This window comes from Clostridium beijerinckii (assembly GCF_036699995.1).
Lineage (GTDB): Bacteria > Bacillota > Clostridia > Clostridiales > Clostridiaceae > Clostridium > Clostridium helianthi.
The window spans coordinates 2,761,716-2,819,386 of record NZ_CP144906.1 but is presented as its reverse complement, the minus strand read 5'-3'; the positions used below and the strand labels follow the sequence as shown (position 1 = coordinate 2,819,386).

Below are 57,671 nucleotides of genomic sequence, written 5' to 3'. Positions count from 1 at the left end.
ATAACGCCGTAGATTCGATAATAGTAGGAAGATTTTCTGGTACAGATGCTTTGGCAGCTGTTGGAACTGCTAATCCTGTAATGAATATTGTAATTTTAGGAATAACAGGTATATGTATCGGAGCATCAGTTCTTATGAGTGAATTTTTTGGAGCCGGGAAATATGAAGAATTAAAGAAAGAGATTTCGACAACTTTAATATTTGGATGTTTTTTTTCTCTAATAATTGTAATATTAGGCTTAATCCTCTCTAAGAATATATTAATCCTCCTTGGAGTTCCAAATGAAATTCTCGAATCTGCAACACTCTATCTAAGAATAATATTTGCCGCAATGCCTTTTACATATTTATATAATGCAGTATCTGCAGCAATGAGAAGTGTTGGGGATTCAAAAACACCAATAAGATTTTTAGCTATAGCATCTATTTTAAATGGATGTCTTGACTTTATTTTTATAGGAGGCTTTAATATGGGCGTACTTGGAGCTGGACTAGCTACAACTATCGCTGAAGCTTGCTCCGCTCTATTTTGTATAATTTACATATATAAAAAAGTACCATTGTTGAGACTATCTAGAAAAGATATAAAATTAGATAGAACGCTTTTAAAACAAACTCTCCAGCATGGATCAATAACAGCTTTGCAGCAATCTTGTCAGCCAATCGGCAAATTGTTAATTCAAGGTGCTATCAATCCATTAGGGGTAGCTACAATAGCAGCCTTTAATGCTGTAAACAGAGTTGATGATTTTGCTTTCACTCCACAACAAAGTATATCTCATGGAATGATGACTTTTGTTGCTCAAAATCGTGGTGCAAATGATAAAGATCGTATTAAAGCTGGATTTAGAACTGGATTGTTCATAGAATTTTGCTATTGGATAATAATCTGCTTGGTTGTATTAATTTTTAAGACACCTATAATGAAATTATTTGTCTCTTCTAATGATAATAACATGGTTGACTTAGGTGTTAGTTACTTAGGACTTATGGCATTTTTTTATTTATTTCCTGCATTTACAAATGGTATTCAAGGTTTTTTCAGAGGCATGGGAAACATGAAAATTACATTAATCTCTACACTTATCCAAATATCCTTTAGAGTAATATTTGTTTTTATATTAGTTTCTCATGTAGGGATGATAAGTATGGCCTATGCCAGCCTCATAGGATGGATATTTATGCTAGCTTATGAAGTTCCATACTACTTCATATTTAAAAGAAAGAATCATTTATTAAGAGATTACGATAACGCTAAGAATAAATGTTAAGCTGAAACCTAAAACTTTACTTTAAAAAATTAATTAAAAGAAGGCACTAAAATAATATCTAAAACTATTTTAGCGCCTTTTCTTTTAATTAACTTATATATGAAATCAAAAGCTATAATTTATACACTTCTATTTGACTTCAAAATTTTTATTTGCTTTTACTATATATCCATTGTCATCTATTTCTGAATATGTTAATACATTTACACATGCAATTGAAACAATACCCTGAGTTTTATCTTTTTCATTTATTAAAGTATAATAGTTATACCCGGTGTTCTTAATCTTATCATTATAAAAATTTATTAAAGCTTCATCTGTTATTTTATCAGGACTATATGTAACTTCTCCTCTTTTTCCTATTTCTTCTCCTGAATTATTTAGAACTGATCTCTCTTTTATTTCTTTTATATGTATTCCTGCATACTTATTACTATTAATATATTCATTTTTCACCTTCTCTGGAATGCCGCTATATCCAATTATTGAAAATAATACGAAACCAAATATTAATCTACTAACTATTTTTTTCATTTATAATTCCCCCTATATCCTAATAAGATAATTGTATATTGTTTGATGTTTTTGTCAATTATTACTTAGTAGAAATATTGATTACTTATGTTATATAAATAAATATCTATAAAAAATAAACTATATTATCTATGCTATATACTTTTAAGATTGTTAAATTATTATTTTTTATTATGATAATTTATACATATTCTTCAAATACAACTTATAATTAGCTAGTTTTTTAACAATGAAAAATAAAATTCAGAAAATTCACAACAACTACTTGAATAATTAGTAACATATTGTTATAATACTTAATAAGATAGTAATATAAATATCTATATTTTTTTAAATCTTATTGTTAAATAATTAACGTTAATTATTTAACTTCTTCTGCTTCTATATTAGTAGAAATCATAGTAAAAAATTAAAATCTATAAATATGAGGGGGATAAATACTATGATAGTAAAAAAACCAATTCAATATGCAATTATAATTGATAGACAAGGAGATTGTGGAGTTTTTGACACAATGGAAGATGCTATTAAATTAGCTCATGTTGCTTGTGAAGAATATAAGCAATACAGTGAGCAAAAAAAGAATGAAATAGTAGATTCAGTAATTAAAGAATTAGAATTGCACTTAGAGGAACTTAGTTTAATGACTTGTAAAGAGAGTGGTGCTAGCTCCTACAGTAATATTCTTTACAATAATACTAATGCATTAGATAAATGTTTAAATGATAAATATCTTGAATCTAGGTTATCTATAATTAACAGCGATAATTCCTATACTGTAAATGGAGTTGTTGTTGAAGCATCTAATCCTATCGAAACAATAATAAGAAATAGCATTCTAATGCTTAAAGCTGGACATGCAGTTGTATTTTCATCAAATGAAGATATAAAAGAAGTATTTTCTTATACTATTAAACTTATAAATAGAGCTATAGAGGCAGTAGGTGGCCCAAGAAATCTTGTAGTAACAGTAAAAAACCCTAGCGTTGAAAATACTAATATCTTGATTTCAAACGAAAAAATAACTCTTATTTCTGCAATAGATAATCAAGATGCTAGAAAAATAGCACTTTAGTTAGACGGTATTTAAATTGTTGAAAGGCATACACTTAATAAATACGATTCGATCTATAGCTTTGAGTGAACTATATGATGGTATATTCCAAAGCACATTGATTTAGATATTTATCAGCTCCATTGTATTTTCACTCATTTTCTTTAATTAAAGCACCCCCAATTGGGGCTTTTTTATTTTCTTTAATTTATCATCCCATATATCAAAAATGACCAAATATTCAGATATATTAATCAATCTTTAATATTTTACTTAATTTAAGTACTATGTTTTTAGACTATTTTCAAGTGAAGATACAGCAATTAAATTATAAACATATAAAAAAATAACCACTAACTTATAATAAATTAATGGTTATTTTAATAATATAGACTAACATTTTTTACTGATTAACTGTTTTTCATTACTTACCCAGAAAAGTTTTTATTCCAACCAAAATAATAAATATTCCAAAAGCTTTTTTCATTATACTTGCTGGAAGAATATTAGCAAGCTGGCCTCCAAATTTTGCACTAATTAGCATAGTAACACAAATAATTATACCCGCAGTTATATTTGTATTGCCTTTCTTATAATATTCCATGAATGCAAGTAAGCCAACTGGTGGAAGCATTGCAACGAGAGACGTTCCCTGAGCTGTAAGCTGTGAAAATCCTTTTAAATACATCAATGCAGGAATTATAATTATTCCACCACCAATTCCAAACAGACCGCTTAAAATTCCTGCTGCGGCCCCTATTACTATGTAAATTATAATGTCTAACATAAAATCCTCCTTAAATAATATCAAATAAATTCTTACTTTAATTTAAAAAATAACATTTATTTATTGCATTTCATATAATATATTTACTTTGAATAAATTAATTTATAGCTATTTATAATAGTATATTGCAATTGATTTTCTATATGCTAATATTATATTAGTTTAATACCTAGCTTACCATGTCTTTAAATGCAAATTTATTATTGCAATACATATTGTATTTATCATAATAAAATAAGACTCCCACTTAACTTTTCAAAATTATTTAAATTTATAATGTTAGGTTGTTTATAAACACGCGAATTTATTCCTTATTAATAAAAAATTAAAGAATACATTTTCCATTAATAACTGCATTCTTTAATCTCAACTAATTTACTAAATATATATTTTTCAGTATAAATAACAATCTTTAAATTTCTATATTAAAATTCTATTTATATTCTTCTAGTGTCTTTATTAAAGTTTGAGTATCAAATGGCTTTTTTATATAACTCTTAGCTCCTAGGGCTAAACATTCATCCTTAACATCATCATACCCTACTGCCGATATAATAATCACTACTGCTTCAGGATCAATACTCATTATTTGACTCAAAACATCAATGCCATCCTTTCTAACTTCAGACATATTTAAATCTAAAATTATAATATCAGGACTTTCAATTTTATATGCTTCTATTGCATCATCTTTACCTGATGCTTCTAGTATCATATAAGTTCCCCTTTTTTGAATAATTTTTCGTATAAACATTCGCATATACGATGAGTCATCTACTATCAAAATCTTCTTCATATTAAAAACTCCTTCATCTGTAATTTTCAGAATTTGACTGCTATTATTAAATTATATTTTATAAAACAAATCTTTTATTTGTCCAAAAATCTTATTACATTCATCTAAATTTTCTTCTAAAGCTTTTTTGTCAAGCATTGTAGCTAATTCGTGAACAGAATTTATCCCTAGTGTTCCAGATGAACCTTTTAATTCATGAGAAAACTTTGCTAGCTTCTTTAAGTCGTTAGTATTAATGGCATTATTAATTCCATCTAACAAATCAGGTAAACACCTTATGTAGTCTTCAAATATTTCTAATGCATCTTCTATATCAAGACCTGTATCTCTAGAAAACTGATTAACATAGTTATCTATTATTCTAGAATAATCTATACTATTATGCTTTTTATTTATAATGCTTTCCTCAATTATTTTAAATACAATATCAAAATTAATAGGTTTAGTAATATAACTATCCATTCCAGATTTAATGCATTTTTCCGAATCACCTTCCATTGCATTAGCAGTTACTGCAACAATTTTTGTATGTTTTCTATTTTTTTCAATCTTTCTTATTTCAGCAGTAGCTTCATATCCATCCATTATTGGCATTTGACAATCCATGAATACAATATCATAATCTTCTTCCGATACTTTTCTTAATGCTTCTTTACCATCTAATGCTACATCACAAGTAATACCACGAGATTTAAGCATGCTTATAAAAATTTTTCTGTTAACTTCATTATCTTCCGCCAATAAAATCCTAATTTCTGATAAGTTATAAATGTTTTTAACTACATTTTTATTTGAGTCTTCATGATGTTCTTCATCTTCTTTTTTCAAGCCTAAATTTACAGCAATACAGCTAAGTAAATCATCTCTTTTTAGTGGCTTGGTCAAATAAGACGAAAATCCATATTCCATTGCTGCCTTAAAGTCTCCTTTATACCTCGACATTAACAGAATTAACTTTATATTTTTCGCTATGGGTATATTTTTTAACGTTCGTGCAAGTTCATAACAATTCATTCCTGTTATCTCGCAATCAATAATTACAATGCTTATTTTATTTTTTGTATCATTATTAGAAATAATTGTTGAAATTGCTTCACCAGCACCATCAACCTCAATTATATGTAATCCAGTTCCTCTGAGGTAAGAACTTGTAATCTTTCTACTATTTTCATCATTGTCAACAATCAAAATATTTACGTCATTAACATTTTCGAAAATAGAGATATGTTCAGAAGCCCTTTTAGATATTTTTAATCTTACACAAAATCTAAAAGTAGATCCTTTATCCAATACACTATCAACAGTTATTTCACCATCCATCATATTAACCAATTCTCGGCATATAGAAAGTCCAAGTCCAGTTCCTCCATATTTTCTTGTTGTAGATGCATCTGCTTGGTTAAAAGATTTAAAAAGTTTTTGTACATCATTTCCACTAATTCCAATTCCAGTATCCCTCACTTCAAATGTAAGAAGTGCGATATCATTTTCTTCCTCAAAATAATCAACCTTAATTGCAATTTCACCAGCATCGGTAAATTTAACACCATTACTCAAAAGATTATTTAATATTTGCTTAAGTCTTGACGGATCACCTATAACCTCATCTGGAATAGTTGGATCAATTATTGTATAAAGCTGAATTCCTTTTTCCAAAGTTTTGGGAACAAAAAGTGAAACAGCATCTTCTATAATAGTTCTTAAATTAAAGCTTATGTTTTCTAGTACTAATTTTTTAGCCTCAATCTTTGAAAAATCCAATATATCATTAATAATATTTAATAAAATATCTGAAGCAGATTTTGCTTCGCGTACAAATTCTTTTTGTTCCAAGGAGAGATTTGACGATTCTAATAATTCTAAAAATCCAAATATTCCATTCATTGGAGTTCTAATTTCATGTGACATATTTGCAAGAAACTGACTCTTTGCTATATTTGCCGATTCAGCCTCTACTTTTGCCTTATATAATTCAGCCTCTGCAATTCTTTGTTCCGTAATATCCTGTGCTGTGCAAACAAGATATTTAATGTTACCATAGTCATCTTTAATAGGTTTACTTTTAACTTGAAGAAGCCTGTCCTCGCCTTTCCAATTCTTAATTTTAAGCTCTTTCTCTGCTGGTTCATCATTCCTAAATAATTCCCAATTATTTTCAGATAACTTATTTGCAGTATTAATATCAAATATGTCATATAGGTCTTTATATTCTAAATCGCTTTTTTTCTTTCCAAAAAATTCTGCATGAGCCTCATTAACAGTAGCATATGAAGTAACATTGCTTAGTGCCCAAATCTGTGAGGCAGCATTATCAAGTAAAATAGTCTGGCCATTAAGAAGTGATTCGTATTCTTTTAATTTTGTAATCCTAGCTTTTATGAATTCTAAAAACTTTGAAATATTATTTAATATTTTTACCTGTTCCGATTGCCATATTATCGATTTCGATAAGGTTTCAAATCCTATAAAACCTATTAATTTGTTTTTATCTTTTAATGGAATTATAAGAGACGATTTTATTCCCTCTATATTAAAAGCTTCTAATTCAAATGTTGCATCAACCGGAAATTCAGTTATATTATTTAAAGCAATAAAATCCTTACTTTTAATTTGACGAATTAACCAAGGAAAAGCGTAAACTACTTCATCCTCTATAATTTCCCTTTTTGGTTTTATTAACTTTTTATTCCATTGACATTCTATTTTCATAAAAGTTGGGTCTTTAGAAAAATGATATATATATATTCTATCTAAATCAAAAAATTCTCCAATTTCCTCTAATGATTTTCTTAATAACTCATTATAATTTATAGAATTCACCTCTAAAAATCTCACATGAATACTATTCATTAATTTTAGGAAATCATTAGAATAAATATTTATTTCATCATTGTTTTGATTCTTCATGTTATCCTCCTAAAATTAAATTTCACTAGTCTTTGTAATAAAAAGTGTTAATTCTTTCAGTAGATCGACTTCATAAGGTTCAGATAGTAAACTTCCCGTTTCATCATACAACACCTTTACTACAGGGCGCATTGGCATTGAGTTGTTTTGTTTTACAACTAACCCCTTTTCATTTGAATTTAGAATAACACCACTTCCTGTAGGAAAAGCTGCTATATTCATAGTAAATTTTTTCACTATCTCTTCATCAAAATAAATATTACTCATACCTATTAGATATTCAATTGCTTCATACACAGTTTTCCGTTCATTTTCTTCTCGGCCGGATATCATATTATCAAACGTATCACAAATAGATACAATTTTTGCCAATTGATTTATTTCATCTCCTTTTAACTGCAAAGGATATCCACTTCCATCATTTCTTTCATGATGCATTAAAACAGCCACTTTAACATATGCATTCCAAACATGCTGATCCCCTAGAAAATCATACCCAATCTTAGGATGCATTAATTCCATATATCTATTGAATTCATTTTTATCTTTAAATCCAGACGAAATTTTTTTATCGTTCATAATTCTTATTTTGCCAATATCATGCAAAAGTGCACCTGCAGCTATATCTTTTAATTTTGACATGCTGTATCCCATATGAGTTCCTATAATTGTAGCTAATACGCATACATTTACGGAATGAGAATATATATTATTATCACTAGCACTTATTTCTGCAACATTTATTAAAACATCTTTATTTGATAGTATATCTTCAATAACTGAGTTGACAGAATTCATAACGCTGTTATTATCAGTTTTTCCTTCACGGCAATATCCATCTATCATTTTTTTTACTGCATGTTTACTCATTTGCCGTGTCTTATCAGAAATACTTTCTTCAATGTCGAGATTTTTTGATATATCATCATCAATATATACCGAATAAATACCAAGTTCCTTAATTTTTTCGATATAATAAGGTTTCAGCCTCACTCCAACGCTAAGTAAAATTCTACCAGATTCATCAAAAATCTGTTTTCCTAGTATTTCATCTCCCTTTAGGCTGGAAACACTAACAACTCTCATATACACCTCCGAATGAAATAATTAAATATAGTTTGCTTACAACACAACTTTTAAAGAAAGCAAACACATACTAAAATCTATTTGGATTTTTATTAACTAGACTTAAAAGAAAAAACTTTCCCAAATAGGTATTCATATTTAAATATTAGCATAATCTTACACATTTGACTACAAAAAAAATATCGCTATTAATCGATTTAATGCCCATGAATACAAACTTCGTACTCATACATTCCGATTCTCAAAACGAGAATAAAATCGTAGGCGAATATATCTTCTTTTTTATTTTCTTTATAAAACATAACTTTCTTATAAAACTTTAATTAAGCGATTTAAAATACTAGCTGAGCATAATACTTCTTAAATATTGATTGCAGTGTATAATTCGAGTGCATAAAAATAAAGGATGAAGATTACATTGTATCCTCATCCTTTAAAAAATCTTATTGTATTTTTCCACCTTCAACTACAAGGCTATCTTCAAATTCAGCACCATATACTGATTTTAATGTTTCATCATAAGCTTTGTGAACAAAGTTCTCTTTGCCTAAGCTTTCAAGTTCAGTGTTAATCCAATCTCTAAGTTCTGTATTACCTTTAGTAACAGCTGGAGCAATGGTATCTGTACTTCCAAGTGATGGTATACCAACAGAGAATCCAGGATTATCTTTAGCCCATGCAATAACTTCTGTGTTATCACTTAAAATAGCATCACCACGTTTATCTTTTAATGCTTGGAATATTTCTGAATACTGTTCATATTTTACAAGTTCAACGTCTGGATGGTTTTTAGTCATATAAGTTTCAGCAGTTGTTCCCTTAGCTACAATAACCTTCTTGCCTTTAAGTTGATCTTCTGAAGTAATTTTAGCGCCATCTGGTGAAACTACGCCAAGTGATACTTTCATATAAGGATTTGCAAAATCAACTTTTTCTTTTCTTTCATCAGTGACAGTAAAGTTAGCCATAATTATATCAACTTTTTTAGATTCTAAATAAGAAACTCTACTTGCTGCGTCAACTAAAACAAATTCAACTTTTGACTCATCTCCAAGTAAATCTTTAGCAAATCTCTTTGCAACATATACATCAAATCCTTGGTTTTTTCCTTCTGAGTCAACATATCCAAATGGAGCTTTATCGCTAAATACACCAATCTTTATAGTTCCACGTTTTTTTATGTCTTCTAAAGAGCTAGACGCTGCTTTATTAGAATCACCTTTATTAGTTTGTGCTGAATTACCACAGCCAACAAAACTTCCAACTACTACAGTACTTAAAAGTAAAGCTGCTACTATTTTTTTTATGCTTTTCATATTTTGTCATCCCCCTATTAATAATTAAAATTGAAATATATTTAGAAAGTGCTTAGCACGTTCTGTCTTTGGATTTGTAAAGAATTCTTTTGGTCCCGACTCTTCACATATTTTGCCCTCATCCATAAAGATTATTCTATCTGCCACTGATTGGGCAAATCCCATTTCGTGTGTAACAATTACCATAGTCATACCTTGCTTAGCTAAGCCTAATATAACATCTAGTACTTCCCTTACCATTTCTGGGTCAAGAGATGCTGTTACTTCATCAAAAAGTATTATTTCTGGATTCATACATAATGCCCTAACTATAGCTATTCTTTGCTTTTGGCCCCCTGAAAGTTGACGTGGATATGAATCTTTCCTGTCAAGTAATCCAACCTTATTTAAAAGTTGTTCTGCTTGAGCAAGTGCCTCAGATTTCTCTCTTTTCTGAACCTTTAAAGGACCTAAAAGTATGTTTTCAATAACTGTCATATGAGGAAATAATTCATAGTTTTGAAAAACCATTCCTATTTTCTCGTGAATCTTTTGCCAATCGGCATTTTTATCTGTAAAACTTTGTTCCTTAAATTTAATATCTCCACCTTGAATTTTTTCTAGTCCATTGAGACATCTCAAAAAAGTACTTTTTCCACAGCCTGAAGGTCCTAAGATAACTAGTACTTCTCCTTTGTGGAGACTTAAGTCAATACCTTTTAATATTTCTTTTTCATCGTATTTTTTGTGAACATCCTGTATTTCAAGCAAGACAGGATTATTATTCTTATCCATGTATGTTCCTCCTAATTATTCCACTTTGATTCTAGTCTTTTCGATATTTTTGATAGTGGATAACATATTATAAAGTACAAGAAGAATATAAAACCATAAATCCAGAAAGAAGCAGTAGGAAATTGAAATCTTGAACTTTCAATAATTTGCTGCCCCATCTTAACAACATCTATAACACCTATTAAAACTACAAGCGAAGTAGTTTTAATCATTCTAGTTGCTAAATTGATGGTTCCAGGTATCATTCTTCTTATAGCTTGAGGCATAAGTACATATCTATATATTTGATAATAATTTAAACCTAAAGCCTTACCCGATTCAATCTGGTGTTTTGGTAATGATTGAAGAGATCCTCTTACTATATCTCCCATTTCTGCTGCGCCCCAAAGACTGAATACAATAACAGAAACAACTTCTCCACTAAGGTTTATATTTAATGCTGTAGTAACTCCAAAGTAGAATACAAATAACCAAACCAACGTTGGTATTATTCTAAAAGCTTCTAGGTAAACTCTGTTAATAAAAAGTATCGCCTTCGATTTTGTAGTCCTACTCAAACCTATAAGTATTCCTAGTATAGATCCTATAATAATAGATATAAAAGCAATTTCTGCTGTTACGAACAGGCCTTCAAATAAACGCTTAATATTGTTTTCTTGAAAAATAACACTAATTGCCGAATTCTGCATATCGAACCTTCCTTTCTATCCAAGACATTAGAAATGATAAAGGTAGAATCATGATAAGATAAATCAAAACTAGCAATGATAATGATTCAAAAGTTCTATAGTACATTCCTATCAAATCTTTTGTTAAATTTGTGAGATCCATTATTGATATAGCTCCAAGTACAGAAGTTTCTTTCAATAAAAATATGCAATTTGCACTTATTGAAGGCATACTTACTGAAAAAGCTTGTGGAATTATGACATATCTAATAAGTTGGCCCTTTGAAAGACCAATGCTTATGCCAGATTCAATTTGTGTCTTACTTACAGCCTCAACTCCGCTTCTAAAAGCTTCAGCCATATAGCTACCGCCAAGAAATGCTAAACCAATTATAGCACAAGTAGCTTCTCCCATTTTAAATCCTAATTTAGGCAAACCAAAATACAGAAAAAATATCTGTACAAGTAGTGGAGTATTTCTCGAAAGCTCAATATAAGCTTGTACAATTTTATCCAAAACTCTTACTTTAAAGTATAATATTATTCCGCATAGTAATCCTATTACCAATGATAAAAGTATTCCTACAATAGCTAACTTTAATGTAAGCCATGCAGCTTTCTCATACAAAGGCAAATTAGTCACTACGAAATTCCAGTCAATATTCATTTATTTATCACCTTTTTAATTTTTTTAATTCATACAATTCTTGTAGGAATACTTTTATACTAACAACTATTCCCTAGTTTGTCAATCTTATTCCTTTATATTATTAATTAGTTAATATATAGCACGTTATTTTTTGTTTTTATCTTTAAATAAAAACTTTTATTGATATAATTTTAAATAAATTAAGATATTATTGATATTTTGTCAATAACACTACATCAATTTTCCTCTTTTTCAAATAAAAAAAGTGTCCCTATATTTTAGAAACACTTCTTTTAGATATTATAACAATTGAATATTCACTTTATAAACTTAAGTATAACTGATCTCTAAATAAGCTTGTCTAAGTCAATCTGAATAAATTGCTTTCTGGATTTAATTATTAGAATTATTTTTATAGATCATTTTATCACTTATATTAGATTAGTTAAACATTTTCATTTTTCTTTAATTATCAGATTTTCCAAATACCGTAACCTTAACAGTTCTCCTACCCCAATTATCACATTCACTATCGCTATCAAAATAAACATCAATAGAATTGCCTTTTATCGCACTTCCACTGTCTGCAGCTATTGCATATCCATAACCTTCTATATATAAATATGTTCCAAAAGGAATTACGCTTGGATCCACCGCTACTGTACTTATCCCACTTGCATTTCTCTTTACTATTTTTCCACTTGCTGTCACACTTCCTGACTCCGCTGTGTACGCTGTTGTTGAGCAGATTATATCTTTATTTTGTGTTGCAGCTGCTTTAGCTAAATTAGCTGAAAAAGCAGTTCCAATACCTAAATAAATACTCAAAGCTACAAAAAAAACGATTGATTTTTTTGCAACTTTTATCCATTGATAACTTTTTGACATCAAATCTCTCCTTTTCAATTTCCAGAATACGTTTTTTATTATACCATAAATTTCATTAGTTGTTAAGTGTAAACGTATAAATTTTATGTCTTTTTTATTACTTTTTAAATTTTTTATATGATTTTTTATTAAAATTAGTTTTAGTTTTACATAATAATTCTAATATTTTTTATTATTCTAAATACATAATCCCAATGATTTATGTATTTTTCACAAAATTAAAAAAGGGCTATATTATGTCTCGCCCTTTTTTAGGTATTTTTTATTTTATTAAAAATTTATTAATATTATTATTTAAACTTAGGTTCCGCAATAAGTTCGATACGAGCCACAAGATTTTGGAGGCAATTTTTCATATTCAGATTGATTATCTGAATATGCGTAAGGATTAGATAGTACATTTAATAGTTTATTCATAACTGTATAATCGCCTTCTTCAGCAGCCGACAATGCTTCCTCAACTCTATAATTACGTGGTATTACGTAAGGATTTGAATTTTTCATTAACATATTAGAAAACTCTTTAGATTCCTGCTGTCTATCTAATCTTGCCTTCCATAATTCATGCCATTGCTCAAATTCTTTAGTCTTAAATAACTCCATATCAGAACATCTATCTAAAGTTAAAGAACTAAATGTATTAGTATAATCTGCTTTATATTTATACATAATACTTAGCAAATTTTCAATAAGTGCTTCATCTTGAGATTCTTTATTGAATATTCCGAGTTTTGATCTCATTCCTCTAATCCAATTATCGTGATATAAATCTGCAAACTTTGAAAGTTCATTTTGTGCAATTTCTACTGATTTTTCATGATTATTATGGATTAGTGGCAATAAGGTTTCAGCAAACCTAGCTAAATTCCATTCAGCTATAGGTGGTTGATTTCCATATGAATATCTTCCTTCTCTATCAATAGAACTAAATACGGTTTCCGGATCATATGTATCCATAAAGGCACAAGGTCCGTAATCTATAGTTTCTCCACTAATAGCCATGTTGTCAGTATTCATAACTCCATGAATAAAACCGACTAATTGCCATTTTGATATCAATGAAGCTTGCCGTTTAATAACTTCTTGAAGTAAAAAAATATAAGGATTCTCTAATTTATCACCATCAGAAAAATGACGTTTAATAGTGTAATCAGCTAGAGCTTTGAGTTCCTCTATAGTTCCCCACTTTGCAGCATACTGAAAGGTAGCAACTCTAATATGGCTTGAAGCTACCCGAGTTAGAATAGCACCTGAGAGCACGTTTTCTCTAATTACAGGCTCTCCAGTTGTTACTACTGCTAGACTCCGAGTTGTTGGAATTCCAAGGCCTTGCATTGCTTCACTAATAATATATTCACGCAACATTGGCCCAAGTGCGGCTCTTCCATCGCCACCTCTAGAGTATGGTGTTCTGCCTGATCCCTTTAGCTGAATATCAAATCTTTCACCACTTGGCGTAATTTGTTCACCAAGTAATATAGCTCTACCATCACCCAACATATTAAAATAACCAAATTGATGTCCTGCATAAGCCTGAGCAATAGGCAAGCTTCCTTCTTCTATTTTATTTCCAGCAAATATTTCTATACTATCACTATCATGAAGTATTTCTGTCTTCAATCCTAATGATTCTGTAAGCTGCTGATTAAGAATAACTAATTTAGGAGATCTTACTGGTGTTGGATTTTGCTTGCTAAAAAATATTTTAGGTAGATCAGCATAAGTATTCTCTAATTTCCATCCTACTTCTGATTTTATTTTCATATCTTGCATTATATCTCTCCTTTCTTCTTTTGTTTTTTAGTTCTTTTATTTTATAAGTAAAAACGATATATAACCGAAAGTATTTCTCTTAATTTGTATCATACTTACATAATTATAACCCTTTTTATTATCTGCTTATGTTCAATTATTATACTCTTGTAAATAATCACAGCAATAATACTTTTCACTTTTCAAATAATTGCCGGATACTATTTATGTAATATAAATTCAACTTCTACTAATTATCCTAATAATTAATATAGACAGTAAATCTAATTGAATAAATTTACTGTCTAACAAATATTTATATTATCTAAACTTATTTTTTATCTTTTTGTATTTCAAATTTTTTTATTATTTCTTATATTTATCTTGTTTAAATTGACGTTAAGATTGAGATATAAGACTTCCTGTTACAGAGAATGTTCCATATTTTGTATCAACAGATGCTGACAATAGATTACCATTTAAAATACCTTTAGCAGAATATTTTAACTTAGCCAATAGAATTTTTATTTCTCCAGAAAATTCAAAATTGTTTCCATGAATTCTTCCGTTATTAAATTTGCTTTTAAATCCCATTCCATCAATTACTCCTGTCAAAGATTCACCATTTATTACAAAAGTAATTCTGCCCTGCTGACTACCAAACGGAGCATTTAATACAACATCATATATTTTTGTCAATTTAGCTGCACCCCTTTTTCTTATCTAGATTGTTTATTATATATTAGAATATGATAATTATTCATTAAATTCTTCTATTAAAATATAAATTTAATTTTAATTTCCTAAATTTAAATTAAAATGTACTATTGCAGCTAATTCTATAAGCATATTTCTCCAACAAAAATATTTTACTAATTCTAAAATTTATATTTTTTATACAATAATGTTATCTTACATACTATTTGGATTTGCTAATCATAAACTTCATTACATCAATATATATGTTACAATTTAATTTCTACATTATTATTTTAATTGAGCACTTGGCTTGCTAGAATTTTAAATGTAAGTTTATTATTGCAACGTATATATATTGTTTTTTTAATTTTACAAGCTATGCATGTCCTAAATTGTACTAATGAAAATATTTATATGAAATATATAGGTATACATATATATTTCTAGACTTTGGCTGTGTGATAGTCTCATGGAAATTAAATTTGATTATGAATCGCATTAGATGTGACACCTTTTCTATATTTAAATTCGCTAAAATCTTATGATTTTCAGCTGCCTAATTCCATATTTATATAATATTAATTCTATTTAAAGGCCAAAAATCTTGAATTATTTAGCTTTCACACAGCACTTCGCATCATTAATTATTTTAATCCTAATTAAAATCTCATTACTTCAACTATTTTATGAATTCCTTATACTTTAAATGAACTCTAAATCCAGTTTCATCAAATTTATATTTAGTGTTTTCGATGGGTGATTTACCATAAGCCAAATTCATACCGATAAAATAAAGAGCTTCAGCAAGATCGCTAGGTTCTACAACAACGGTTCCCGACATAAACCCTTTTTTTATCAAATCTTTAGCAGTCGGCATACCGTCGATGCCTACAACTGGAATTGTTTTAGATTTACCGCCTTTGTTGTATCCATATTTCTGCAAAGCTTCAACCGCTCCTATTGCCATCGCATCATTATTTGAAACTATTGCTTCAATTTTGTCACCATATTTAAGAAATAATGACTCCACAGCACTTTGGGCACAATCTTCCATCCACTCACACGATGGAGAAGCAAGTTCCTCTGTTTTTATTCCAGCATCATTAAGCGCTAAAATTGAATATTTTGTCCTTAACGATGTTAGAGGGCTTCCGATTCTACCTTTTAGCATAATATACTGCAATACATCATCCTGATTTTTATCTATTATCCGCTTATTAGCTCTCCATTCATTAACAAGAATGCTCCCTTCCATTGTACCTGATTGTTCAAAATCTGCGCCGACAACAACAAAACGTTTATATGGTTTAACAAAGTTTATTATTTCTTGTACTGGATCAGGATTCAAAATTATAGGAATGTCTTTTTCCATTATTTTGCGCAAAGTACTTTCTACATCTTTTAAATTTGGAGATATTATACTTATAATAAAAAGATCAAAGTCTTGCGAAAGAGCTTTCTCTATGCTTTCATTTTGTTTAGCTTGATTGTCTTTAGCATCAAAAAACGTAAACTTGACTTTTTCTTCATTTTCTTTTTCAATACGTTCTAAATTTTGTTTAAGGAGAGAAATATACATAGCGCTAGAGTTATCTGAAAATACTGCTATTTTAATAGGAGTGTTTTTACTTAAATTGGGGATAGCATATACACTTTTTGTTGAAGTATCTAGTGATGTAATTATTAATAAAGTTAAAATTATAAATATTATTATTTTTTTTAAGATGCTCATTACCGATCCTCCATATTTTTTCGTTAAGTTATAATATTTAAATTTATCATGTGTTTTAATATAAAAAATATTCTTAATTTAAAGTGATTAGATTATAATTATATAAACTTAAAAAGTGCAGTACCAAAATATATTTTTTAGTACTGCACTTTTTTGATTCTACAAACTTATAGTTGCCATTTATTATACTCCAGTTCTAGGAATCCCTCTTACAGGTTTATGTCTTTTCCTATTTTTTGCTGGCATAGATGTATTTGTTGTATTTGTTGAATCATTTTCATCATTATTTGTAATAAATTTATAGTTTGTCATTTTTTCTCACCTCATTTTTAGTTTATACTTTTTCTAATTTTTATATTCATAATCAAAAATGAAATGATATCTAAATATTATCAGAAATATATGTCAGAAAATTCAACATTAATGGCATTTATTAACCTGTTATCATATCTTTGTGATATTTTACTTTCTTCATTAACTATATCCTCTTTAATAGGTAAAGTTATGGTAAACTTACTTCCACACCCAACCTCACTCTCAACTTCTATTTCTCCTTCTAATATAATTACTAACATCTTTACAAGAGCTAATCCAATGCCACTACCTTCTGCTAACCTCGAAAGATTATTTTCAACTTGTCCAAATCTATGGAATATCACTTTATGTTTCTCTTTTGGTATACCAACCCCCGTATCAGTTACAGATATATCTACTGTTTTATTATTGATATTTTCTTTAAACTCAACAGTTATTGAGCCTCCTTCCGGTGTAAATTTTATAGCGTTTGATAATAAATTTAAGATTATACGTTCATATTTTTCATCATCTATTGAAATATTTTTATTGTTAACATTAGTTTTAAAATAAAGATTAATTCTCTTTTGATCCGCATAAACTTTTATTGATTCTGTAATTAATCTTGTTAAAGATACAATATCTAAATATTTCAAATTTAATTTAAACTGATCCGATTTTAATTTTGTAATGTCTAGTAAATTATTCACAAGTCTCAATTGTCTAAATGTATTACGTTTTATACTTCCAATAAGTTTATTCACTGATTCAGGAATTTCACTAATATACACATGTTCAATCAATTGTATAGCTGAATAAATAACATTTATTGGCGTTTTAAATTCATGTGTAATTAAAGTTATAAATTCATCCTTCATTGCTAAATCTTTTTCAAGAAACTCTCTTTGTCTCTTTTCTGATTCATACAACAATTCTTTTTGTTCAGTTATCTTTCGATTTTGCTTTCTTAGCAATAGTTCACGCTCTATTGCATCAACTACAGTAGTTAATGTCATTAAAAAAAATGGATTATGAAGTATAATCGCAGTCATAATACATATACTTCCCAATAAATTACCATCATCTGAATAATGAAATGGAACTCCATAACATGCGCAGTCTTGAAAACATTTATGATAGTGATTGCTTCCTATTAGTTGTATTGGGTGATTCTGCTTAAGTGTTAAACTAACTACATTTGTACCCATTTCCTCTTCTCGAAATTGTATACCTGGTTTAACTCCAAATTCAGACATTGTTTCGCTAATAGATTTATCTCCAAGAACATCTAGCAAATATCCATCTTCATCCGTAATTGTTATTAATACAGGTGTACCTTCTAACAATTTTATCATTTTATTACTGAAAAATTTGACAACTTCTAGAATTTCGTCATAAGCATCTCTTTTTTTCCCTAATTCTAATTCAGACATAATATTTTTAGGCATTTTAGGATTATTAGAGTCCAACCCTAACTCAAGACATTTCTTTTTTGATTCTATAATATAACTTGCTTCTTGCTCGCATTCGCATTGAAACATATATTGCTACCCCCTGAAAAAGAAAATCAGTAACTCAAACTATATCGAATACCATCTCACCATCTATAAAATTAAAGATATGCATAAGTTCTAAAAATTCATATACTCTAAAAATATCATATATAGATATTATGTCTTTAGAAATAAATGTTTAGGCTCTATTAAGAACACTTTTTTGAAGTATGCAAATAAATACATCATAAATGTATGCCTTTTCATAAAAAGTGATTAAATAATATATACTCATTAAAATAAACTTCTTCCCAACTTTACTAATAAAAAAACTTTATGTATTGGTAATATTAAATATGTATTAGCGTTATTAACATAGAAACTTATCTTAAATTAAATGGAATTTTGATTCTAACGAAATAAAATTTTATGAGTTACTATGAAATATAGTAAACAAAAAGAAATTAATATACATACATGTATATTAATTCACTTTTTTACACAATTTTCTTATGTAATTATAACACTAACTCTCTTTAACTGGAATAACAATTTTATAAAAATAGAAAACATAATGAATTTATTTTTCTTATCTTTTAATGATTATATCATATACTGTAAAAGAAGCTTATGAAAAGTACAGCACTAAGTTTAAATCTAGTACTGTACTCAAAATATCATATCAATAATATTTACCACACGTTCATTTTATAATCATGGTAATTTAACTTTAGAATTTTAATTAAAGTTATTAAACTTTACATTCCAAATTTTCAGCTAGTTAATGATAAATTATAGTATTTTTTCAGACTCGAATGCTTTCCATGGAATATTAACCTTGCCATCTGAATTTATAATCTCATCAATATGAGTTATCATTGGAAAATCACTAAGTTTAACTACTCCTTTTTCTGCTAAGCAACGTACGTATTTCGCAGCACGAGTAGCAATAACTACTGATTCTAATGTAACTCCTTTTAATTGTTCCATAGCTTCCTTAAATGAAAATCCTTGTCCTAATAAAGTTCCTATTCTACGTGTACGTCCACCAAATACAGTTACATATAAGTCGCCGCCAAAATATATAATGTTTTCTTCTCCTCCTCCGACTATTTCCAAAAGGCGTTTAGCTTCCTTTATGCTTTGTCCAAAAAGTGCAGCCTGAGAATTGTAATGTTCCTTTCCAGATCCATCAGCTCCAATAGCTAATCCAATAGCTAGTGATACGCCTAAAGCATAAGCATTCTTTAGCGCTACAGCACATTCAACACCTATAATATCTGTAGATAAGCTAATATGATAGTATGAAGTTTCAAATAAACTCTTAAACTTTCTAAGTAAGTTTATGTTATCACCACAAAATACGACTTCAGAATTATCTTTATCGGCAAGTTCATAACTAGTACATGGTCCACCTACAGCGCTAATAGAAAGTTTCTTATTAGACGGAAGTTTACTTAAAAAGTAGTTAGGATAATTTATCATTTTGCCATCCTCTTCAGTAATCATTCCCTTTGTTATTGAAAGAATAGGAATCTCTTCTGGTATAATAGGTAATATATTGTCTGCAAACCAGTCAACACCAAAGCTGCTGACTCCACAAATAATAAGCTCTGCTCCATCTATTGCTTCATTTACATCTTCAATTTGATAGTATTCAATTCCTGTTTCAGGTAATTGACGTTTTAATGTCGAATGAAAACCTGTAGCCTTCGCAGTATTTATGATTTCTCTATCTAATGGTGTACCCACAAGTCTTATCTTATTATTATTTTCTGTTGCTGGGAAAGTTAGTGCAGATGCCATTTGGCCTGCTCCAATAATTGTTATAATGCTCATAACATTACCTCCTAATTTTGAATATTAACTTCTTTTTAATTTCTCAAAACTCATAGAATTTAATTATTTTCCATGAATTTTCAATACTTTTTAACATACAGCTGCTAAATAAGTTCTTCTAAACATACAATGGCTAGATAAAATTCTTATAATCATCCAGGACTTAAATAAAGCTTTCATAAAATCGCATCAACTCTTCACCAATATATTTAATTGATGAGAATACATAATCTGCAGTTATGTCAGATTCTTTATACATAGCTTCTGATGTCTCGCCACTTAATACAAGAATGCTAGTTATTCCTGCATTAACTCCAGTTTTAATGTCAGTGTAAAGCCTGTCTCCTACAATTGCCACTTCTTCTTTTTTAAGGCCATACTTTTCAATGATAGCTTCTACTATATATCCATATGGTTTACCTATAACCACAGGAGAAATACCTGTAGATGCTTCAAACATTCTTATCATAGAGCCAGTATCAGGCATATATTTGCTATCTTCAATTGGACAATTAAAATCTGGATGAGTAGCTATAAATGGTACTCCATCTCTTAGATAATCACAAGCTGTCCATATTTTTTCATAAGTTAGTGTAGTGTCAAACCCAAGAACTACATAATCTGGTTTGTCATTTTTGTCCTTAACTAATATAAAACCTGCCCTTTCAAACTCTGTCATAAGTGGTTCTGTACCCATGAGATATATCTTGTTACCTATGCAGTTTTTCTTCATATACCATATGGTTGCTTCACCGGATGTGTAAATTTGTTCTTCATCAACATAGCAACCAAGTGCTGAAAGCTTTTGCTTATACGTTGATTTGTTTTTCGAAGAGTTATTTGTTAAGAATATAAATTTCTTTTGTTGACTTTTTAAAATGTCTAGAAAGTCTAAAGCTCCATCAATAATTGTATTTCCAAGATAGAAAGTCCCGTCCATATCTAATAAAAAACATTTAATATCTTTTAACTCATTCATTTTTACCTCCACATTAAAACATATAGTTGTCTTATATATTACTGGACTTATATAATTTATCAGCAATTAAATTAGCAATTTCTTCTGTTAATCCAAGATCATCAATTAAATGCACAACGCCATATCTTGTTCTTATGTCCTTTGCAGCAATAAAAGTCTTAATAAATAAATCCTTGTCTATTCCAAGTTCTTCAGGATGCCATACACATCCACTGTCCTGTAGTATTTTTTTTACGTTCTCAGAACTTGGCACTATAGTATATCCAATATCAAGAATTTCCTTCCAGTTTGCTGCTATCTTTTCTGCATTTTCTTGTCTCTTATCAGGATCTAATTCAATTGCATCCTTTTTATAATTAATTACATTACCTGCCACTTTACCAAATACGCTTTCAATATTTTGTCTCCATTTATTCATATCGTAGTATCTGAAGCTTTTCTTAGCCATAACACTTTTTATATCTATATCATTTAATGCTTCAAATAACATAGACATTACAACCGTACCTACTCCAACAAAGTTTCCATGTACCCATTTTTCTTCACTATTTCTTGTATGAAACATTATTTCCCAGCCATGAGCAATATGATGCTCAGAACCTGATGCAGGTCTTGAAGAACCTGACATTCCTATAGTTATTCCAGACAAGACTAGTGCATCTGTTATATTTTTTACTACTTCATGATTCCTTTCTGGAATCCTTGGTGCAGCAGCAACGCAATTATCTACTGCAGCTTGAACCATATCTGCAATAGTCTTACAATAATATTCTCCTGTTAAGAGGTTTGTAATTGACCAGTCTGCAAGAGCAGTATATTTACCTAATACGTCCCCAAGTCCTGAACAAAGTAAATACATTGGAGCATTCTTCATAATATCAATATCCGCATATATTCCATAAGCATAAGCTGCTTTATGAGATTCTTTGAATCCATCTGTAATTAAAGGCGATACCACAGATGCATAGCCATCCATGGATGGTGCAGTACATACTATGGCATAAGGCACATGTGCTCTGTAAGCCACATACCTGCAGATATCATTTATAACACCTGAACCTACACCAAGTATAAGTTCTGTATCATCTTCTATTTCTATTAAAACTCTTCCAAGAGCATATACATCAGGTAATAAGTGTTCCTGTGGAAATACATATTTCTTTAATAAAAAATCGTTATTTAATGTTTCTTCAACTCTTTTTCCAGCTACATCATATGTGTGTACATCTTGTACAATTAATATTTTTTTATTCTTAAACTCTTTAAGGAATTCTGGAAGTTGTTCTATTATATTACTTCCTATTTTTACAGAATTAATTTCTACACTATGCCTTTTCCCACATTCACACTTAAAATCCATTCCAATCAATTCTTCTACTTTTAAATTTATTACTTCCACTATAACCATCATCCTTTCCTTGTAAATAACCAATGGTGTTAAAGAGTACTAATAAGCACTCTTTAACAAATTAGGTTATTTAATCTTATCTGATGTCTAGCCACTGTAACACTCCCATCTTCTATTAAAGTGAGAGATAACAGTGGCACGACCCTAGACTGTGTACCCCTTGAGGGTATAACTTCAACTAACCTTCAGTGGGAGGTTTACCCTCAAGGGGTACCTAGAAAACTCCCTCTGAAGCTAAGTTTCACTTTATAGACTTCCTGTGAATAATTGGAATATCTTAATTACTATCCAGTTTAAGAAATTACCACCCATATCTAAGCTTGAAATAGTTGATGTTCCTGCTGGCATTGTAAACTGAGCCATTTGAGCCATTTGAGTATGGAATCCAGCAATATTTGTTGCCATTAGTAATCCTAATGCCATAACAATTGTACCTGATATAACTGAGTGCACTATATTACCTTTTGCCGCACCAACTATAAAGGCAACATAAAAACATATTGTAGCTAAATCTCCAAAAGGTAGAACTTGATTTCCAGGTAGTATTACTGCTAAGAATAATGTAATAGGAACTAATACAAGTGCTGTTGCAATAACTGCTGGATGTCCAACTGCTACTGCTGCATCCAAACCAATTGTAAGATTTCTATCTTTCCCAAAATTTTTCTTTTGCAAGAATTCTCTAACTGATTCTGAAACTGGAATTAAACCTTCCATAAGTATTCTAACCATTCTAGGCATTAAGAACATGACACCAGCCATTGAAATACCTATTTGCAAGATTTTATCTACACCATAGCCGGCAAGAATTCCAAGTACAATACCAAGAATAAGTCCCATCATCATAGGTTCTCCAAAAACGCCAAATCTTTTTTGAATAGTTTCTGGGTCTGCTTTTAAATTTTTTATCCCCGGAATTCTTTTTACTACACTGACAATAGGAATACCAATTAGACCACATGCAGCAGTTGAGCCGGTTGGTAATGATACTCCCTCAAGTCCAAAGAATTCTTGAACCATTGGAGCTGTCTTATCTGCAATCTTAATAACAGCAACTTCGTATAAAATACCAGCCAAAATAGCAAATAGCCAGTTACCATTAGTTAATACGTACACACTAGCACCAGCTGCAGTAAAGTGCCAATAATTCCATATATCAATATCAACTACATTTGTTGCCTTTGTAGCTAGCATTACTAAATTTACTAACATGGCTATTGGAATCATTATTGCTGCTATAGGAGATGCCCAACTTATTGCAGCAGCAGCTGGCCAGCCTACATCTATTATGCTTAGCTGTAATCCATATCTAGTAACCATTTGTTGTGCTGCGCCACCAAGATTTGTTGTAAGCAATCCGACAACCAAATTTATCCCAACAAAACCAATACCAATTGTAATACCTGATCTAAATGCTTTTTTAAATCCTTGTCCAAATATAATACCGATAATAGTAATTGTTAATGGCAGCATAACAGTTGGTCCTAAGTTTAAAATGTATTGCACTACATTTAATAACATTTTCTTTCCCCCTATATTATCAAATTTTATTTACTTTTATAAATTCTCAATTAAGCTGTTCATATCATAGATTTATATATGTGATTTAGTTTTTGAACAAAAAATACTATTAATTAAGATGTTTTATCCTGAGCTTCAAATACATACTTTTATGTGCTATAATAATTAGTAGTCTAATTAATTTTTTTATATAGGTCCACCTTTAAAGTGGCCTATCTTTTTTTATTTCAAAGCATCTATAATTCCTTGATCAACTTTTGCTGGATTAATATTAGTTAGATAGTTCATAGCATTAATTACAGGGAATTTATAATTTCGTGATGAAATTGTAGTTGTTACTAAGAGATCTGCTTGATCTTCATAACCTGCTACCTCTGAAATCTTGCATTGTATAATCCTCGCATTAATGCCATTAGTTTTAATCAAGTCTTCCACCTTTTTACATACAACTGTTGAAGTTGCTATTCCTGTACCACAAGCTACTAATATTAGTTTTTGTTTGTCCATTTTTTTACCTCCTTAAAATAAAATCATATAATTTAAATAATTGCTCATTACTTATTCGCAATTACAATTAAAGCTTGAAACGATATCATACACCTCGTCGCTATTTTTTGCTTGAAGCATATTTTCGAGAATGCTTTCATTCTGGATTAAAAACATTAATTGCTGTAACATTACTATCTGGCTGTGAGGTTCATTTAAAGCCATAGTAAATACTATATTGACATCTACGCTTCCATTTCCATCCATACTATTAAATTTCACGGGATTTTTTAGTGTTGCAATGGCTATTGCTGGTTTCTTAACATGTATGGTATCTGTATGGGGTATTGCAACATTGTATTTTCCAAGTAATAAACCTGTAGGAAATTTACTTTCTCTATTTACTAACCCATTAAAAAAGGAATCTTCTACAAATCCTGCTTCTAATAATATTGGAGATATCTTCTTAAAGACATCCTCTGCTGATTTAGCTTCAAGATTATTTACTACTAAATCTCTTCTTAAAAATTCTTTAATACTTCTAGTCATTTAACTTCCTCCTTTTTTGTAAGTATTTTATACGTTTTCATCCATGATTACATCTTCATAATATTTACAAAGCAATTATCATGCCAAAACTATGCTGAAAAGGTAACAATATATATTTTAAAATCAGCTTTTAATTTATCTTCAAGGTTATTTATTTCTAAATTTCTTCTCAAGAGTTTCTCAATGCTTCAAGTCATTAAACTACCTCCTCTTTTACTATAAATTTTCTTTAATATTTCTAGTGGTCATACTTCTTCTTTACTTGATGTAGTTTTTATACTTTTTTATCTTTGATTACATCTTCACAATATTTCTAAAGCAATCGCCGTGCCAAAACTATGCTGAAAAGGTAATATATATTTAAAAATATAAAGTTACAAGATAAAATTTTTACTTTCTACCTTGTAACTTAAAATAGTTGTTAGATTTTTAATAATATGTCTGAAATCTCTTTCGGAGAATTTGATTTTCTTAATTTATTAGCTACTTCTGTCTTTGATAAGGTATCAAATAATTGCCTAACCACTTTCCCATCATTTTCCTCAAGTGCTAACATAATAACAACATCTACCATACAATTATAATCCCATAAAATAGGATTATTAAGTTTAAAAATAGCTATAGATGATTTTTCAACGAATTCTGATAGGCCATGAGGTATTCCAAATATTCCTTCAAACAATGTTCCTCCAAGCATTTCTCGCTTATACACACTCATTGTAAAATTCTCACTAACTTTCCCTTTTGATATAAGAAGATTACACATCTCATCTATTAAATCACTTTTGGTAAAACTATCATTATTAACTTTTATTAATTCCTCATCAATGACATTTATTAAAGGATTAAACTGTTTCTTATTTATTCCGAGGAATTCTTTTAATCTTAATTTACCTGATTCTTTTAAAATATCCTGAAAAGATATAAATGGAATACTTTCTAACTCTGGATCTATAGTTCCGACTATTGCAGCTATATCATGATCTCTACTAATTTTAATTATTTCATCTTGAGCAGTATTTTTATTTATAATTCCAATTGATATGATTCTTAAATTTTTATTTGTATTTCCTAGCACTACATCTTCAAGATACTTTTTTATTTTTAACGCGGTCCCTTCACCTGTTATACATATGGTAATTATAGTTTTAGTATACTTATTTGCGCCTTTAACTTTACCAACGTAATTCTTATCCCCATCAAGAGCTTGGGAGATTTCGTATAAATTACTATTTTCCATTAATGATCTTCTAACTGCTTCCAGCACCATTACAGTATCTACCCTACCAATGACTCTAGTTGGAACTCCAGTTTCTTTTGTTATTATCTCTCCAAATGTAACTAAGGATCCCATATCAACCAATATCAAGCAACCCTTACCTTCATTAACCCTTTTCACTACTTCTATAGCTCTTTCAAGCAAAATTTGAGGATTTTCATCTAGTGACATTTCAATTCCAACTGCAAGATTTGTACCTAATAGCTTATTTGCTACATCAGCCATACCGCAAGCAACATGGCCATGACTTAATACAATAACAGCCACTCTGCTTACATTCTCATCCACCTTAGAAAACGTTTTTAAGTACATGGCGATAAAGCCTATTTCATCTTCTGGAAGTTGAATATCTAAGCTATTATTTATTTCTTTAGTTAATATTTTTGCAATTCTGTATTCATTGTAATATTCCTTCTTTATATAATCTGATTCAGGATTCCTTATTATCCTGCCTTGTTTTAGTCGTTCATAAGTTGAATTCAAATGCATTGCTACACAATAATAAAAATTTTCCTGAATATTTTCCATATATTGTTTTGCAATATTAGTTACTTTTTCAACCACATTTAATATTCTTTCATCTATAATATTTTTTAGTTCCTCCTTTGGAAAAAACATATTTGATTCTATATTTTTTGCAAACTTACTTAGATTGAATTCCACTTTGCTCCAAAGTATTTTATTAATTTCATCTTTACTTAGCCCCTGTTTTTCAAGTTTATAATACTTTTCCTCTATATTACTATATATTCCATCTGGTAACATATATCTATCATCTTTAGACTTCTGAGTTACAACATCATTAGGATTAACAATCAAATCTTCATTAAAAATATCTTCTGAAACTAATTCTCTATCCTTAACACTTAATATTTCGAGAGGAACATGCTTAGGTAAATCTTTTATGTCGATAACAACTTCATTTGAATTATTACTTAAGGAATTACAAAAACCTCTTGCACATGCAACTTGTATATCACTTCGTAGCTGTCCTATGTTCCCTGGACAATTGTATAACAATAACGATCTGATGACTTCATATCGTATGGTAATTTCCTTTCTCACTCTAGCTGATTCTTGTGAAAAAAAACTTTTAATCAGTACATATTTTTCATTAACAGGCCTGTTGTTAATAGATGGAAGTTCAATTATCATTGGAATTCTTCTTCTGAATGTTAGTAGCAAGGATGATTTTGGATCTTCTGTTGTTGCTGCAATTATCATCACATTTGCTGTCCTACTATTTTCAGTTTCACCAAGCCTTCTGTACTTTCCTTTATCCAACAGATAAAACAATATTTCCTGACCTTCGCTTGGTAATCTATGCACTTCATCTAAGAATAGTATCCCATTGTTTGCTTTCTCTACTAAGCCAACCTTATCCGTATTAGCGCCAGTAAAGGCACCTTTACTGTACCCAAACAATTGAGAAAGAAGTAATTGCGGATTATCTACATAATCAGCACAGTTAAAAAGTACAAAGGGTGCATTCTTATCAAAGTGCGAAGAACTAATAGCAAAATTATACATAGCCTCTGCAAAAAAACTTTTTCCAACACCAGAAGCTCCAAGTAAAAGAGTATGGAGACCATGAGGTGGATATAATACTGCTGCTTCTGCTTGACTAATTGCATTTTTTAACGAACCGTGATATCCTATAATATTTCTTAAATAATTAGTATTACTTTTATCGCCATTATTTGAATTATCTATATTGGGACTATTATTAATTTCCGTCCCATCTTTATCAACTGCTGACTTAACTGTTATAAAATTTTTCGATTGCTCTTTATTTAAATTTGATTTTTTAGCAACATTCTGCGGAAAAATTTCTGAAATTATACTTTTTTTAATCTGAGATACTGAATATCTAGAAATATCATATCCAAGAATAGATAGCCTTTTGCATAGCTGCCTATCTGAAATATCTTTATCTTCAATAATTATTTTTTTTATATCACTATATAGGATTGATTCTTTTCTTTGGCGAGAATTATTTATATTTTTTTCTGTTCTAAATTGAGTTATATATTCTCTAGTCGTATTTACTAATTTAGCAATATCACTGTCGGTTAATGGCTTTCTTTTGTCCTCATTTTCAATTAACTCCAGTATTTTATTTTCCAGCAAAATTCTCCCCCCAGTATTAGTTTAATTATATATATGTTGCAAAAATAATTCTTCATCATAATTCAAAAAATATTGGAAGAATTTTAGCCGTCATTGCAACATATATATTATTTAAAACTCTATAAATAATCGTTAGTAACAATTATATTATAAATCATTTTACTATTTTTTCCACATTATTAAATATGTTTATTTTGCCATAATGTATTGAATTTACGAAAACCCTCTGACTTTAATACAGTATTGTTAAAAAAACTCTGCTTTTTGTATAGTTATATATAATATTAAACTACTCTAGTACCATGTATTTCAACTGCACCTGTATATTCTAAAAGAAAATCTCTATTTTCCTTAGTAATTCCTTTTCCTGGCATTATTGAAATTCTACCGTCTGCATATTTAACTAAATCTTTTAAACATTCTTTTCCAGCCATAGCATTTTCGCATCCGCCCTTAGTAAGTATTCTATCTATTCTTAATTTAATTATTTCATCTAGAGCTATCTTTTTATCCTCAACTTCGTCAAATGCCATATGAAAAGTTATTGTCATAGGCTTTGCCAAGTTAACTAACTCCTCTATTATTTCTTTATCTACCCTAGAATCTTTTACAGCACCAATTACCACCCCGTGAACTCCTAGTTCTTTGCACATCTTTACATCGTATTTCATTATTTCTAGTTCTTCTTTTGTATAAGTAAAGCTTCCTCCACGTGGCCTTATAATAACCATTATTGGTATATCGAGATCCTCAACAATTTTTCTTATTGTTCCGTAACTTGGAGTGGTTCCTCCCTCAATCAAATTATCACAAAGTTCTATTCTATTTGCTCCCCTTTTAGCAGCTAAAATTGCATCATCATAATTCCCCACACATGCTTCAAATATTATCATAACCTACCTCCTATTTTCTTCTTTTAGTTTTTTATAAACTCATAAATCGAATATATATATTCGATGATTGACTAGTAAATTGATTTTTTATTCTACTAGTCTATAAGTAGAACTTGTATATATTTTAACATTTCTCGGTCAATCAAATAAATACATATATGAATTCCTAAAAAAATATTTATAATGAATTTTTACCCAACTTATGAAAACATTTAAATTGGCCTTACCAATTATAGCAATGTATGTTATAATTTTAGTGTAAATACAATTATTTTTATTTAGGGAGGTTATTTTATGGCTTCAATCGAGATTCCATACTCAACAAAATCTTTAAAAATAAACATTGATGATAAAAATCTAAAGGGCATTTTAGTTTCCAAGGCAAATACCTATAAAGCTGATATTTCACAAAATGATATAGTGAATAAAGCTCTTGATAATTGCATAGGTAGTAAATCTTTAGAGGAATTAGTAATTGGTAAAAATAATATGGTTATTATAACTAGTGATCATACACGACCTGTTCCTAGTAAAATTACCATGCCAATTTTATTACAAAGAATAAGGAACGTTAATCCCAACATAAACATAAAAATTCTTATAGCCACAGGTTTTCATAGACCAACAACTAGAGATGAAATGATAAATAAATTCGGGCAAACCATAGTTGATAACGAAGAGATTATAAACCATATTTCAACAGATGAAAGCAGTTTAATAAATGTGGGAACACTACCTTCTGGTGGTGAGTTGTTTCTAAATAAATTAGCGATGGAAACCGAGCTCCTAATAGCAGAAGGTTTTATAGAACCACATTTTTTTGCTGGATTTTCTGGCGGAAGAAAAAGCATATTACCTGGAATAGCTTCAGCAAAAACCATAATGGCAAATCACTGTTCTGAATTTATTAACAGCAATCATGCAAGGACTGGAATTATAAAAGATAATCCTATACACAAAGATATGCTCTATGCTGCTGAAAAAGCAAATCTTGCATTTATATTAAATGTAGTTATAGATGAAGATAAAAATATTATAAATGCTTTTGCTGGTGATAGTAAACTTGCCCATGAGGAAGGTTGCAAATTTGTTATGGAGCTTTCTAGTGTAAAAAGCATACAAGCTGATATTGCAATTTCAAGTAATGGGGGATATCCACTAGATCAAAATATATACCAAGCTGTAAAGGGTATGACAGCTGCAGAAGCTACATGTAAGAAAGGCGGAGTAATTATTATGATAGCCGCTTGTAACGATGGACATGGTGGCCAATCTTTTTACGAAACTATAGCAAATTCAAAATCTCCTGAAGAACTTCTTGAACAAATATTAAAAGTTCCTAGAAATGAAACAATACCTGATCAATGGGAGATTCAAATTTTAACACGAATTTTATGTAACTATACTGTGATCGTAGTTACAGATATGTGCGATCCTAATATGATTAAGAGTATGCATATGAAACACGCTTATACTTTTGATGAAGCATTAAGCATTGCATATGACATAAAAGGTAAAGATGCAGATGTTGTAGTCATTCCAAATGGTGTAGGTGTAGTTGTTAAATAATAATCATTAGCTTGTAACACTATTAAAAAGCTGGTATTTTTTGAGCAAAAGTACCAGCTTAACTTAAAATAATGCTTTACTTGCATGCAATTTTTTAAATTCTTTTGCATCAGGAAGTGTCAAGTACGTATATCATAGTATTTTAATATATAGTTACAAGAAAGAATTTAAGAAATATATTACTCTAAAAAGTTCATTATCATTAACAATTTCAGATGCAAGGATTATTTTAAAAAGCTTTCCTATTTATGATTAACTAATGCTACGTATATATGTATCATACGGAAATGGTATTATAATTTCTCCATCAACAACTTTATAATCTGTATTTTCTGTTGGGCTTAAATTTTTAATTAAATTCATTCCAACATTATATAAAACTTCAGCTTCAATCCTTGGATCTTGAATAACAGTTCCAGTCATGATTCCTTTATCAATTAAATTTTTTGCTTCTTGTAATCCATCAATTCCAACAACAGCTATATTTTTTGACTTATTATCTTTGTTATATCCATATTTTTGTAATGCCTCAATAGCTCCTATTGCCATAGCATCATTGTTTGAAATTATTGCTTCAATTCTTCCATTATATTTAAGGAACAGATTATCAATAGAACTTTTAGCTAAATCCTTAGACCAATTAGCATTTACTCTAGCAAGTTCTTGCGTCTTTATTCCAGAATCATTAAGCGTTGATATTGCATATTTACTTCTATCAATGGGCTGTGGATCATCAGATGGACCTTGCAACAAAACATACTGTAATATATTATCACCATTTGTATCTAAACCGCTTTTATTTCTATTCCAAAAATCAGCAATAATTTTACCTTGAGCAATGCCAGCTTTCTTCGAGTCAGGAGTTACAAAAACAACCTTATCATATAATTTAGAAGCTTTTGAAGCCACTTCAGGTATAATATTCATTAGTATTAAAGGTTTATTCTTTTGCTTAATCTTGTTAATAACACTTTCTACAGTACTTTCTCTTCTGTCTGGTAAATATAATATAAACAAATCATATTTTGTTTGTAACGCAGCATCTAATAGTTCATCTTGTATTGCTATATTGTTCTTAGGATTTAAAAAAGTAAATTTCACTTTATTTTGATTCTCATTTTCTATATTCTTTAGGCTTTCAATAACTTTCATAGTAAATGGATCATCAGTTACGAAAAATATTACTGCTATATTAGACACTCTACTAGTGTTAGAATCCAAACTTGCTATTGTTTTAACTTGAGTTATAGATATCAATGAAAAAATAGTTAAAGTAAACAATACCGTCGCAATTCTTTTATTAAATATTTTCATTATAATACCTCCCATTAGATATAAATACTCAAAATTATATATCTACTCTTGATTAGGTTGCATATAAATATAAAATTTATTCAAATTAATCATTTAGAAATAAAATAATTCTTCATCATAATTCTAAAGATATTTCAAAAATTTCAGCCGTAATTATGGCTTGTGAACTGTGCATTGTGAATTGCAACATATATATAGCCATATCCTATAATGAATGGTACTAATAAAAGAATTCATTATAAAATATGGCCAAAACTTTTAGATAATATTATTTATACATATACTCTCTAGTCCAATGTAAATTATTATTTACTCCTTTGCCAAATAGAAATTGGTGTATATGAACATTTCCACTATTAAAAGATGCTGCACAGGCATTTAAATATAATCTCCACATTCTTATAAATGTTTCATCCTTAGTTTTTCTTATTTCAGGTAAAGCATTTTCAAAATTACTTGCCCAATGTTCTAGCGTTTTTTCATAATGCAATCTAAGATTTTCTACATCAATTACATTGAAATTTTTATCTGACATTGAGAAGATCAATTCTGAAACAGATGGAACGTATCCACCTGGAAAAATATACTTATCTATCCAAGTATTATTTCCACCTTCTGTAACTGATGTTATGCAATGAAGTAAAGATAATCCCTTATCATTTAATAATCTATCTATAGTATTAAAATATTCAGTAATATGATCTTTTCCTACATGTTCCAGCATACCTACACTAACTATCTTATCAAATTGCCTATCTTTAAATTCCCTATAATCAACAAGCTGAACATCAACTAGATTGTTCAGATTCTCATTATCTATTTTTTCTTTGACTTTTGCAAATTGCTCAGAACTTAAAGTTATTCCAGTAGCTTTCACATTATATTCCTTAGCTGCAGAAATAATTAATTCACCCCATCCACATCCTATATCAAGTAAAGTTTCTCCTTCTTTTAAGTCCAATTTATTAAGGATGTGTAGCACCTTATTCTTTTGTGCTTGTGTCAGTGAATCACTAGGTGTCTTGAAATACGCACATGAATATGTCATTGTATCGTCTAACCATAGTTTATAAAAATCATTGCCTATATCATAATGAAACTCAATATTTTCTTTACTATGTTTGATATTATTTGAAGCTTTTCTTAGAAGCTTTGAATACATGTTACTATTATTCAAAAAGCTATCCTTATTATTATATATAGACTCTATAGCTTTTTTAACACTTCCCTCTATATCTACTTTCTTAGTCATATACCCTTCTCCAAATGCTAATGATGGATTTTTAATAATATCAGCTTTGGAAATTGGTTCATTAAAAATAATTTTGAAAACTGGTTCTCCTTCTAAATATTTTTCAGTAGTTCCATCCCAAAATTTTATTTCTACAGGATCGCTAAACAGATTCTTAAATAATGTTTTATAAAATATCTTATCAATATCCATGCTCTTCCTCCTAAAAACAAAAATGAAACAGCTAGTAATTCTATATCTAGTTTATAATTAAATAGTCTAAAACATCAATAATTCCACTTATTTCCATTGGTCCTTCCCTTTAAATTTACTTATATGGTATGCATTACTATTGTTTTTAGTACCAATTATCTAAACACATGCTAAACAACCAGCGCATCCTTTGAAATTTAAACTTAAGGAAATAGATTTTAAAAGAGCTCCTTCATTTCAATAAATATATTTTTATATCTTTCTTTATTTATTGAATCTTTCTTAAATTCAATTGCTGTCTGTGGACATAAGTGAATACATGCTAGACATTGTTCACATCGGTGTTTCCACGAAGGTTTTGTTTCTATAACTTCTATATTTTCAGCCGGACATACCTTAGAACAAATGCCACAGCCTATACATTTCTCGCTAACCCAGAAATTTTCGTCAATGTTATTTGGATTAAAATCTCTATACATCTTTTCTTCTTTATCTCTGTTTTTTATGACAGGAATATTATTTTCATAGTTATTATTAATCATTCTTGCAATATCAATTGTTATCTTTGATTGATTATTCATTCGATTAATGAAGTCTTCTTTCGGATGAGGATAATACATAAACCACATATTTCCAGGCATTTCAACACTAAAATTTGCTGAAAGCGATTTTCCTTTACGTCTTAATATAGCATCAATTTGCTCAAAGGTTAATGCTGCATAGCTTCCAAAATTAGCTACTGCAAAAAAGTATTTACCTGAATTAACCTCTAAGTTTTTTATAAATTTTGCAACTATTTTAGGAAGCCCTCTATAGTAAACAGGAAAAACAAATCCTACCCTTTTAGACGTTACTTCATTTATATTCATATTACGTTTGCATATACGTACCAATCGACAATTGGTGATATTTTCACTTAAATCTTTAGCTATCTTAAGCGAATTTCCTGTTCCAGTAAAATAATAAATAGTTGTCTCCATTTTTAAATCTCCTTAATAAATATTTCATAACTTGAATTTTACACCCCAAATATTCATCTGTGCAAATTAAGAAGCTATCCATTTTTAGCATACGGATAGATCTTATATCTATGTCATATTTTAGTAAAATACTTCTAATTTTTATGATTTCATAATTTCAGTTTCTTTTTTAATAAATCTATGCTCAAACTCTAATGCTTCCATTGGTTTTCCTATTAAGTAGCCTTGAATATAATCACAATTAAGTTCATTTAAAATTCTAAATTGTTCCTGTGTTTCAATTCCTTCTGCAATAATCTTAAGACTCAAGCTGTGCCCTAAATTTATTATTGATCTAACAATCATTACGCTTTTATAGTCTTTCTCTAAATTAGCTATAAGGGACTTATCAATTTTTATCATATCAATAGGTAATCTATTGACATAACTAAGAGATGAATAGCCTGTACCAAAATCATCTAAAGATACTCTAATTCCTATTTTTCTTAATTCTTCTAGTATTCCTGTAATTGTACCAAAGTCCTCCATAGCCTCATCTTCAGTAATTTCCATATTTAAGCACCTTGCTGGAAGCGAGTAATGATTCAATATACTTTGAACCATTGATACGAACTCAGATTGCTTTAATTGTGAATAAGAAACATTAACTGAAATACTAAATTCATTGCCTCCAAGCTCATGCCATATTTCACATTGCTTACAGGCATTTTCTAATACCCAATTATCAATTGGTATTATTTCACCTACACTTTTTGCAATTGGAATAAACTCTGCAGGAGAAATAATTTTATCACCTTGCTTCCATCTGATAAGAGCTTCTGAATATAGAACTTTCATTGACCTTAAACTTATAATTGGTTGATAGTAAATTATAAATTCATTGTTTTTCATGGCTTTATTTAATTTCTCTTTGATATCGATTTTATCAAGAAATTCATCATTTATTTTTGATGAATATAAAGCATAATTATAACCACCATTTTTCTTAACTTCATACATGGCTATGTCTGCTTTTCTAATTAAAGTATCTGTATCCTTGCCATGTTCAGGAAATATACTTATGCCAATACTGGCTCCGACACTTAAAGCCTCCCCATTATAAATAAAAGGAGTTTTCAATGCTTTTTGAATACTTTCAGCAATTTCTTTAACATAAGTAGTGGATTTTATATTAGTTGCTATAATTACAAATTCATCTCCACCAATTCTGCTGATTATATCATTATCACTTATTATACCTTTTAATGTGTCTGCAACATTTTTGAGAACTTTGTCACCAAGTTGATGCCCATAATTATCATTTATACTTTTAAATCCATCTAAATCTATGAAAAGCATCGCGAAACCATTATTTTCAATTTCTATAAGCAAATTAAGCTTTTCTAACATCATTTTTCTGTTAGGAAGTTCTGTAAGAGGATCATAATATACAAAATGACGAATTTTCTCCTCAGCCCTTATTTTATCTTGAATTTGATTTTTAAGCATAATATTGGCTTCTTCTAGTTTTAAATTGCAGCTCTTTTCCATTTCTAATATTTTTTTTCTTTCCGAAATATCGTGTAGTAATATCAATATACCTAATATATCTCTATATTCATCATATATAACTGTGCCGGATAATTCACAGGTAATGTTATTTCCATATTTCGTTTCCAAGTTAACTTCTATATTTTTTGCATAAGCATTTTTAATTATGGCACTTAAGTCAAAATCAACATTACTAAGTAATTCACTAAATATTTTTCCTTCGACTTCTTCAATTTTATAATTAGTTACACTTAATGATGCATTATTACAATTTTGAATAATAAAGTTCTCACTTAAAATAAATATTGGCTCGTTTACACTGTTAAAAATATATTCTGATATATATTTTGGAGTAGTCAACATCATTCTGTGCCTGTTTATTGCATAGTAGATCCCTCCTAAAGCTATAACTCCTGTTAATACTGCTGATGGAAAAATAGTTACTCCGAGTAAAGGCAAAATAAAATCTGTAATTATGCCTATAATGATACTCATTGTACAAGTTATCAAAATAATTTTAGTTTGCTTTTTTACTCTATTTATCTTAGAATATTTACCTCTCAGATACAGCACTATAACACCTGCAATATCTATTACTATCGCCCATATTATATATAAAATTTGAGGGAACAACTCTGGAGCCACATCAATCCAACCATAATATTCTTTATTCATTGCTGAATATGGTTCTACTATAACATTTCCAATAAATAATATAGTAGTTGGAACATATGCTAAAAATTTTATTATTGAAATATATTCAAAATCATCTGTATTATTGAGCAAATATGCAAAGTATAGCCAAAGTCCATTAAAAAAACAATACCCTAGAACCGAAGAATTTCTCCAAAAAAATGCTACATTGATGTTGTCGGATGTCAACATCATTGCATATCCACCTGACCAAAGTACAAAGCAAATACAAATATATAAAAATATCTGATTTGTCTTGGATTTCTTATCTATCCTATAGCCGTATATTCCTAAAAATAAATAAAAAACGCAACATAAAAATAATAATATAAATAACGTAGTCTTAATAATACCCCACCTCCAGCATAAAACACAAAAAAGTTCAGATTTATATAATTAATAATCTTTACTATACTTTAACACCTAAAAACATTAATTCCATATTTCAACATTCTTTCACATAATATAATTCTAGTATTGATCTTTTAACTATTCAATGTTTTTATTAATGTATCTAAACTTAAAATTAAATATAATTAATTTTTAAAAATTATTATTACTTATTTTAATTCTACTTACTTAATACTATTTTAAGCGCTTCTTTATTGTGCAGGCTATAAAATAATAACAACTATATATACGAAATAATTATATTATATTTTTTGAATAGGCGCTTTTTCTTAATTCATTTTAGAAATTTTAGTAAATTTATAATCTACGTTTTTTAATAATATGAACTATATTTAATAATATTCTGATTTTAAAATTACTTTACTATGTTAATTTTATTATTTATAAGGATACACGATTTTTACAAGAAAATCTGCTTTCAATACTATATATTTCTGCTACTTTTAAAAGTTATTCATATATTTGACTTAGTTATAATTTCATAAAGAATAAAAAAAGTCAGATTAAGTTCTCAACCTAATCTGACTTTTTTGCTCTTTATGAACGCTTTCTAATAATATGTATAAATTAGCTTAATAAGAACATATCATTAGTAATCTGCTCTATTCAAAATATCTATCTAACAATCCTTTAAATGCTTTTCCATGTCTAGCTTCATCCTTGCACATTTCATGAACTGTATCATGTATTGCATCTAAGTTTAATTTCTTAGCAAGTGTTGCTAAATCCTTCTTACCTTGACATGCACCATGTTCTGCGTCAACTCTAGCTTGTAAGTTAGCTTTTGTATCTGCTACTACTACTTCACCAAGTAATTCAGCAAATCTAGCAGCATGTTCTGCTTCTTCAAATGCTATTCTCTTATATGCTTCTGCAACTTCTGGATACCCTTCTCTATCAGCTTGTCTTGACATAGCTAAATACATTCCAACTTCTGTGCATTCTCCAATAAAGTTCGCCTGTAATCCATCAATCACTTCTTTCTCAACACCTTTAGCAACTCCAATTACATGTTCATCAGCAAAAGCTAAGTCCCCACTTTGCTCTATGAACTTTTCTGATCCTACACCACATACTGGACATTTTTCTGGTGCTGTTTCTCCTTCATGAATATAACCACACACTGTACAAACAAATTTTTTCATAAATTCTCTCTCCTCACTATCATTTCAATAAATATTTATTAGGTTAATTACCTTATTATATATATTTCAACATCTATATCCTTTTTTCCTTCTATTCTTTCTTACTTTCATAACCTTTATTTCTACATTTTTATACACAATATGCATTTTTTATCTTTTTCCTCTATAAAGAATTGGACTAGATCCAAAGGAATACCCTTCATTATATAGTTTGTTTTCTAGCTTAATTAGTTCTTCAGCCAAAATTGTATTTGATCTTAGATCTGTTGGCTCTTTCACTATATCAAGTTCTATACCTTTATATTTTCTGTAGTAGCTATAATTTTTCCATAACCATGCCTTTATTCTACTTAAATTTGATGGCTTTCTAATAATATCAAGGATCAGTTGTCTGTATTTTTCAATATCTTCTTTTTGAGTATCGTTTAAATTTGATAACTTATTTCCTAAACTTCTAGCCGCCTTCTCATCTAATTCTTGACATAAAAATTTTAGAGCATGCCATACATTATAAAGTTGATTTTTATTCTCTATTTCTACTTCTCTTGCCCAAACAAAAGCGTTTAATCTTCTTCTTATATCCCACCTTTTTATTGGGCTTTCTAAATCATCTGCACATACTAAAAAGAATCCTTCTTTAAGCAACATCGCCCCTAATACTCCAGGTGGGTTTCCAAGTCTTTTGTCCTTAAGAGTAGTCCTATATACTCCGCAACTTGGACTACCCTCCTTGTACATATAAATATATATATCCTCACTATTCAATAATTCTAAACAAAAGTTACATGCTTTTATAAGCTTTTCTGTAACATCTTCACCAGTTTTATTTTTAATCTTTGCCTTGCCTTCTAAAACATCTTGTCCACTACCACCCTTTATACTTATAGGTGTTCTAGGTACCCCTAATCCAGCAAGACATTCAGGGCACATAGGATAAAATACAAATTGCTCATTTTCCCTACCAAAATTTTTTACATAATCAAATCCTTTACCATTATATCTTACTTTTGCTCCAAAGCAGCATTCACTTATACCTACTTTTAATTTTTTCTTCAGTACTTTCTCCATATAACACCTCTTTAAACCCATTAATCGTTTTTGTATAAAACACTCTCATACTCTTTATTTTTATCAAATTCCTTTTCTGCAAAAACACATACTGGTATTATCTTCTTATTTTCTTCTATCGCAAAATCTACAACTTTTCTTATTAAAAGTTTGCCTGCTCCTTTGCCCTTCAACTTTTCACCTACAAAAGTATGCTCAATTTTTATTATATCCTTACTAGTATCACTTAATATTACTTCTGCTAACGTATTTTCTTCCGTTTCTCCGATATAGAATTTATTCAATCCCTTTTTAATATCAAACATAATACAAAACACCATCCTCTCCATAATTTTATTCATTTTACAAAACCCTTTAGTAATTCCTTATATATCCACAGTGCTATTATATCATACCCAAATATCATTTTAATGTCGAATTTTTATACTTTTTTTAATTTAATTCACCATTTACTTTTTTCCACTCAAAAAATAAGGAGCTATCTTTGATAACCCCTTATTCCTCGTACTATATTCAAAATAATGTTAATATATTTGTCTAAAAGCAACATTATACAAAATTCCATACATCATTTATTTGCATACCTAAAATTTGTTAAAACAATTGAATCACGTTTCCATTACGTCCACAGCACTTCTTATACTTCTTTCCGCTTTGACATGGGCATGGATCATTTCTTCCAACCTCTTTTTTGCTTTCAATTGTTTTATTATTTCCTGATTTTTCATTTATAGTTGCACCTTTATATTTCCATAATGGTATATTATTAATAAATTTATTAACAATGTTAAATACCCTAATTTCATCTTCCTTGTCAAGTTTTGCATCTATTCCATTAATTATATCTTCAAGTATTTCTTCAGAATTTCTATATTGTATATCCAAGGCCAACATATTCATAGTTCCAGCAGCATCATTTTTATCAACTAAAAACATAGATGAAAATTCTTTTGAAAACTTCCTCCCAATACTACTTCTTTCCAAATAATCTTCGTTAGACATGGAGATTAGATCATCTTTACTAATCATAGAATAATCCAAATTGTTGTCTATATTATTTAATATTTCTTCATAATCCTCTATTTCTACATTAACGAATATAATTTTTCCATCATCATCAATTGTACCATAATATTCATTATTATAATAAAAAGATCCTTCTTCTAATATAGATAACAATATTTGCTCTTCTACATTGTCATATCTTTTCATTAATCCTTTAACATCTTCAAAACAAAGAACACCATATAACTTAATCATACCTCTAAAGATATTCATGATTTCACTATTTTTCTTCATTAACTTTCTAAACTCTAAAGTATCACTTTGCTTAACAATTGCCTGCATTACTTCGGGCATTAATAAGATTGGTTTTCTATCTTTTAAGCAAGGAAATACCATCCCTTGATTCATAAAAAAAGCATGTTTATCCGCATAGTTTTCTGCTTCATTATCAGAAATCGAAATTATTCCATTATTCTTAATGTATTTTAATAATATTCTATACATATCATCATTAATCACATGCATTTTATTTCTAATATAATTCTCATATTCATCGATATATCTTTCAATTACCTGATTCTTATTTAAATTATATGATAATTTAAGACCAATGTTTTCTGCTAGACTACAAATTTCCTTTTTAGGATATGGCTTGATCAATTCTTCTAGATCAAAAGAATATGTCTCCTTAAAAAACGTATGTATAAAACTATTTGTAAATTTATTATGATGTTTTAAAAAATCATTCTCTATCATTTGTTCAGAATAATCAAAATCTGAGAAAGCATCATTGTTATGTATAGGCTTTTTATTGCTAACTTTGTATTTCTTATTATTTCCAGGCAAGTATTCTTTTTCTGCATCTTTATTTCCTATATACCCACAAACCCCATCTCTTGGAGAATTATTAAACTTACCTTCTTCTGGATTATTTCTAGCAATAACTTCTACCTGGCTAAATTCACTTGGAACCTGTATTATATCTACAACTTCTAAAGTCAAATAAGTAGTTGAGCCAAAATCATATTCATATTCGAACTTTTTATTAATATTTAATACATCTTTTAAATAAAAATTCATCTCATATTGTTCATCACTATTATCATGATATATTTCTTCATCAATATGAAACGCACTTAAATGTCCACAACACTCTACCCATATATCTCTTATAAATTTGTCCAAATGCTGAAGCTGCAACTTTGCATCTATAGAAACATAAATACAATATAAACTAGGATTATACTTATCTTTCATGGATATTATGAATTGTTCTCTTACCTCTTTAGCCTGATTCATTTTTTCTTCAATTGATTTTTTCATTACTGAACAACTCTTTGCATGTCTTTTAATTGTTCTTTCAGTTAATTCCTTATTACAATAATAACATCTACCTTGCACGACTAAATCTCCTCTTAAATAATATAATTACTATATAAAATTCCAACATGCACAATTATATACTAACATTATGTTTGTCTGCAAATTTTTTAATTAATAGCTGGTTGAATTTTTATTAGCTATATCCTTGGCATACATGTCACAGAGGGAATTTTCAAAATGGTTAGAATGTGCCTTTACCCACTGAAATTCAATATATTTTCCATTACAAGCCTTATCAAAAGCAAGCCATTTTTCTATATTCTTAGCTGGTTCTCCATTAATAGTTTTAAAGTCATTCAACTTCCATATAGGTAACCATTCTGTGAGTCCTTTTCTTACATACTGGCTATCAGTTATTATTCTTATCTTTTCAACATCTTTTAATAATTCAAGGGCTTTTATAGCTGCTTCGAGTTCAGCTTGGCTGCTTCCTATGTCTTTCACTTTTTCTGTATATAAATTATAATTTCCTTTCAAATCTTCTATTATAAAAGCAAATCCACCATGATTTTTCTTCTCAAAATAACTAGCATCTGTATAGATCTTATAGATTCTTTCCTCAGCCTTACTTTCTTCTATTGCATAACTATCATAATTACTGTTTCGTTTATCTAAGACTAATATTTTACTCCTATCATTAAAAGCAGCTACATCTTTATCTTCTCTTATAACTACTTTTACATTAAACCCTACATAATATGTATCTGGACGCTTATTATGGAGCATTTTCCTAAATTGGTATTCCTGACCTTTAAAAAAATCACTTAAGTTGTTATTATCTATAAAATGTAGTTCTTTTTTTAAAGGATTGAATTCTACTAAGGAGTCCTCAGTACCATTACTGACTTTAATTTTATAGTTATTATTTTCTTCATCTATTATTTCTAGTGTAAAAAGCATCATTTTCATAAAAATTACTCCTTAAAACAAATATCTCATTATATATATCACAATTAGGTTTCTACATTGTAGCCTTGACTAAGGATTTGACTTACTAAAGCTTTAAATATATATTTATCGTTGTAACATGTATTTTATCATAGGTACAGTAAATTCAAAATCATCGTTCATTTTAATAATAACTTCTTTATATTTTCTTTTATATCATAAAACTTACTGATGTATACATCATTATAACAAAATTAAAGCTGAAATTTTCTATATCACCTAAAATTTCAGCTAATAAGTATTAATTTAATCTAAGCATTTACGTATAATTTAAACTTTTGCTAGCGGAAGTGAAATTGTCACTGTTGTTCCCTTCCCATATTCACTATCAATTTTAAGAATGCCATTATGCATACCTATAATATTATTAGAAATGACTAATCCAAGCCCTGCGCCAATGGATTTAGGATCGATTTTATAGAATGATTCCATAACATGATTTATATCCTGTTTTTTAATTCCAATACCTGTATCGCTAATTTTAATTAAAATACACTCTTTGCTAACTGATTGAATTACGTAGATTTTACTATTTTTATATGAGAACTTAATTGCGTTATCTAATACATTTAGTATGACTTGCCTCAATCTATCACCATCTGCTATAATAATTGCTGGGTGCGTTTCAACCACTAATTTAATTTCCTTTTTTTCTGCTTTCTTTTGAAGCTGGAACATCACTTCACGAATAATTTTGTCCATCTTGACATCAGATAATATTAGTTTAATTCTATCTGACTGGTATCTTGAAAAATCTAAAAGATTCTCCACCAAGCTAATAAGCCGATCTGATTCATCATTAATAATTCCCAAACCAAATTTAAATTCCTCATCCGATAATTCGTCTTGATCTCGCATAGTTTCAATCCATCCCTTAATTCCTGTCAAAGGTGTCCTAAGCTCATGAGAAATTGATGATATAAAATCATTCTTTAAACGATCAGTTTTTAATATTTCATCGCCCATATAGTTAAGCGTTTTTGCTATTTCTCCAAGTTCATTTGGATAAGTATCCTTAATCTTTTCCTTGTATTTTCCATCTGCTATTTTCTTTGTAAAATTGATAATATCATTTAACGGTTCTACAATTATATTCCCTAAACGCAAACTTACAAAAAACACAATAACAGCAATAAAAATGCAGATAATAATTCCATAAATTAATAGATTAATAATTAAAGCATTTACTTGTGTTAATGATGTTGTATACCGCAAAATTCCTAATACTTGCCCGTCAAAAACAAGAGGCGTATATACTGCCATAATTTTCTGACCTGAATATGAATTTTTCTCAATTTTATATGTAGTTTTCAAATCTAGTACATCAGAATCTATAGAATACGTTCTATCTTCATAAAAACCTGTAGATGATTGGATTAATTCACCATTTCTTTTTAATAGTTGTAGTTCAGATCCATTAATCTGATAATTTTTAATAATTTCATCACTGAATTCCGCCAAGCTTTTATTAGTAAAATCAGTTTCTCTTGCTAACACAGAAGGAATCGCCTCTGCTTGACTCTGAAATGTATTAGCAATTCCCTGATAATAATATTGTCTTATTCCAATTCCAAAACCTATCATTACAAGACTTAAGGTAAGTAAACTAATGATCATAAAGTAAACAATAATCCTTCGCTTCATAGTTTCACTCCTTCCACAAGTACCCATATCCCCAATCCGTGCGTAAATACTCTGGAGCTGATGGATCATTCTCTATTTTCCTTCGTATACGTCTTATATTTACATCGACAACTTTTTCATCACCAACATAATTTATTCCCCAAACTTCATCCAAAATATCATTTCGTGTAAATACCTTATTCTTATTATTTATTAAAAATTGAAGCAAGCAATATTCTGTTGGAGTTACTTTGATATCCTTTCCAAGTCGAGATACTTTTTTATTTATTACATCAAGCTCAAATGGTCCTGATTTAATAACTGAACTTTCTTTCTTTGAATATACATGATTCAACCTTCGTGCTAACGAAATAATTCTTGCCTCTAGCTCAACCATGCTAAATGGTTTTAGTAAGTAATCGTCAGCCCCTTCTACAAGCCCTTTTACTCTATCTTCTTCCTGAGATCGTGCCGTTAGCATAATAATTCCAACATATTGACTTATATCTCTAATTTTCTGACACACCTCAAATCCATCAATTCCTGGGAGCATTAAATCTAATAAGACAATATCAATCTTTCTATTATTAAAAATAGATAAGGCCTCTTCTCCATTCTCAGCTTCTAGAACTTCGTACTTTTTCTTTCTTAAATTTAGGCATATAAAACTTCTAATAGACAGTTCATCCTCAACGACAAGAATTGTTTCCATATTTTCCTCCATTAAAATTCATCTTTAAGTAAATGAAAATTTTCCTTTAAAATAGGCTGTTCTTCTTTAATATCATCATAAAATATAATATCCTTCGTTTCTCCAAGCTTGGTTTTGTTCTCACCATATGAACTTTTGCTTATCCATTTTACTTCAAATAAATTATCCTGACTTTCATTATCTATAAGTCTAACACTTTGATCAAGCTTTTGAATTGTAACTTTACCATGCCACTTGGAGGGAATTGTAATATAGAAATGCTGTACACTATCTGTATATCTTTCTTCTACAATTTCATGTGTTCCATCTTCTCTATAATCAGAGTAAGTATAAATAAAAGGGATTTCTGCCATCGCTGCATCTTCAAAACCTTTAGGAATATACATTCCTCCAACATCTATAATACCGTCATTGTTTATATCTCTACTATATAATGGGTAAGCCTTAAATAAAATACCATCATTTTCATCTCCAATTTTAATAAATCTTCCTCTATCGCAAGTAACAATTTCAGTTAACATTGAATGGGCCCCTAATGCACTATCAATGAATAACGCATTATTCCCATCTGCTAATTTTCCACTAACGACATTTTCAATTACACCCTCAGGATTTAGCCCCACAAATGTGTGAGATTTCAATTGATTATTTTCATAATTAAACATTTCTGCTGTTTTTGATTTGCCTATTTCTCCATCAATTATTATAACATCAGGTTTATTATCTTCATTGCAATCCGATATATCTATCCATTCGTAAGTACGATTAACTTTATTAACTAATTCTTTTCCATTCAATTCATATATAAATAACTGTTTACTTGGTTCAGAATCTGATACTGACACACCTAAAATCACTTCTTTTTTCCCATCTCCATCAAGATCTTTAAGACTAAAATAATCTAGAATATTAAAATCAGTGGCTATATCAAGTATTTTATTCCATTTTTCATTTTCTTCCTTAAGCACTAATAGATGAACTTGTCTATTTTCTTTCATATCCCTATATAATACAAATGCTTCATTTTTACCATCTTTATCAATATCATCCATAAAAATACTTTGTTTTTCTTGTGAATTCTTAGTGACTAGTAATTCGCTGTCAGCCATTAAAATTTCTTTTAGCTCTTTATTAATTTCATTTTCTTCTACATTTTCGAGCATAGGGGCTTGAATTAAGCTAGTTGCGTTTACAACATTCCCACAGCCTGTTATAATACTCCCTAAAGAAATAATCAGTATTATAACTCTTGCACATTTTCTCATAACATATTCCCCCCATTTTTCATTCTGTTATTATTTAGTGTTACCTTATATATGATATATAATTACTTCATATCCATAATTTTTAACGATTATATGAACTATACGTTTTATTGTATTTTTCATTAAATGCCTGTGCTTCAATACTTGGCTTTTAGCTATCATCCTATAATTTTAAAATAAGAAAGTTGTTTTCAATTTACTAAAAATCATTTTTTTAAATATATATCGCATAGGTTTGTCCTGTGTTTGCATCATAATTTACAGATAAAAATATATTGTTATACTTAAAATGTGCGTCTCCATTTTTATCACTGACTGGATTCCCAAAAACTTCTTTAAATCTACTTATCTTATCACCAATCTTTACACCATTTAAATTCAAGTCATTTCTTATAATAAAGATTTGCTCTACCTTATCATTATTTTTCTGATCAAACCAAACTCTAATACCGGCTTTTTTAAATTCCACTCCACCTTCTCCGATAGAACTTGGCTTTTCATTTAATGTGCTTATAAGTTTTTCTTTACTCAAATCTAATAGATTCATATATTCTGTAAAATTATTCTTTCCATTATCCGACTTTGAGGCATCCATAGACTTGCTATCTTCAATTATTTTTACTGAATCATTTTTCTTTTTTACTTGTGAAGCTACTATTTCTTTATTATCCTCATTATTACTAGATTTTTCAATACTAACTACTTCTTCTGATATCTTTTCACCTTCTGTTTGATTGCTATTTTCTGAAACTTTCTCAACTGACACTTCTTTATTTTCAAGATCTATTTCAGACGACTTTTTAGGACTACATCCAACTATGCTTGCAGAACTTATAATGATAACACCTATTATGGCCGCTGAAAACAATAGTTTAAATCTCTTTTCAATTTTATTTATCATAATTATTCTCCTAACTAATTTTTGTTATTTTTTGTATATAATTAATCTACTTGGAAATTCAAAAAATATATATGTTTCAATCCACATTGCTCATTTCACAATTACGGCTAGAATTCTTGTAATATTTTTAGAATTATTATGAAGAATTATTTTCTCAATATATACTTTAGTGTTTTCTATATCTTACCTAAAGTATAAAAGATTTTTAAACTAAAAGCGTTACAAAAAAGTTACAATATTATGGTAAAAACTTTCAGTAAATTCCTTTGTTAATTAGTAAAAAAATTCTATTGCAATAATATTAATTGATTATAATAAAGAATTTTTTCGTTTTGAGGCATATAAAAAAGCCATCCTTTAAGGATAGCTTTTCTTTTAAGCTGGTTTGCTTGCTTTTTGGGTAAAACATTTAATTGCTAAGAATATCTTGTGTAAATTCATCTAAGTCTACATCTCCATAGATTCCATCGATAACACCTTTATCTGTATATTGATGTCCTGCTCTAGAATTCCATACACTATTAGCTGATAAGTTAAATGGACTCTTATAATAATTTGCTTCCCATAATGTATATTTAGATAATCTACTATCTAAATTATTTTTTATAAAATCTGAATATGTATATATACAAATGTCCATATTACTTAATTTTTTGAATTCATCTATGAACCTTAATGCATAACCCATGACATCAAATCCATCTTGTTCTATATCTAAAGCCGGTTTTAGGTCATTCTTCTTATCTTTTATGCTATTGTAAAAATTACGTGCTTGAGTCTCAGGAGAGCTTGTCCCAACTAAAAAGTGATAAAAACCTGTCTTTAATCCTGCATTTTGAGCTCCATTATAACTAATTCCTAAATAATTATCAACATAGGTTGTCCCTTCTGTGGCTTTTATGTATACACATTGGATTCCTGAAGCTTTAACTTTTTTAAAATCTATGTCCCCATTGTAGTGACTAATATCTATCCCTTTTAGTAAAGTATTAGAATTATTATTGACTGGATTTCCTGGCCCTATCTTCTTGCCATCAGAACCAATTTTATAACCATCTATTGTAGAATTTGTAACTAAAGCCCCAGATGATTTATCTAAATAATAAGTATCACTTCCAGAATTTATCCATCCTGTTGACATTGCTCCACTAGATTTTAAATAATACCACTTTCCATCAATATTAACCCATCCTTTAGCCATTGCACCAGTATCATATAAATAATACCAAGTTCCATTATCTTTAATCCATCCAGTTGCCATACTTCCGCTACTGCTAGAGTAATACCAATTATCACCTGATTTATACCATCCTGTAGCCATGGCGCCACTACTATAAAACATATAAATTTTATTATCTATTTTATTTAGTCCTGTCACCATTGCCCCTGAACCGTTTAAGAAATACCAAACATTATTTAATTTACTCCAACCAGTAACCATACTGCCTGATTGATCTAAATAATACCATATGCCATTAACATTAAACCATCCTGTTACCATTCTTCCATCGTATTTTAAATAATACCACTTGTTATCTGGTTTTATCCACCCAGTTGCTCTTGTACTATCGGATTTATAGTAATACCAGTATCCATTCTCTTTTTTCCACCCAATAGTTGATGTTATATTAACTTTTCCATCATCACTATTTTCAATATCTTGGGTACTATATTTATAAATAATATTTAATTCATTAGGCTTATTTTCAGGTATACCTGGATTAGGAATTTCTTCTGATGGCTTGTTAACAGCATTGCTAGATATTATTGTTGAATCAGCAGTTGCAGCTTGTACATTTAATACTTGTCCAAAACTTATACTAATTAAAAAAACTAGTATAAACGAAGTAAGTTTCTTTCTAATATTCACATGGATCAGTCTCCTTTTAATTCTCACTAAGTACTTAGTTATTTTTTAATCCGCTTCAAATCAACTCATCTAAAATTATACAATTAATGTCATTTTCAATCAATTGATTTACTATGGATATGGAGGGAAATAATAGAAGTTACATTCTTATGTAACTCTCTAATTTCTTCTTTTAATAAATCATCATTGGAATTATACTCGCTATTTATCATCTAGTGGCATAAATAAAATTTACTATAGGAAAAAATTAATAAATCTAACCTATACAACATAGATTTATAATAAGAGTGGAATAAAAAACTATTATGCTTTTTTATTCTACAAAAAAATGTATTATACTGGATAATAATTATTATTTATTAATAAAATGTTGCAATTTTCCGAATATTCCAATATAATTAATGTAACATATAGGTAAGGAGTGATGTTAAATGAAAAAAATACTCTCTAAGGCTTTTGCTAAGAAAATTATCGAATTTTTGATATATGGTCCAGGGTATAAAGCTCCTGAATATGCATATGTTCGTGTAACTCCTCCATCTTCTAACAGAGATATTTACGAAGATAAATTGAGGCGATAAAATTATATTTTTAATATATACAACTTATTAATAGTAAATATTTACGTGTGCATATAGAAAAAATAACTAGTAGAATTTAATCTGCTAGTTATTTTTTGTTAACAATTTCTAATAAACCTTTGAAATATAATTGGTTTAGTTTCTTACTCACTTTTTTATTATGTTTCATATTTAATTTTCATAAACTTTCCTTTTTAACTTTAAAACAATTTATACTTAAAACCATAAATATCAAAAAAATGTTTTATTTTAATATTAAAAACCTCTCTTTAAAAAACTACAATCTTTTTCTTAATCCTTACCAATTTTTATTATTCTTGAAAAGTATGAAAATATTTAGTACTATAAAATTATTATAATGAAACATATTTAATAATGAATCTATATTTATTGAGAGGAGAAGTGGTGTTAGATGGAATTTAATTTAACTGAAGGTACTTCATATATCAAAGAGTTTAAAGTTACAGAAAATGAAACAGCTATAAAAATGGGATCAGGTGATCTAGAAGTCTATGCAACCCCTGCTATGATTGCTCTAATGGAAAATGCATCAAAAAGTTTAGTAATAGAGGAACTTCCAAGTGGCTATACTACAGTGGGAATTGATATGAGTGTCAAACATATTAAATCATCTCCAATTGGCGCAAATATAAAATGCAAAGCTACTCTTACAAAAGTAGATGGGAAAAAATTATTTTTTGATGTGGAAGCAAGTGATGACCAAGGTACTATCGGAAAAGGTTCTCATATAAGGTTTATTGTAAACTCAGAAGATTTTATGAGAAAAACTAAAAATTGCTAAATAAATGATAATAACTATATTTAAAGAGACTCTCTCTTTAAATATAGTTATTGCTTTAAAATTGATTTAAATTCAACTTACTCCGATACTTTTCCATAAATATTTAAAATTAGTTTTGAATAATAAATTTATATCGATATTTTGATTCATTGCCCAAAGTACCATAGAACTTTGCAACATCGACACAATACTCTTTGATGTTGATAGAGAATCAATTTCTGGCAAAATCTCGCCTAATTCCTTTCCTTCTTCTACAACATTGTCTATTCCTTCTAATAATATATGGTTAAAATCATTTACTAGATTTCTATTTTCATAACTTTTTAATCCTTCAATTGTTATAAATGTGACAGCAATATAATTAAATCTATTTATATTTAGAATCTTTTTTAAATATGGTATTATTCCACAATATTTTATAAAAATTGTTTTCAGCTTTTTTTTTGTGGATTCATTACATAAATTGGTAGCGCCTATAATTTCATCAAAGTATGGAGAACAAAATTCTTCTATCACTTTATATATAAGCTCATCTTTACTTTTAAAATACTTATAAAAAGCACTTTTATTTATGTTAATTTGTTTAAAAATATCTCTAATAGATACTTCAAAAAAACCATTTTCCATAAATAATTTGATAGATGACTTTAAAATTTTTTCTTTAATTTCCACCCTAAAATTCTCCCTTTTTTATTTAACATTTTCCACCATTAATAAAAAAAACAAACTAAATATTATAATCTAAACTTAGTTTGTACTGTCTTAATTCCACTGAACTTTTATATATTATAATAATTCATACTAATTACTTTTATTAATATGGTAATTAGTATGAATATATTCTTGAAGTCTTTAGCTCTCTAAAGATCTGAAATTTAAATTAATATGTTTTATTTTAACCATCAGATTTGTAACTAATCTAATATTTATTTAAGTATTATAAATGTTCTTTATATTAATTCTATTGTGCTCCTGAAAATGCTATCCAAGGTTTTTGAATTTCTTGCTTTAGCGTGTTATAAGCATCAATTTGGCTTCTTAATTGAATATTTAGATCTTCACTGCTCAAAACTTGGGAATTATAAGCAGATTCAGTTATCATTCCTAAGTCATATTTAAGTTTTGCATCACTAAGGTTCTTGTTGCTTAATTCTATATTTTGCTTAATATAATTAATATTATCTTGTGCTGTAATAAGATTTGTATAAAGTGTTCTTAGTTGATTTTTAAAGTTCTTTTTGTCCTCATCTATACTTGTTTGTTCTTGATCTACACTAAGTCTATTACCTAAATAAGTTAAACGTGCCGATATGGCATTTGCATATGCACTTTTAGCAGCTTGATATTTATTGTAATCTGTGAGATAAGCTTCAATATTTCCGTTATAATCACTTAATTTAGGTTCTTGAGCTTCATCTGTTATTTTTTTTGCATCACTTACATCGCCGTCACTTATTTTATTATCGGAATCATAATAATGATCTTTCTTAAGCTTAAGTATTTGTTCCCTATATTTTAAATAGTTATCTATAACTTTATCTAGGTAAGTATCTATAGATCCATCTATTTTTAATGTTTCATAAGGAATATCTTGTTCCAAAGTATATTGTGTTACATCCTTACCTGTCAATACTTTAAAGCTATATTCAGCGTCCTTTAATGTATTTTCACTTGTTTTCTGTGTTATTTGTAAATTTTGAATTTCAAGTTCAGTTGATTTCAAATCACTTGATGTTACCATTCCTAGACTGCTTTTAAGTTTTGCATCGTTTAATGTCTTGTTTTTAATTTGCAATTCTTTTCCGGCTTTATCTATTTTCATTTGACTTGTAACGATATTATTATATGCTTTAGTAACTTTTTGTATTAAAGCATCTTGATCAAAATCCCTTTGTTGCCTAGCTTTATTTGCATTAGCGTCTCTAGTATCATCATTAAAATCTTCTTCGTCTCCACTAACATCTTTATAATCATCCAAGTCTTCATTTATATCATTAGTTTTATCTTGGTAAGTTATTTTACTAGTATCAAGTTGTAATATTTCGCTTATGCTGATTGCCTCTTTTACAGCTTCATCTAAAGTAAGTAATGGCTTTCCGTTTACGATTTGTGAATTTGTTGCAGTGCTTGTACTAGTAGTTGTTTGTTGAGTTGAATCTGCTGCAAGTGCTGGTACAACGCTACCACTCATAACACTAATCCCTATTGCAAATGCTATTATCTTATTTATATTTTTTCTCATGTATAAATCTCCTCTTCATTAATATTTATTTTAATATAAATTCGAATTCTCTTTTTATTTACTAGATTATTTTTCTGTTGTAGCTTTATTTTACTACAATTTTATTGTTTAGTAAATGTAGTCATAATTTAGGATTTACTCCTGAACCTTGTATTTAAACTAATACACTTTATATATGGATCATACTAAAACTTAATTTTAGTATGATCTTATTAATATTAGTGATTTCTTTGTTATATGCTTACATTTGATTCACTATCAATTGGAGTTGATTTTTTTCTACGAATTTTTTTTGCAAATCTTCTCTTTAATCCATCAAGTAGCGTATAAACTATTGGAACTACGAATAATGTTAATATTGTTGAAGTGATTAATCCTCCAATTACTGCTTGTGCCATCGGCTTACGCATTTCAGTACCTGCTCCTGTAGCTATTGCTGTAGGAATCATACCAAATATCATGGCTAAAGTAGTCATAACTATCGGACGCAATCTTACAAGCCCAGCTTGGACTAATGCTTCATTCCTAGGCATTCCCTCTTTGATCCTTTCTTTCGCAGCATCAACCAGCAAGATACCATTTTTAGCAACGAGTCCCATAAGCATTATGATACCTATCATGGCTATCATACTTAATTGACTTCCACCAGCAAATAATCCTATTATTGCTCCAATCATTGCAAGTGGTAAAGCAAACATTATAGCTATAGGATCAACAAAACTTTCAAATTGAGCTGCCATAACCAAATATAGTAGAAGAACTGATAAAACTGCATTTTGCACTAAACTATCCATACTCTTCTGCATGCTTCCCATTGATCCTCCAACAGATAATGAAACTCCTGGTGGCAATTCACTTTTTATCTTAGCTAAATATTTATCTTTGAAAGTACCTGTAGCCAAACTTTTTACATTACAAGAAAGTTCAACTTGTGCCTGTTTATTGTATCTGTGTAATGTTGAAGAAGTTGTCCCAACAACTTTTTTAGTTACATCCGTTATAGGAACCAGCTTATTATTTGAACCAGAAACATAAATTCCATCTAGGTTATTAAGATTTTTACGCTCACCATCTTGTAACATTACCTTAACATCATATCTATCTTTTCCACCATCATATTTAGTTACAGTTGACCCATTAAATAATGTAGCCAAAGTGCTTGCAACATCTGAACTATTAACGCCTAAATCGGCTGCCTTATCACGATCTACAGTCATCTTTACTTCCGGTGTACCTGAGTTAGTATTAACACCTACATCGCTTGCCTGAGGATCCTTAGCAATCTCTGCTTTCATTTTTTCTGCAAAAGCTTGAACTTTTGCTCTATCACTACCAACAAGGTCATACGTTACATCTTTAGAAGAGCCTCCGCCTCCTCCACCCATAGATGCGGCTGATGCTGTAACCTCCATTCCAGGTAGTACCTTTAGATCGGTTCCAAGTTTTTGTGCCATATCTCTTGAGGTGATCTTACGCTGTTTCTTATCTACCAATGTAATGTTAACTGTTGCTTTGCTATTAGTAACTGTTGAGTATAAATATTGAACTTCTGGATTCTTCTTAATTATCTCTTCAATCTGTTTAGTCTCTTGACTTGCAGTATCTAACGTTATGCCAGAATCAAAGTTAGCACTAACAGTTATCTGTCCTTTATCAGTTATAGGTATCATAGTAAAACCTAATGATGGAATAAGGGCAAGACTTGCTATAAACATAACCCCACAAACAGCTAAAACTATTAATCTTTTATGAAGAAGATAAGCTAATAAATGTGAATATTTTTCAGCTAATGTATCAAATTTACTATTAAACCCCTTGAAAAACTTACCAACAAATGTTTTACTCTCTCTTCTTTCTGAGTTAAGCATTCTAGAAGACATCATCGGTACAAGAGTAAATGATACAAATAATGAAACCGCCATACTAAAAACAATTGTAAGTGAGAATTCTATGAAAAACTTTCCAATAATTCCTTCTATCATTGCTAAAGGTAAAAATACAGCGATAACAGCTAAAGTTGTTGCAATTACTGCAAATCCGATTTCTGACGTAGCATCTTTAGCTGCTTCAATTGGACGTTTTCCCATATGCAAATGTCGTACAATGTTTTCTATAACAACTATAGAGTCATCAATTAAAAGTCCTACTGCCAGTGATAATGCCATTAGAGACATAGTGTTTAGTGTAAAGTTCATCTCTTTCATACATACAAACGTAGTTATTATAGATATTGGAAGAGATGATGCACTTATAAGTGTACTTTCCCATTCATTTAAGAACAAGAATACAATAACAACTGCTAATATACATCCCTCTATGATAGTATTCATAACATCATCTACTGTATCTCGTATAGATGTTGAATTATCACTAACAATATCAGCATGCATGCCCTTAGGTAGTGAAGCTTTAACTTGTTCTAATGCTGCTTTAGCGTCTTTAGCAACTTCTACCGTATTAGCACCAGATTGCTTAACTATATCAATACCAATTGATGGATTGCCTTGATAATAAGCCTGACTTTTTCTCTCTTCAATCCCATTTTCAACTGTTGCAATATCCCTTATCCTAATTTCTGTGCCATTTTTATTAGATACTAAAATATTCTTAAAATCTTCTACTTTTTGTATTTTACTAGTTGTTGTAATAGATATCTCATTATCTCCATCTGTAACTTTTCCAGTGGATTGATCAATATTATCATTTCTAATACTATTTACTACAGCACTTGATGTAAGGCCATATTGTAATAATTTATTATTATCTAGCTTTATGTGAATTTCCCTTGTATCCTCACCAGATACATTTATTGCTCCAACACCAGATACTGTATATAACTTTGTTTTTAAAGTATTATCTACAAAGTCTGCCATTTCTTGATTATCACTTGAACCATAAACAGCTATAGATATGATTGATGTTGCTGACATATCAAAATTTGAGACAACTGGATCATTGATATCAGTTGGTAACTGTCCTCGAGCACTTGAAATCTTATCTCTAACTTCTTGTGCAGCAACCTTACTATCTTTGCTCAAGTCAAATTCTATAACAGTTTGTGACATTCCTGAGCTTACACTTGAAGTTATATTTTGAACTCCAGAAATTTGTTGTACTGAATCTTCTACTTTTTTTGTTATTTTACTTTCAATTTCTTCCGGTGTTGCCCCATTCTCTGTAACAACTACTGAAACATATGGTAAATCAGCGTTTGGCATATCATTAAGTGCTAATTTTTTGTAAGATACAAACCCCAATATAGTAAGGACAATCATTATAACTGATATAAATACGGGTCTTTTAATGCTAATATTTGCTATATTCATTTATTATCCCTCCTATTTAGTTGTTGCATCGTCTGCACTGCCATCTTGTTCAGAAGCTGCTTTATCTGAATTATTATCTTCCTTTATAGCTACGTCTACTTCACTACCATCTTGAATAGTACTTGTATTTGTGCAAATTACTTGATCTCCATCTTTAATGCCATCTGTTATTTCAACACTGTTTTGATTTGTTTCTCCAATAGTTACTTTTTGTTTTTTAGCTGTTCCATTATCATTTATGAAAACAGAATAATCCCCTTCATTACCAACTAAAGCATTAATTGGAACAGTTAAAACCTGTGTTTTTTGATCACTAATAAGCTGAGCCTTTGCAAATATACCAGGCAGTAATGATTTATCACTATTATCTATTTTTATTTTACAATTAAATACTCTAGTTGTAGCATCTGCAGCTGAATCTATAGTTTGAACAGTTCCATTATAAGTTTTATCACTTCCATCTACTGTAATTGTTGCAGCTTGACCTATCTGTACTCCTCCTATTTTTTCTTGCGGTACTTGTATTGTTGCATATACAGAGGATATATCATTAACCTTTGCAAGAGCTGCTCCTTGAGATGCCATCTGCCCTACATTTAAAACTTTATCGCTTATTACGCCACTTATAGGCGCTTTAATCACTGTGTTAGCTAAATCGCTTTGAGCCTTTTGCAAATTTACCTTTTGTGCTTCTAAACTTGCTTTTGAACTTTCAATGCTTGCTTTTGCCGATTCAATACTTGCTAATCCTGAACTATAATCTGCTTTAGAAGTGTTTAGAGCTTTTTCTGATGACTCAAGATCTGTTTTTGATATAGCACCTCCATCAAAAAGTGTCTTTTGCCTGTCATAATTACGCTGTGCATCATCCATAAGAATTTGCAATTTCTGCAGCGTTACCTGCGATGAATTTAGTTGCTGTTGTGTTGAATTTAGTTGTTGCTCACTAACTTGCACCTGAGCTTGTGCGGTTTTTATACTATTTTGTATATCTTGGTCATCTAGCGTAGCTATAGTATCACCAGCATTCACATATTGTCCATTTTCAACAGACACATTAACAACCTTTGCTGCT

The 57,671-nt window shown here is 29.2% G+C and carries 46 protein-coding genes (2 of these 46 cut by a window edge); 5 read left to right on the top strand and 41 right to left on the bottom strand.

What is annotated here, in order from left to right; genetic code table 11:
* Nucleotides 1–1,271 carry the 3' portion of an MATE family efflux transporter gene (locus PZA12_RS13050; RefSeq protein WP_078115553.1) on the top strand. Its footprint begins 91 nt before the window's first position, so the window shows 1,271 of its 1,362 coding nt (coding positions 92–1,362); its start codon lies beyond the left edge, outside the window; it ends in the stop codon at nucleotides 1,269–1,271.
* A gap of 129 nt (nucleotides 1,272–1,400) precedes the next feature.
* Here the strand turns inward: PZA12_RS13050 and PZA12_RS13045 are convergent, their stop codons facing one another.
* Nucleotides 1,401–1,805, bottom strand: coding sequence for a hypothetical protein (locus tag PZA12_RS13045; RefSeq protein ID WP_078115554.1), 405 nt, complete (start codon nucleotides 1,803–1,805; stop codon nucleotides 1,401–1,403).
* Nucleotides 1,806–2,247: 442 nt separating this feature from the next.
* Between PZA12_RS13045 and PZA12_RS13040 the strand changes: the two genes are divergently transcribed.
* Nucleotides 2,248–2,880, top strand: coding sequence for an aldehyde dehydrogenase (locus PZA12_RS13040; protein WP_077839254.1), 633 nt, complete (start codon nucleotides 2,248–2,250; stop codon nucleotides 2,878–2,880).
* Nucleotides 2,881–3,283: 403 nt separating this feature from the next.
* On the opposite strand, the gene PZA12_RS13035 is transcribed toward PZA12_RS13040, so the two are convergent.
* The 22 genes from PZA12_RS13035 to PZA12_RS12930 all read right to left on the bottom strand — a co-directional run bounded on the left by PZA12_RS13035 (nucleotide 3,284) and on the right by PZA12_RS12930 (nucleotide 29,784).
* Nucleotides 3,284–3,646 (bottom strand): sulfite exporter TauE/SafE family protein, encoded by a 363-nt coding sequence (locus tag PZA12_RS13035; protein WP_017211652.1) that lies wholly within the window; start codon nucleotides 3,644–3,646, stop codon nucleotides 3,284–3,286.
* A gap of 433 nt (nucleotides 3,647–4,079) precedes the next feature.
* Complete coding sequence (locus PZA12_RS13030) at nucleotides 4,080–4,442, bottom strand: response regulator (RefSeq protein WP_077839253.1); 363 nt, start codon at nucleotides 4,440–4,442, stop codon at nucleotides 4,080–4,082.
* Nucleotides 4,443–4,493: 51 nt separating this feature from the next.
* The gene (locus tag PZA12_RS13025; RefSeq protein ID WP_078115555.1) at nucleotides 4,494–7,349 is read right to left on the bottom strand and encodes a response regulator; all 2,856 of its coding nucleotides are present in this window, start codon (nucleotides 7,347–7,349) and stop codon (nucleotides 4,494–4,496) included.
* Nucleotides 7,350–7,364: 15 nt separating this feature from the next.
* On the bottom strand, nucleotides 7,365–8,435 hold the full coding sequence (locus tag PZA12_RS13020) for an HD-GYP domain-containing protein (RefSeq protein ID WP_077842957.1): 1,071 nt from the start codon (nucleotides 8,433–8,435) through the stop codon (nucleotides 7,365–7,367).
* 443 nt (nucleotides 8,436–8,878) lie between these two features.
* Complete coding sequence (locus PZA12_RS13015) at nucleotides 8,879–9,751, bottom strand: cysteine ABC transporter substrate-binding protein (protein ID WP_077842956.1); 873 nt, start codon at nucleotides 9,749–9,751, stop codon at nucleotides 8,879–8,881.
* Between the two features lie 24 nt (nucleotides 9,752–9,775).
* Entirely contained in the window at nucleotides 9,776–10,525 is a 750-nt protein-coding gene (locus tag PZA12_RS13010) for an amino acid ABC transporter ATP-binding protein (RefSeq protein ID WP_017211656.1), read from the bottom strand.
* 11 nt (nucleotides 10,526–10,536) lie between these two features.
* Nucleotides 10,537–11,214: an amino acid ABC transporter permease gene (locus PZA12_RS13005; protein WP_012058722.1), complete on the bottom strand. Its 678-nt coding sequence runs from the start codon at nucleotides 11,212–11,214 to the stop codon at nucleotides 10,537–10,539.
* Entirely contained in the window at nucleotides 11,195–11,860 is a 666-nt protein-coding gene (locus tag PZA12_RS13000; RefSeq protein WP_012058721.1) for an amino acid ABC transporter permease, read from the bottom strand. Before PZA12_RS13000 ends, PZA12_RS13005 begins: the two co-directional genes overlap by 20 nt.
* Nucleotides 11,861–12,307: 447 nt before the next feature.
* Nucleotides 12,308–12,730, bottom strand: coding sequence for a 3D domain-containing protein (locus tag PZA12_RS12995; protein WP_078115556.1), 423 nt, complete (start codon nucleotides 12,728–12,730; stop codon nucleotides 12,308–12,310).
* A gap of 300 nt (nucleotides 12,731–13,030) precedes the next feature.
* Nucleotides 13,031–14,503, bottom strand: a complete 1,473-nt coding sequence (locus tag PZA12_RS12990; protein ID WP_078115557.1) for a protein adenylyltransferase SelO — start codon at nucleotides 14,501–14,503, stop codon at nucleotides 13,031–13,033.
* Nucleotides 14,504–14,881: 378 nt separating this feature from the next.
* Nucleotides 14,882–15,181 carry a hypothetical protein gene (locus PZA12_RS12985; RefSeq protein ID WP_077839247.1) on the bottom strand — a complete coding sequence of 100 codons (300 nt, stop codon included), beginning with the start codon at nucleotides 15,179–15,181 and terminating at the stop codon, nucleotides 14,882–14,884.
* Nucleotides 15,182–15,860: 679 nt separating this feature from the next.
* The gene (locus tag PZA12_RS12980; RefSeq protein ID WP_078115558.1) at nucleotides 15,861–16,913 is read right to left on the bottom strand and encodes a galactose ABC transporter substrate-binding protein; all 1,053 of its coding nucleotides are present in this window, start codon (nucleotides 16,911–16,913) and stop codon (nucleotides 15,861–15,863) included.
* Nucleotides 16,914–17,096: 183 nt separating this feature from the next.
* The gene (locus tag PZA12_RS12975) at nucleotides 17,097–17,225 is read right to left on the bottom strand and encodes a hypothetical protein (protein WP_264647034.1); all 129 of its coding nucleotides are present in this window, start codon (nucleotides 17,223–17,225) and stop codon (nucleotides 17,097–17,099) included.
* Between the two features lie 80 nt (nucleotides 17,226–17,305).
* Complete coding sequence (locus tag PZA12_RS12970) at nucleotides 17,306–18,748, bottom strand: ATP-binding protein (protein WP_078115559.1); 1,443 nt, start codon at nucleotides 18,746–18,748, stop codon at nucleotides 17,306–17,308.
* Between the two features lie 744 nt (nucleotides 18,749–19,492).
* Complete coding sequence (locus PZA12_RS12965; protein WP_078115560.1) at nucleotides 19,493–20,539, bottom strand: glycerol-3-phosphate dehydrogenase; 1,047 nt, start codon at nucleotides 20,537–20,539, stop codon at nucleotides 19,493–19,495.
* Between the two features lie 163 nt (nucleotides 20,540–20,702).
* Entirely contained in the window at nucleotides 20,703–21,518 is an 816-nt protein-coding gene (locus tag PZA12_RS12960; RefSeq protein ID WP_078115561.1) for an HAD-IIA family hydrolase, read from the bottom strand.
* A 31-nt stretch (nucleotides 21,519–21,549) separates the two neighbouring features.
* The gene (locus tag PZA12_RS12955) at nucleotides 21,550–22,926 is read right to left on the bottom strand and encodes a sn-glycerol-1-phosphate dehydrogenase (protein WP_242964424.1); all 1,377 of its coding nucleotides are present in this window, start codon (nucleotides 22,924–22,926) and stop codon (nucleotides 21,550–21,552) included.
* A gap of 246 nt (nucleotides 22,927–23,172) precedes the next feature.
* Nucleotides 23,173–24,447: a PTS galactitol transporter subunit IIC gene (locus PZA12_RS12950; RefSeq protein WP_077839241.1), complete on the bottom strand. Its 1,275-nt coding sequence runs from the start codon at nucleotides 24,445–24,447 to the stop codon at nucleotides 23,173–23,175.
* Nucleotides 24,448–24,669: 222 nt separating this feature from the next.
* On the bottom strand, nucleotides 24,670–24,954 hold the full coding sequence (locus tag PZA12_RS12945; RefSeq protein WP_077842946.1) for a PTS sugar transporter subunit IIB: 285 nt from the start codon (nucleotides 24,952–24,954) through the stop codon (nucleotides 24,670–24,672).
* Between the two features lie 51 nt (nucleotides 24,955–25,005).
* The gene (locus PZA12_RS12940) at nucleotides 25,006–25,482 is read right to left on the bottom strand and encodes a PTS sugar transporter subunit IIA (RefSeq protein ID WP_077841046.1); all 477 of its coding nucleotides are present in this window, start codon (nucleotides 25,480–25,482) and stop codon (nucleotides 25,006–25,008) included.
* Nucleotides 25,483–25,903: 421 nt separating this feature from the next.
* Nucleotides 25,904–28,891: a sigma 54-interacting transcriptional regulator gene (locus PZA12_RS12935; protein WP_103699025.1), complete on the bottom strand. Its 2,988-nt coding sequence runs from the start codon at nucleotides 28,889–28,891 to the stop codon at nucleotides 25,904–25,906.
* Between the two features lie 284 nt (nucleotides 28,892–29,175).
* Complete coding sequence (locus PZA12_RS12930; RefSeq protein WP_078115564.1) at nucleotides 29,176–29,784, bottom strand: copper homeostasis protein CutC; 609 nt, start codon at nucleotides 29,782–29,784, stop codon at nucleotides 29,176–29,178.
* Nucleotides 29,785–30,078: 294 nt separating this feature from the next.
* Between PZA12_RS12930 and larA the strand changes: the two genes are divergently transcribed.
* Nucleotides 30,079–31,353, top strand: a complete 1,275-nt coding sequence (larA, locus tag PZA12_RS12925) for a nickel-dependent lactate racemase (protein WP_078115565.1) — start codon at nucleotides 30,079–30,081, stop codon at nucleotides 31,351–31,353.
* Between the two features lie 252 nt (nucleotides 31,354–31,605).
* Here larA and PZA12_RS12920 read toward each other — a convergent pair whose 3' ends face one another.
* The 14 genes from PZA12_RS12920 to PZA12_RS12855 all read right to left on the bottom strand — a co-directional run bounded on the left by PZA12_RS12920 (nucleotide 31,606) and on the right by PZA12_RS12855 (nucleotide 49,645).
* Nucleotides 31,606–32,667, bottom strand: coding sequence for a galactose ABC transporter substrate-binding protein (locus tag PZA12_RS12920; RefSeq protein ID WP_078115566.1), 1,062 nt, complete (start codon nucleotides 32,665–32,667; stop codon nucleotides 31,606–31,608).
* A 268-nt stretch (nucleotides 32,668–32,935) separates the two neighbouring features.
* Nucleotides 32,936–34,111 (bottom strand): SAM-dependent methyltransferase, encoded by a 1,176-nt coding sequence (locus PZA12_RS12915; protein WP_078115567.1) that lies wholly within the window; start codon nucleotides 34,109–34,111, stop codon nucleotides 32,936–32,938.
* Between the two features lie 218 nt (nucleotides 34,112–34,329).
* Nucleotides 34,330–35,091 (bottom strand): EFR1 family ferrodoxin, encoded by a 762-nt coding sequence (locus PZA12_RS12910; RefSeq protein WP_078115568.1) that lies wholly within the window; start codon nucleotides 35,089–35,091, stop codon nucleotides 34,330–34,332.
* Between the two features lie 141 nt (nucleotides 35,092–35,232).
* The gene (locus tag PZA12_RS12905; RefSeq protein WP_078115569.1) at nucleotides 35,233–37,644 is read right to left on the bottom strand and encodes an EAL domain-containing protein; all 2,412 of its coding nucleotides are present in this window, start codon (nucleotides 37,642–37,644) and stop codon (nucleotides 35,233–35,235) included.
* A gap of 683 nt (nucleotides 37,645–38,327) precedes the next feature.
* Entirely contained in the window at nucleotides 38,328–38,870 is a 543-nt protein-coding gene (locus PZA12_RS12900; RefSeq protein ID WP_078115570.1) for an NADH peroxidase, read from the bottom strand.
* 150 nt (nucleotides 38,871–39,020) lie between these two features.
* Nucleotides 39,021–39,938, bottom strand: a complete 918-nt coding sequence (locus PZA12_RS12895; RefSeq protein ID WP_103699341.1) for a DUF523 domain-containing protein — start codon at nucleotides 39,936–39,938, stop codon at nucleotides 39,021–39,023.
* Nucleotides 39,939–39,958: 20 nt separating this feature from the next.
* Entirely contained in the window at nucleotides 39,959–40,243 is a 285-nt protein-coding gene (locus tag PZA12_RS12890; RefSeq protein WP_078115768.1) for a GNAT family N-acetyltransferase, read from the bottom strand.
* A gap of 289 nt (nucleotides 40,244–40,532) precedes the next feature.
* A complete protein-coding gene (locus tag PZA12_RS12885; protein ID WP_078115572.1) occupies nucleotides 40,533–42,344 on the bottom strand; it encodes an SEC-C metal-binding domain-containing protein in 1,812 nt (603 codons plus the stop codon).
* A gap of 93 nt (nucleotides 42,345–42,437) precedes the next feature.
* Nucleotides 42,438–43,235 carry a ribonuclease H family protein gene (locus tag PZA12_RS12880; RefSeq protein WP_077842935.1) on the bottom strand — a complete coding sequence of 266 codons (798 nt, stop codon included), beginning with the start codon at nucleotides 43,233–43,235 and terminating at the stop codon, nucleotides 42,438–42,440.
* Between the two features lie 309 nt (nucleotides 43,236–43,544).
* Nucleotides 43,545–44,918, bottom strand: a complete 1,374-nt coding sequence (locus PZA12_RS12875; RefSeq protein ID WP_103699342.1) for a sensor histidine kinase — start codon at nucleotides 44,916–44,918, stop codon at nucleotides 43,545–43,547.
* A 4-nt stretch (nucleotides 44,919–44,922) separates the two neighbouring features.
* Nucleotides 44,923–45,609, bottom strand: coding sequence for a response regulator transcription factor (locus PZA12_RS12870; RefSeq protein ID WP_078115574.1), 687 nt, complete (start codon nucleotides 45,607–45,609; stop codon nucleotides 44,923–44,925).
* An 11-nt stretch (nucleotides 45,610–45,620) separates the two neighbouring features.
* Nucleotides 45,621–46,874, bottom strand: coding sequence for a hypothetical protein (locus PZA12_RS12865; protein WP_078115575.1), 1,254 nt, complete (start codon nucleotides 46,872–46,874; stop codon nucleotides 45,621–45,623).
* A gap of 214 nt (nucleotides 46,875–47,088) precedes the next feature.
* Complete coding sequence (locus PZA12_RS12860) at nucleotides 47,089–47,775, bottom strand: hypothetical protein (RefSeq protein WP_078115576.1); 687 nt, start codon at nucleotides 47,773–47,775, stop codon at nucleotides 47,089–47,091.
* 409 nt (nucleotides 47,776–48,184) lie between these two features.
* On the bottom strand, nucleotides 48,185–49,645 hold the full coding sequence (locus tag PZA12_RS12855) for a GH25 family lysozyme (RefSeq protein ID WP_078115577.1): 1,461 nt from the start codon (nucleotides 49,643–49,645) through the stop codon (nucleotides 48,185–48,187).
* Nucleotides 49,646–50,076: 431 nt separating this feature from the next.
* Here PZA12_RS12855 and PZA12_RS12850 point away from each other — a divergent pair, with 431 nt between their 5' ends.
* Both PZA12_RS12850 and PZA12_RS12845 read left to right on the top strand, forming a co-directional pair.
* Nucleotides 50,077–50,226, top strand: coding sequence for a hypothetical protein (locus PZA12_RS12850; protein ID WP_171771423.1), 150 nt, complete (start codon nucleotides 50,077–50,079; stop codon nucleotides 50,224–50,226).
* A 412-nt stretch (nucleotides 50,227–50,638) separates the two neighbouring features.
* Complete coding sequence (locus tag PZA12_RS12845) at nucleotides 50,639–51,028, top strand: thioesterase family protein (RefSeq protein WP_078115578.1); 390 nt, start codon at nucleotides 50,639–50,641, stop codon at nucleotides 51,026–51,028.
* A gap of 72 nt (nucleotides 51,029–51,100) precedes the next feature.
* Here the strand turns inward: PZA12_RS12845 and PZA12_RS12840 are convergent, their stop codons facing one another.
* From PZA12_RS12840 to PZA12_RS12825, 4 genes are all read right to left on the bottom strand, one after another.
* Complete coding sequence (locus PZA12_RS12840) at nucleotides 51,101–51,700, bottom strand: TetR/AcrR family transcriptional regulator (protein ID WP_206490915.1); 600 nt, start codon at nucleotides 51,698–51,700, stop codon at nucleotides 51,101–51,103.
* 289 nt (nucleotides 51,701–51,989) lie between these two features.
* Nucleotides 51,990–53,270 (bottom strand): TolC family protein, encoded by a 1,281-nt coding sequence (locus PZA12_RS12835; protein WP_078115580.1) that lies wholly within the window; start codon nucleotides 53,268–53,270, stop codon nucleotides 51,990–51,992.
* A gap of 233 nt (nucleotides 53,271–53,503) precedes the next feature.
* Entirely contained in the window at nucleotides 53,504–56,596 is a 3,093-nt protein-coding gene (locus tag PZA12_RS12830; RefSeq protein ID WP_078115581.1) for an efflux RND transporter permease subunit, read from the bottom strand.
* 12 nt (nucleotides 56,597–56,608) lie between these two features.
* Nucleotides 56,609–57,671, bottom strand: partial view of an efflux RND transporter periplasmic adaptor subunit gene (locus PZA12_RS12825; RefSeq protein WP_078115582.1) — the 3' portion only. The gene runs 233 nt beyond the window's last position; only the last 1,063 of its 1,296 coding nucleotides appear in the window; its start codon lies beyond the right edge, outside the window; it ends in the stop codon at nucleotides 56,609–56,611.

What these genes read in the sequence shown, in the direction of transcription:
- PZA12_RS13030 (WP_077839253.1), bottom strand. Translation starts at nt 4,442, where the DNA reads ATGAAGAAGATTTTGATAGTAGATGACTCATCGTATATGCGAATGTTT.
- PZA12_RS12970 (WP_078115559.1), bottom strand. Translation starts at nt 18,748, where the DNA reads ATGTTTCAATGCGAATGCGAGCAAGAAGCAAGTTATATTATAGAATCA.
- PZA12_RS12950 (WP_077839241.1), bottom strand. Translation starts at nt 24,447, where the DNA reads ATGTTATTAAATGTAGTGCAATACATTTTAAACTTAGGACCAACTGTT.
- PZA12_RS13025 (WP_078115555.1), bottom strand. Translation starts at nt 7,349, where the DNA reads ATGAAGAATCAAAACAATGATGAAATAAATATTTATTCTAATGATTTC.
- PZA12_RS12880 (WP_077842935.1), bottom strand. Translation starts at nt 43,235, where the DNA reads ATGAAAATGATGCTTTTTACACTAGAAATAATAGATGAAGAAAATAAT.
- PZA12_RS12860 (WP_078115576.1), bottom strand. Translation starts at nt 47,775, where the DNA reads ATGATAAATAAAATTGAAAAGAGATTTAAACTATTGTTTTCAGCGGCC.
- PZA12_RS12890 (WP_078115768.1), bottom strand. Translation starts at nt 40,243, where the DNA reads ATGTTTGATATTAAAAAGGGATTGAATAAATTCTATATCGGAGAAACG.
- PZA12_RS12995 (WP_078115556.1), bottom strand. Translation starts at nt 12,730, where the DNA reads ATGTCAAAAAGTTATCAATGGATAAAAGTTGCAAAAAAATCAATCGTT.
- PZA12_RS12850 (WP_171771423.1), top strand. Translation starts at nt 50,077, where the DNA reads ATGAAAAAAATACTCTCTAAGGCTTTTGCTAAGAAAATTATCGAATTT.
- PZA12_RS12835 (WP_078115580.1), bottom strand. Translation starts at nt 53,270, where the DNA reads ATGAGAAAAAATATAAATAAGATAATAGCATTTGCAATAGGGATTAGT.
- PZA12_RS12965 (WP_078115560.1), bottom strand. Translation starts at nt 20,539, where the DNA reads ATGAGCATTATAACAATTATTGGAGCAGGCCAAATGGCATCTGCACTA.
- PZA12_RS13015 (WP_077842956.1), bottom strand. Translation starts at nt 9,751, where the DNA reads ATGAAAAGCATAAAAAAAATAGTAGCAGCTTTACTTTTAAGTACTGTA.
- PZA12_RS12945 (WP_077842946.1), bottom strand. Translation starts at nt 24,954, where the DNA reads ATGGACAAACAAAAACTAATATTAGTAGCTTGTGGTACAGGAATAGCA.
- PZA12_RS12960 (WP_078115561.1), bottom strand. Translation starts at nt 21,518, where the DNA reads ATGAATGAGTTAAAAGATATTAAATGTTTTTTATTAGATATGGACGGG.
- PZA12_RS12975 (WP_264647034.1), bottom strand. Translation starts at nt 17,225, where the DNA reads ATGACAAACTATAAATTTATTACAAATAATGATGAAAATGATTCAACA.
- PZA12_RS12865 (WP_078115575.1), bottom strand. Translation starts at nt 46,874, where the DNA reads ATGAGAAAATGTGCAAGAGTTATAATACTGATTATTTCTTTAGGGAGT.
- PZA12_RS12930 (WP_078115564.1), bottom strand. Translation starts at nt 29,784, where the DNA reads ATGATAATATTTGAAGCATGTGTGGGGAATTATGATGATGCAATTTTA.
- PZA12_RS13045 (WP_078115554.1), bottom strand. Translation starts at nt 1,805, where the DNA reads ATGAAAAAAATAGTTAGTAGATTAATATTTGGTTTCGTATTATTTTCA.
- PZA12_RS12940 (WP_077841046.1), bottom strand. Translation starts at nt 25,482, where the DNA reads ATGACTAGAAGTATTAAAGAATTTTTAAGAAGAGATTTAGTAGTAAAT.
- PZA12_RS12870 (WP_078115574.1), bottom strand. Translation starts at nt 45,609, where the DNA reads ATGGAAACAATTCTTGTCGTTGAGGATGAACTGTCTATTAGAAGTTTT.
- PZA12_RS12910 (WP_078115568.1), bottom strand. Translation starts at nt 35,091, where the DNA reads ATGGAGACAACTATTTATTATTTTACTGGAACAGGAAATTCGCTTAAG.
- PZA12_RS12980 (WP_078115558.1), bottom strand. Translation starts at nt 16,913, where the DNA reads ATGAGCATCTTAAAAAAAATAATAATATTTATAATTTTAACTTTATTA.
- PZA12_RS12915 (WP_078115567.1), bottom strand. Translation starts at nt 34,111, where the DNA reads ATGGATATTGATAAGATATTTTATAAAACATTATTTAAGAATCTGTTT.
- PZA12_RS12845 (WP_078115578.1), top strand. Translation starts at nt 50,639, where the DNA reads ATGGAATTTAATTTAACTGAAGGTACTTCATATATCAAAGAGTTTAAA.
- PZA12_RS13000 (WP_012058721.1), bottom strand. Translation starts at nt 11,860, where the DNA reads ATGAATATTGACTGGAATTTCGTAGTGACTAATTTGCCTTTGTATGAG.
- PZA12_RS13020 (WP_077842957.1), bottom strand. Translation starts at nt 8,435, where the DNA reads ATGAGAGTTGTTAGTGTTTCCAGCCTAAAGGGAGATGAAATACTAGGA.
- PZA12_RS12990 (WP_078115557.1), bottom strand. Translation starts at nt 14,503, where the DNA reads ATGCAAGATATGAAAATAAAATCAGAAGTAGGATGGAAATTAGAGAAT.
- PZA12_RS12830 (WP_078115581.1), bottom strand. Translation starts at nt 56,596, where the DNA reads ATGAATATAGCAAATATTAGCATTAAAAGACCCGTATTTATATCAGTT.
- PZA12_RS13035 (WP_017211652.1), bottom strand. Translation starts at nt 3,646, where the DNA reads ATGTTAGACATTATAATTTACATAGTAATAGGGGCCGCAGCAGGAATT.
- PZA12_RS12920 (WP_078115566.1), bottom strand. Translation starts at nt 32,667, where the DNA reads ATGAAAATATTTAATAAAAGAATTGCGACGGTATTGTTTACTTTAACT.
- PZA12_RS12955 (WP_242964424.1), bottom strand. Translation starts at nt 22,926, where the DNA reads ATGGTTATAGTGGAAGTAATAAATTTAAAAGTAGAAGAATTGATTGGA.
- PZA12_RS13005 (WP_012058722.1), bottom strand. Translation starts at nt 11,214, where the DNA reads ATGCAGAATTCGGCAATTAGTGTTATTTTTCAAGAAAACAATATTAAG.
- PZA12_RS12875 (WP_103699342.1), bottom strand. Translation starts at nt 44,918, where the DNA reads ATGAAGCGAAGGATTATTGTTTACTTTATGATCATTAGTTTACTTACC.
- PZA12_RS12895 (WP_103699341.1), bottom strand. Translation starts at nt 39,938, where the DNA reads ATGGAGAAAGTACTGAAGAAAAAATTAAAAGTAGGTATAAGTGAATGC.
- PZA12_RS13040 (WP_077839254.1), top strand. Translation starts at nt 2,248, where the DNA reads ATGATAGTAAAAAAACCAATTCAATATGCAATTATAATTGATAGACAA.
- larA (WP_078115565.1), top strand. Translation starts at nt 30,079, where the DNA reads ATGGCTTCAATCGAGATTCCATACTCAACAAAATCTTTAAAAATAAAC.
- PZA12_RS12900 (WP_078115570.1), bottom strand. Translation starts at nt 38,870, where the DNA reads ATGAAAAAATTTGTTTGTACAGTGTGTGGTTATATTCATGAAGGAGAA.
- PZA12_RS13010 (WP_017211656.1), bottom strand. Translation starts at nt 10,525, where the DNA reads ATGGATAAGAATAATAATCCTGTCTTGCTTGAAATACAGGATGTTCAC.